51 protein-coding genes, 1 tRNA gene, 1 pseudogene and 1 riboswitch (2 of these 54 only partly in view) are annotated in these 57,671 nt (G+C 54.5%); of the genes and pseudogenes, 30 read left to right on the forward strand and 23 right to left on the reverse strand.

What is annotated here, in order from left to right; all coding sequences use genetic code 11:
* The 4 genes in view from KOE80_RS07720 to KOE80_RS07735 are tightly spaced (at most 23 nt apart) and all read right to left on the reverse strand, a layout consistent with a single transcriptional unit that may run on beyond the window.
* On the reverse strand, nucleotides 1-1,081 hold the 5' portion of the coding sequence (locus KOE80_RS07720; protein WP_226348817.1) for an aromatic/alkene/methane monooxygenase hydroxylase/oxygenase subunit alpha. Its footprint begins 425 nt before the window's first position; only the first 1,081 of its 1,506 coding nucleotides appear in the window; it begins with the start codon at nucleotides 1,079-1,081; its stop codon lies beyond the left edge, outside the window.
* 18 nt (nucleotides 1,082-1,099) lie between these two features.
* The gene (locus tag KOE80_RS07725; RefSeq protein ID WP_003800437.1) at nucleotides 1,100-1,372 is read right to left on the reverse strand and encodes an MmoB/DmpM family protein; all 273 of its coding nucleotides are present in this window, start codon (nucleotides 1,370-1,372) and stop codon (nucleotides 1,100-1,102) included.
* Complete coding sequence (locus KOE80_RS07730; RefSeq protein WP_226348818.1) at nucleotides 1,372-2,379, reverse strand: aromatic/alkene monooxygenase hydroxylase subunit beta; 1,008 nt, start codon at nucleotides 2,377-2,379, stop codon at nucleotides 1,372-1,374. The genes KOE80_RS07725 and KOE80_RS07730 overlap by 1 nt, the downstream gene beginning before the upstream one ends.
* A gap of 23 nt (nucleotides 2,380-2,402) precedes the next feature.
* Nucleotides 2,403-2,675 carry a phenol hydroxylase subunit gene (locus KOE80_RS07735; RefSeq protein ID WP_009454452.1) on the reverse strand — a complete coding sequence of 91 codons (273 nt, stop codon included), beginning with the start codon at nucleotides 2,673-2,675 and terminating at the stop codon, nucleotides 2,403-2,405.
* Nucleotides 2,676-3,026: 351 nt separating this feature from the next.
* On the opposite strand from KOE80_RS07735, the gene KOE80_RS07740 reads away from it, so the two are divergent.
* On the forward strand, nucleotides 3,027-4,730 hold the full coding sequence (locus KOE80_RS07740; protein WP_226348819.1) for a sigma-54-dependent Fis family transcriptional regulator: 1,704 nt from the start codon (nucleotides 3,027-3,029) through the stop codon (nucleotides 4,728-4,730).
* A 95-nt stretch (nucleotides 4,731-4,825) separates the two neighbouring features.
* Nucleotides 4,826-5,104 (forward strand): hypothetical protein, encoded by a 279-nt coding sequence (locus KOE80_RS07745; RefSeq protein WP_226348820.1) that lies wholly within the window; start codon nucleotides 4,826-4,828, stop codon nucleotides 5,102-5,104.
* Nucleotides 5,105-5,278: 174 nt separating this feature from the next.
* On the opposite strand, the gene KOE80_RS07750 is transcribed toward KOE80_RS07745, so the two are convergent.
* From KOE80_RS07750 to KOE80_RS07775, 6 genes are all read right to left on the reverse strand, one after another.
* The gene (locus KOE80_RS07750) at nucleotides 5,279-6,013 is read right to left on the reverse strand and encodes an amino acid ABC transporter ATP-binding protein (protein WP_226348821.1); all 735 of its coding nucleotides are present in this window, start codon (nucleotides 6,011-6,013) and stop codon (nucleotides 5,279-5,281) included.
* Entirely contained in the window at nucleotides 6,010-6,708 is a 699-nt protein-coding gene (locus KOE80_RS07755) for an amino acid ABC transporter permease (RefSeq protein WP_226348822.1), read from the reverse strand. The genes KOE80_RS07750 and KOE80_RS07755 overlap by 4 nt, the downstream gene beginning before the upstream one ends.
* A complete protein-coding gene (locus KOE80_RS07760) occupies nucleotides 6,708-7,442 on the reverse strand; it encodes an amino acid ABC transporter permease (protein ID WP_226348823.1) in 735 nt (244 codons plus the stop codon). Before KOE80_RS07760 ends, KOE80_RS07755 begins: the two co-directional genes overlap by 1 nt.
* A 102-nt stretch (nucleotides 7,443-7,544) precedes the next feature.
* Nucleotides 7,545-8,354, reverse strand: a complete 810-nt coding sequence (locus KOE80_RS07765) for an ABC transporter substrate-binding protein (protein WP_226348824.1) — start codon at nucleotides 8,352-8,354, stop codon at nucleotides 7,545-7,547.
* 170 nt (nucleotides 8,355-8,524) lie between these two features.
* Complete coding sequence (locus tag KOE80_RS07770) at nucleotides 8,525-9,064, reverse strand: lipocalin family protein (RefSeq protein WP_226348825.1); 540 nt, start codon at nucleotides 9,062-9,064, stop codon at nucleotides 8,525-8,527.
* Nucleotides 9,065-9,094: 30 nt separating this feature from the next.
* Complete coding sequence (locus KOE80_RS07775) at nucleotides 9,095-9,514, reverse strand: GFA family protein (protein WP_226348826.1); 420 nt, start codon at nucleotides 9,512-9,514, stop codon at nucleotides 9,095-9,097.
* 81 nt (nucleotides 9,515-9,595) lie between these two features.
* Here KOE80_RS07775 and KOE80_RS07780 point away from each other — a divergent pair, with 81 nt between their 5' ends.
* Entirely contained in the window at nucleotides 9,596-10,000 is a 405-nt protein-coding gene (locus KOE80_RS07780; RefSeq protein WP_226348827.1) for a RidA family protein, read from the forward strand.
* 148 nt (nucleotides 10,001-10,148) lie between these two features.
* On the opposite strand, the gene KOE80_RS07785 is transcribed toward KOE80_RS07780, so the two are convergent.
* Entirely contained in the window at nucleotides 10,149-10,322 is a 174-nt protein-coding gene (locus KOE80_RS07785; protein ID WP_226348828.1) for a YegP family protein, read from the reverse strand.
* 327 nt (nucleotides 10,323-10,649) lie between these two features.
* Between KOE80_RS07785 and trhA the strand changes: the two genes are divergently transcribed.
* Complete coding sequence (gene trhA, locus KOE80_RS07790) at nucleotides 10,650-11,270, forward strand: PAQR family membrane homeostasis protein TrhA (RefSeq protein ID WP_226348829.1); 621 nt, start codon at nucleotides 10,650-10,652, stop codon at nucleotides 11,268-11,270.
* Between the two features lie 1,035 nt (nucleotides 11,271-12,305).
* Here the strand turns inward: trhA and KOE80_RS07795 are convergent.
* From KOE80_RS07795 to KOE80_RS07805, 3 genes are all read right to left on the reverse strand, one after another.
* Nucleotides 12,306-12,728 carry a VOC family protein gene (locus KOE80_RS07795; RefSeq protein ID WP_226348830.1) on the reverse strand — a complete coding sequence of 141 codons (423 nt, stop codon included), beginning with the start codon at nucleotides 12,726-12,728 and terminating at the stop codon, nucleotides 12,306-12,308.
* A gap of 156 nt (nucleotides 12,729-12,884) precedes the next feature.
* Nucleotides 12,885-14,471 (reverse strand): methyl-accepting chemotaxis protein, encoded by a 1,587-nt coding sequence (locus KOE80_RS07800; RefSeq protein ID WP_226348831.1) that lies wholly within the window; start codon nucleotides 14,469-14,471, stop codon nucleotides 12,885-12,887.
* A gap of 944 nt (nucleotides 14,472-15,415) precedes the next feature.
* Entirely contained in the window at nucleotides 15,416-16,108 is a 693-nt protein-coding gene (locus KOE80_RS07805) for a hypothetical protein (protein WP_226348832.1), read from the reverse strand.
* Between the two features lie 659 nt (nucleotides 16,109-16,767).
* On the opposite strand from KOE80_RS07805, the gene KOE80_RS07810 reads away from it, so the two are divergent.
* Genes KOE80_RS07810 through KOE80_RS07820 form a run of 3 tightly spaced genes read left to right on the forward strand, consistent with a single transcriptional unit; the run spans nucleotide 16,768 to nucleotide 19,628 of the window.
* Nucleotides 16,768-18,060, forward strand: a complete 1,293-nt coding sequence (locus KOE80_RS07810; protein ID WP_226348833.1) for an SLC13 family permease — start codon at nucleotides 16,768-16,770, stop codon at nucleotides 18,058-18,060.
* Nucleotides 18,057-18,866, forward strand: coding sequence for an amidohydrolase family protein (locus KOE80_RS07815; RefSeq protein WP_226348834.1), 810 nt, complete (start codon nucleotides 18,057-18,059; stop codon nucleotides 18,864-18,866). The genes KOE80_RS07810 and KOE80_RS07815 overlap by 4 nt, the downstream gene beginning before the upstream one ends.
* A gap of 21 nt (nucleotides 18,867-18,887) precedes the next feature.
* Nucleotides 18,888-19,628 (forward strand): GntR family transcriptional regulator, encoded by a 741-nt coding sequence (locus KOE80_RS07820; protein WP_226348835.1) that lies wholly within the window; start codon nucleotides 18,888-18,890, stop codon nucleotides 19,626-19,628.
* Between the two features lie 1,116 nt (nucleotides 19,629-20,744).
* On the opposite strand, the gene KOE80_RS07825 is transcribed toward KOE80_RS07820, so the two are convergent.
* Nucleotides 20,745-20,942, reverse strand: coding sequence for a hypothetical protein (locus tag KOE80_RS07825; RefSeq protein WP_226348836.1), 198 nt, complete (start codon nucleotides 20,940-20,942; stop codon nucleotides 20,745-20,747).
* Between the two features lie 281 nt (nucleotides 20,943-21,223).
* Between KOE80_RS07825 and KOE80_RS20295 the strand changes: the two genes are divergently transcribed.
* Both KOE80_RS20295 and KOE80_RS20535 read left to right on the forward strand, forming a co-directional pair.
* Nucleotides 21,224-21,346, forward strand: coding sequence for a hypothetical protein (locus KOE80_RS20295; protein ID WP_264180219.1), 123 nt, complete (start codon nucleotides 21,224-21,226; stop codon nucleotides 21,344-21,346).
* A gap of 19 nt (nucleotides 21,347-21,365) precedes the next feature.
* On the forward strand, nucleotides 21,366-21,722 hold the full coding sequence (locus KOE80_RS20535) for a tyrosine-type recombinase/integrase (RefSeq protein ID WP_413228928.1): 357 nt from the start codon (nucleotides 21,366-21,368) through the stop codon (nucleotides 21,720-21,722).
* Nucleotides 21,723-21,960: 238 nt separating this feature from the next.
* Here the strand turns inward: KOE80_RS20535 and KOE80_RS07835 are convergent, their stop codons facing one another.
* A complete protein-coding gene (locus KOE80_RS07835) occupies nucleotides 21,961-22,128 on the reverse strand; it encodes a hypothetical protein (RefSeq protein WP_165589468.1) in 168 nt (55 codons plus the stop codon).
* A 1,146-nt stretch (nucleotides 22,129-23,274) separates the two neighbouring features.
* Here KOE80_RS07835 and KOE80_RS20435 point away from each other — a divergent pair.
* Entirely contained in the window at nucleotides 23,275-23,676 is a 402-nt protein-coding gene (locus KOE80_RS20435; protein WP_319002395.1) for a hypothetical protein, read from the forward strand.
* Nucleotides 23,677-23,802: 126 nt separating this feature from the next.
* On the opposite strand, the gene KOE80_RS07845 is transcribed toward KOE80_RS20435, so the two are convergent.
* Nucleotides 23,803-23,879, reverse strand: a tRNA-Val gene (locus KOE80_RS07845).
* A 459-nt stretch (nucleotides 23,880-24,338) separates the two neighbouring features.
* Between KOE80_RS07845 and KOE80_RS07850 the strand changes: the two genes are divergently transcribed.
* The 11 genes from KOE80_RS07850 (at nucleotide 24,339) to KOE80_RS07900 (ending at nucleotide 40,091) form a co-directional block, all read left to right on the forward strand.
* Entirely contained in the window at nucleotides 24,339-24,755 is a 417-nt protein-coding gene (locus KOE80_RS07850; RefSeq protein WP_035267876.1) for a YkgJ family cysteine cluster protein, read from the forward strand.
* 290 nt (nucleotides 24,756-25,045) lie between these two features.
* A complete protein-coding gene (locus KOE80_RS07855) occupies nucleotides 25,046-26,782 on the forward strand; it encodes an amidohydrolase (RefSeq protein ID WP_226348838.1) in 1,737 nt (578 codons plus the stop codon).
* An 82-nt stretch (nucleotides 26,783-26,864) separates the two neighbouring features.
* Nucleotides 26,865-27,911 (forward strand): NADP(H)-dependent aldo-keto reductase, encoded by a 1,047-nt coding sequence (locus KOE80_RS07860; protein WP_035267880.1) that lies wholly within the window; start codon nucleotides 26,865-26,867, stop codon nucleotides 27,909-27,911.
* A 204-nt stretch (nucleotides 27,912-28,115) separates the two neighbouring features.
* Nucleotides 28,116-29,255: a quinolinate synthase NadA gene (nadA, locus tag KOE80_RS07865; RefSeq protein ID WP_226348839.1), complete on the forward strand. Its 1,140-nt coding sequence runs from the start codon at nucleotides 28,116-28,118 to the stop codon at nucleotides 29,253-29,255.
* Entirely contained in the window at nucleotides 29,255-31,039 is a 1,785-nt protein-coding gene (gene nadB, locus KOE80_RS07870; RefSeq protein ID WP_226348840.1) for an L-aspartate oxidase, read from the forward strand. Before nadA ends, nadB begins: the two co-directional genes overlap by 1 nt.
* Nucleotides 31,040-31,121: 82 nt before the next feature.
* Complete coding sequence (locus tag KOE80_RS07875; protein WP_035267896.1) at nucleotides 31,122-31,796, forward strand: response regulator transcription factor; 675 nt, start codon at nucleotides 31,122-31,124, stop codon at nucleotides 31,794-31,796.
* The gene (locus KOE80_RS07880) at nucleotides 31,796-34,333 is read left to right on the forward strand and encodes an extracellular solute-binding protein (protein ID WP_226348841.1); all 2,538 of its coding nucleotides are present in this window, start codon (nucleotides 31,796-31,798) and stop codon (nucleotides 34,331-34,333) included. The genes KOE80_RS07875 and KOE80_RS07880 overlap by 1 nt, the downstream gene beginning before the upstream one ends.
* 93 nt (nucleotides 34,334-34,426) lie before the next feature.
* A complete protein-coding gene (locus KOE80_RS07885; protein ID WP_080747931.1) occupies nucleotides 34,427-35,512 on the forward strand; it encodes an ABC transporter substrate-binding protein in 1,086 nt (361 codons plus the stop codon).
* A 71-nt stretch (nucleotides 35,513-35,583) separates the two neighbouring features.
* On the forward strand, nucleotides 35,584-37,350 hold the full coding sequence (locus KOE80_RS07890; protein ID WP_035267900.1) for an ABC transporter permease: 1,767 nt from the start codon (nucleotides 35,584-35,586) through the stop codon (nucleotides 37,348-37,350).
* Nucleotides 37,347-38,417 carry an ABC transporter ATP-binding protein gene (locus KOE80_RS07895; RefSeq protein WP_083053668.1) on the forward strand — a complete coding sequence of 357 codons (1,071 nt, stop codon included), beginning with the start codon at nucleotides 37,347-37,349 and terminating at the stop codon, nucleotides 38,415-38,417. The genes KOE80_RS07890 and KOE80_RS07895 overlap by 4 nt, the downstream gene beginning before the upstream one ends.
* 91 nt (nucleotides 38,418-38,508) lie before the next feature.
* Nucleotides 38,509-38,596, forward strand: a riboswitch (glycine riboswitch).
* A gap of 133 nt (nucleotides 38,597-38,729) precedes the next feature.
* On the forward strand, nucleotides 38,730-40,091 hold the full coding sequence (locus KOE80_RS07900; protein WP_031232121.1) for a D-amino acid dehydrogenase: 1,362 nt from the start codon (nucleotides 38,730-38,732) through the stop codon (nucleotides 40,089-40,091).
* Here the strand turns inward: KOE80_RS07900 and KOE80_RS20440 are convergent.
* From KOE80_RS20440 to KOE80_RS07915, 3 genes and pseudogenes are all read right to left on the reverse strand, one after another.
* Nucleotides 40,036-42,213 (reverse strand): annotated as a pseudogene (locus tag KOE80_RS20440) (helicase C-terminal domain-containing protein); the annotation flags it as partial. The gene KOE80_RS07900 and the pseudogene KOE80_RS20440 sit on opposite strands and share 56 nt — an antisense overlap.
* Nucleotides 42,210-43,877, reverse strand: a complete 1,668-nt coding sequence (locus tag KOE80_RS07910) for a VRR-NUC domain-containing protein (RefSeq protein WP_226348842.1) — start codon at nucleotides 43,875-43,877, stop codon at nucleotides 42,210-42,212. The gene KOE80_RS07910 and the pseudogene KOE80_RS20440, both read right to left, overlap by 4 nt.
* Before the next feature lie 39 nt (nucleotides 43,878-43,916).
* Nucleotides 43,917-44,426: a MarR family winged helix-turn-helix transcriptional regulator gene (locus KOE80_RS07915; RefSeq protein WP_026482726.1), complete on the reverse strand. Its 510-nt coding sequence runs from the start codon at nucleotides 44,424-44,426 to the stop codon at nucleotides 43,917-43,919.
* 85 nt (nucleotides 44,427-44,511) lie between these two features.
* Here KOE80_RS07915 and KOE80_RS07920 point away from each other — a divergent pair, with 85 nt between their 5' ends.
* Nucleotides 44,512-45,381 (forward strand): DMT family transporter, encoded by an 870-nt coding sequence (locus tag KOE80_RS07920; RefSeq protein ID WP_083053673.1) that lies wholly within the window; start codon nucleotides 44,512-44,514, stop codon nucleotides 45,379-45,381.
* A 101-nt stretch (nucleotides 45,382-45,482) separates the two neighbouring features.
* Here KOE80_RS07920 and KOE80_RS07925 read toward each other — a convergent pair whose 3' ends face one another.
* Nucleotides 45,483-46,790: an aminotransferase class I/II-fold pyridoxal phosphate-dependent enzyme gene (locus KOE80_RS07925; RefSeq protein ID WP_035267913.1), complete on the reverse strand. Its 1,308-nt coding sequence runs from the start codon at nucleotides 46,788-46,790 to the stop codon at nucleotides 45,483-45,485.
* Nucleotides 46,791-46,867: 77 nt separating this feature from the next.
* Between KOE80_RS07925 and KOE80_RS07930 the strand changes: the two genes are divergently transcribed.
* Nucleotides 46,868-47,671, forward strand: coding sequence for a YggS family pyridoxal phosphate-dependent enzyme (locus KOE80_RS07930; RefSeq protein WP_009454526.1), 804 nt, complete (start codon nucleotides 46,868-46,870; stop codon nucleotides 47,669-47,671).
* Nucleotides 47,668-47,937 (forward strand): hypothetical protein, encoded by a 270-nt coding sequence (locus KOE80_RS07935; RefSeq protein ID WP_035267915.1) that lies wholly within the window; start codon nucleotides 47,668-47,670, stop codon nucleotides 47,935-47,937. Before KOE80_RS07930 ends, KOE80_RS07935 begins: the two co-directional genes overlap by 4 nt.
* A 141-nt stretch (nucleotides 47,938-48,078) precedes the next feature.
* Here KOE80_RS07935 and KOE80_RS07940 read toward each other — a convergent pair whose 3' ends face one another.
* Nucleotides 48,079-49,395 carry an MFS transporter gene (locus KOE80_RS07940; protein WP_060185882.1) on the reverse strand — a complete coding sequence of 439 codons (1,317 nt, stop codon included), beginning with the start codon at nucleotides 49,393-49,395 and terminating at the stop codon, nucleotides 48,079-48,081.
* 268 nt (nucleotides 49,396-49,663) lie between these two features.
* Entirely contained in the window at nucleotides 49,664-50,803 is a 1,140-nt protein-coding gene (locus KOE80_RS07945; RefSeq protein WP_009454531.1) for an FAD-dependent monooxygenase, read from the reverse strand.
* Between the two features lie 413 nt (nucleotides 50,804-51,216).
* On the opposite strand from KOE80_RS07945, the gene KOE80_RS07950 reads away from it, so the two are divergent.
* The 6 genes from KOE80_RS07950 to KOE80_RS07975 form a co-directional block, all read left to right on the forward strand.
* The gene (locus KOE80_RS07950) at nucleotides 51,217-51,696 is read left to right on the forward strand and encodes a MarR family winged helix-turn-helix transcriptional regulator (protein ID WP_035267922.1); all 480 of its coding nucleotides are present in this window, start codon (nucleotides 51,217-51,219) and stop codon (nucleotides 51,694-51,696) included.
* 79 nt (nucleotides 51,697-51,775) lie between these two features.
* Nucleotides 51,776-52,939 carry an NnrS family protein gene (locus KOE80_RS07955; RefSeq protein WP_045931478.1) on the forward strand — a complete coding sequence of 388 codons (1,164 nt, stop codon included), beginning with the start codon at nucleotides 51,776-51,778 and terminating at the stop codon, nucleotides 52,937-52,939.
* A gap of 166 nt (nucleotides 52,940-53,105) precedes the next feature.
* A complete protein-coding gene (locus KOE80_RS07960; protein WP_226348843.1) occupies nucleotides 53,106-55,028 on the forward strand; it encodes a PIG-L family deacetylase in 1,923 nt (640 codons plus the stop codon).
* A gap of 238 nt (nucleotides 55,029-55,266) precedes the next feature.
* On the forward strand, nucleotides 55,267-56,697 hold the full coding sequence (locus KOE80_RS07965) for a hypothetical protein (RefSeq protein WP_226348844.1): 1,431 nt from the start codon (nucleotides 55,267-55,269) through the stop codon (nucleotides 56,695-56,697).
* Nucleotides 56,698-57,000: 303 nt separating this feature from the next.
* A complete protein-coding gene (locus KOE80_RS07970) occupies nucleotides 57,001-57,480 on the forward strand; it encodes a hypothetical protein (protein ID WP_021446677.1) in 480 nt (159 codons plus the stop codon).
* A 53-nt stretch (nucleotides 57,481-57,533) separates the two neighbouring features.
* A protein-coding gene (locus KOE80_RS07975; protein WP_009454542.1) for a superoxide dismutase crosses the window boundary here: on the forward strand, nucleotides 57,534-57,671 show its 5' end (the start). Its footprint extends 474 nt past the window's final position; the window shows 138 of its 612 coding nt (coding positions 1-138); its start codon is at nucleotides 57,534-57,536; its stop codon lies beyond the right edge, outside the window.

Below are 57,671 nucleotides of genomic sequence, written 5' to 3' on the forward strand. Positions count from 1 at the left end.
CGCTGAGCCAATCCAGTTCCTCGTCGCTGGGGATCCAGGTGTGGAAACCGGCAGCGTGACCGAAGTTGTAGAAGATCCACCAGGCCTGGTGCGAGATGTGCTCTTTCTCTTTTTCGATCACTTCGCTGTACTTGGGCATGCGGATGCCGTAACGGGCCAGATCCTTGAACAGTGCACCACCAGCCTGTTCGAAATAGACCTCCCAGGCTTCCTTCCAGGACATGACCTTGTTGGGCAGCATGTAATCCATCATCATGCCGACCACGGACAGCAGGCGGGTGCCGCGCCAGAACCATTTGTCGATCCACTGCTGAACGATAGGCACGTTGTCCTCGTGCTGCTCCAGCAGGAACTTGATCACTTCCAGGCCCAGTGTCATGTGGCGTGCTTCGTCCGACTGCGAGCTAAAGCCGAAAGTCACCGTAGCCATGTCGCCGTTGTAGGCTGCACCTGACATGAAGGGCACGAACAACAGGTTGGTCAGCACGTACTCGAAGGAGAAGCTGATCGCCAGCAGGAATTCGAAGGGGCCGGCAGCACGGGCATCTTCAAAAAAGGACTTGGGCACGGACAGGTACCAGACGCGGTCGTGCATATGGCTCCAGTCCTGGAAGCCATTGAAAAACTTGTTGTAATGGCTCATGGCGTGAACCTGCGTCTGGACGTGACGCAGCTCGTCAATCGACTGCATCTGGCACGCAATACGTGCGCCGATGCCGCTGAATTGACGTCCCACATGGGAGTAGCCCTGGTAAGCCTGGTATTCCAGCGGAGTCACCGCGGTCAGGAACACCTTGATCGCGTTCAAGTAACGCGGATCGGAAATATTCATCTGGCCATTGTTCTGCGCGAAGGCATCAAAAATGGCGTACAGCTTCTTTTCTTTTTCGGCCTGGTATTTCCAGTACGCGTCCATTGTCAGACGGAACGGATCTTCCCATTTGGACCAATCGGTAATCTTGATGCCCTCAAACTCCTCGTAGGGGAAGGCGTCCTTGCGATCCTGGTAGCTGAATTCCCAGTCCAGGTCACGAGTCAGGTAGCGATATTTGTCTTTGATATTTAGTTTTTTCGTGGCCATGTTGCCCCCTTTTCTGATTTAGCTGTTCCAGTGCAAAAACAAGCGGTCTTCATCTTCATCCACGTTGCCACCCAAGGTGATCAGATTCAGATGCAGCTCCTGCATGTCCCACTGCTGCCCATACTTTTCTTCCACGGTCTCGCGCTTGACGGTCAGTTGGCCTACGCATTCAATGCGGATCATGGCTGGCTGATAAATCACCGTGGCGTCCGGGTTGTCTTCTTCAATGGCCTCGACGATGTAGCGCGACATGTCGTTGTCTTGCAGACCGATATAAACCTTGGATGTCATCAGGCTTCTCCACCCAGGCTCAAGCCTGCTTTAGTGATGCGTTTGGCAATGGTTTCCTGCGCTTGCTCCCAGACCTGATCCGCCTGGTCGGTAAAGGCAGCCTGGATGTAGGGCATGAAGGCGGCTTGCACTTGTGGCAGCCACTGATTCAACCAGCTTTGCAGTTGCTGCTTGTTTTCCTCACTTTCAGCCGCCGCGATCTTGAAGACGCTATCGCTCCAGTTGGACAGGTCTTTATGGCACTCCAGCATGAACTCCAGCAGCATATCCAGATCGCGGCCGCCTTCCTTGGCCAGATCCGCGACCAGACCCTGATACACCACTTGATGCACCACGGTATTGATCAGCAAGGACTGCACCAACAGCAGTTCAAACCAGTCTTTCTGGACCAGCGTTTTTTCGCACAAGGCGCGCAGACCTTGCCAGGCCGCATCCTGCATCCAGGCCTCTTTGGCTTGGCTCAGGGAATCGGCGCTATTGCCATCAATCAGCAGCCCAATACGGGAGACGTATTGCGCCATACCCAGCGAGTCCATCCCGGCATAGAGACAGGCTTGGGTAATGGTGGTGCCATACCCGTAAGCCGAGCCGGACATGAAATTCATGTTGGCGGTTTGCTCGATGTGACGCAAAGGCAGCAGCAAGCGGGTGACCTTGGCTTTGACGTCCTCGCTCAGATACTGGGCCAGTTCCCGCTTTTCAAAAAAGCCGTAATTGGTTTCAGCCGATTCCTGCATGCGGGCACGGTTTTGCACGTAAGCACCGTAGTAGAACTGACGAGGGTCACGGAACACATACCAGTCCTTCATTTGAATGGCGGTGTGTGTGGGGTCGTTCAGGGTCTTGTCCGGCATCCACAGGGGTCGGTAATGGAAGTTGGCCGTCGCCTGGGCGTCGTATGTGGCTTCCTGGTAGCGCGTGGCCGGTTTTTCGCCAAAGCGGCGGGCCACGTTGGCAAAGGTTTGCCGCACGGGCTGCAAACTGGCCGTTTTAATTTCTAATGTCATCCTCTTGTTCTCCTGAATAAAACCTACTGGGCTTCAGCCTGACGACTGTTACCGACCAAAGTGTCATAACCAAAACGCCATTTTTCTTCGTTCTCGTCATTGACCCGCATTTGCTCATCGCTCATGGGCTGGACATTGTTTTGCAGACAAAACTGCTCAAACGCCGCCGGCGGCATGACCAGTTCCACAAACAGGTCCGGCTGGCCGATGGCAAAATCAAATTCCACAAAACGGGCATTGGCCGGACTGCGTACGCGTACGTACTTTGTCAAAGTGGGCAAGCTCGTGTCTGACATCTGTTCTCCTCCTGATCAAGCTGTTGCATGAGTGTCCACAGCCTGTTCATAGCAAACCGCGTGCCAACTTTAAATTTGAAGGATTTAACCCTTTAGGATTAAAGAGATAGGTGAAAGCCGGCCTAGAAGGAATGCGGCCTGCGAAGGGGTGACGGCAGGAAAATTGATCATTTGATCAAGTGTTTAGCGACGTTTTCATCAAATGCTGAGCTAGGGTAAAACCCTAGAAAAAACGGTTTTATCCGTCCTCTGGACACTATTATGTTTTCCTTGAGTCACTGGAAAGACAGGCGGCATACTGGTTTTAGAACACTCAAAACCACAATAAGAAATCACAGGATGGAGACAGCCATGGGGGCTACTGAACTCACACTGCCATTAAGTCAGGACCTGATCGACGCCATTCGTTTTGATGCGCGGGAAGGCAAAATATGGTTTGGCGAGCAACGCATGCTCTTGCTGCACGCCAGCGGTTTTGGCCAGCTACGCAAGGAGCTGATTGCCTCTTTGGGCAGCGAGCGTGCCAAATACTTTCTGATGCGCTTTGGCTACCACGCGGGTATGAAAGATGCCGAGGTCTCACAAAAAGTGCGCCCGGACCTGTCACTGAAAGAAACCTTTTTGGCTGGCCCGCAAATGCACACCATCCGCGGCATGGTCAAAGTCGTGCCCACCGCCCTGACCTTTGACCGCGACGCAGGCCAGTACTACGGCGAATTTGACTGGTTTGACTCCTATGAAGTCAGCAATCACCAGAAAGAACACGGCCAATCCAGCGAGCCGGTCTGTTGGAGCTTGCTGGGCTATGCCAGCGGCTACACCAGCTTCTATATGGGCAAGAGCATCATCTACAAAGAAACCCAATGCGGCGCCATGGGTCATAGCCACTGCAAGATCGTGGGCAAGCCAGCCGAGGAATGGGAAGATGATGACCCCGAGATTGACCGCTTCATGCTGCCCGATCCGGTCCAGGACGAACTGTTTGCCTTGCGATGTGAACTGGTGAAGTTGCGCGAACAGGAGTTCAAACACTCCAGCGCCAACTTCACCTTGCCTAACTCCATTGGCCAGTCTGCTGCTTACCAGGCCGCCTGTCATCTGCTGGAAAAGGCGGCGCAAAGCAAAGTCTCCGTGCTGCTGTTGGGGGAAACCGGCGTAGGGAAAGAAGCCTTCGCGCGCGGCCTGCACGCCGCCAGCGACCGGGCAGATCAACCCTTTGTTGCAGTGAACTGTGCGTCCATTCCCCCGGAGCTGATTGAGTCAGAGCTGTTTGGTGTCGAAAAAGGCGCTTATACCGGCGCGCATAAATCCCGCCCCGGTCGTTTTGAGCGCGCCCAGAGCGGCACCATCTTTCTGGATGAAATCGTGGAGCTGTCGCCACGCTCCCAAGCCGCCCTGCTCCGTGTCTTGCAGGAACAGGAACTGGAACGCGTGGGCGATGAGAACACTCGCCATATCGACGTGCGCGTGGTGGCAGCCACCAACGAGGATTTAGCCGAAGCCGTACAGAAAGGCACCTTCCGTGCCGACCTGTACTACCGCCTGAATGTCTTTCCCATTCATATTCCGCCGCTGCGCGAGCGTAAAGAAGACATTCCGCTGCTGACCGAATACTTTCTGAACAAATACTCCAGCATGTACAAAAAGCACGTACTAGGAGTGAGTGACCGCAGCCGGGAATTGCTGATGCAATACGACTGGCCAGGCAATATCCGCGAATTCGAAAACATGATTGAACGTGGCGTCATCCTGACCGAGCACAATCACGAAATCGAAACCCACCACCTGTTTCCACAACAGAAAAGTGCCTTGCAGTATCTGAGCAGTTTGAACACGCAGGGCTTTATGGCGAAAGAGTCCTGTTTCAGCGCGAACCAGACGCAATATCTGGAGCATCTGCTGGAAACGCCTTTCAATCTGGATGATCTGGAAGAACAAATCATCCAGCTGACGCTGAAGAAAACGAACGGAAATATTTCAGAAGCCGCGCGCAGGCTGGGACTGACACGGCCTGCCTTGGCATACAGGCTGAAGAAGGTGGCCATGCCCGCTTGATGCGCCATAGTCAGGGTGTTCTTTCCAGGCAGTTCGGCGTGACTCTGGCTTGATTCTCCCCACCTACTACAATGGGGGCTTATCTAAGGAGTCTTATGTTGGAATTTCAGCCCCGTGAACGGGCGTATTTATCTGGTATCCGCGCCCTGTCTCAAGATCAGGACGACAATGAAGTGTTTGTAGGTATGACCGTAGCCGAGTCCATCTGGTACGCAAACTACGTAGCGCAGTCATACAAATGGGATGTAACACGAGGCGATGAGGCCGAAGCACGTTACCTGGCCCTGCATGATCAGCACGAACAGGCGCGCCGTGCCGTACTGGCATCAGAATCTCTGCTGCAATCGTTCGACACACCCGCTCAGCAATCCTGAGCAACATAGCGACACACTCCAGGCCGGACAAGCATGTCATTCGCCCTGTTTCATCAAGCCTGGTTTACTCGCCCGTAAAAAAGCCCGCCAATTTTTCAACAGGCGGGCTTTTTTTATAGATGCGGACTCTATGGCTTGGCAATCATCAGCCTAGCTGCCAAACAAAGAAACAAGCTACAGCCGCAGCTCCTTGGACAAAAAGGTTTGCACTCGCTGTGGTCGACCGTCCAGATCACCAAAAAACACATCCGTGGAGACGTCTTCCAGAATCTGGCCCTGATCCATGAAAACCATCCGATCCGCCACCTTGCGGGCAAAGCCCATCTCATGGGTCACGCACATCATGGTCATCCCCTCTTCCGCCAAGCTGACCATCACGTCCAGCACCTCGTTGACCATTTCCGGGTCCAAGGCCGAGGTAGGCTCATCAAACAGCATGCAGACCGGGTCCATGCACAAGGCCCGTGCAATGGCGACACGCTGTTGCTGCCCGCCCGACAAGCTAGCTGGATAACGATCCGCCAACGCTTTCAGGCCCACCCTATCCAGGTACAGCAAAGCCCGATCATTCGCTTCGTCCCGCTCCCGGCCCAGCACTTTACGCTGTGCCAAAGTCAGATTGGCCAAGATATTTAAATGCGGAAACAGCTCGAAGTTCTGAAAAACCATCCCGACCCGACTGCGCAAGTCTGGCAGATTCGTTGCCGGGTCACCGACAGAAATCCCATCCACAACAATCGTGCCCTGCTGAAACGGTTCCAGACCATTGACGGTTTTCAACAAGGTGGACTTGCCCGAGCCCGAAGGCCCGCACACCACCACCACTTCCTGACGGTCCACTTGGGCCGTGCAATCCTTGAGCACCTGAAACGTGCCATACCACTTGGAAACACTATCGATACGGATCATTTGCCATCCAGTCGCAGATGTTTGTCATAACGTCGGGCCACCCGATTCGCAATCAACTCCAGCGTTGCGCAAATCACGTAGTACATCAGCCCGACAAACAAGAAAATTTCAGTGGGGTGCACCATGACCCGATTACTGACCTGAGTGGCCACAAAAGACAGTTCCGCCACGCCAATGACATAGGCCAGCGACGTATCCTTGATCAAGGCAACCCACTGATTAATAAAAGAAGGCAGCATCACCGGCAAGGCTTGCGGCAGGATGATGGACTTCATGATTTGGGCAGTTTTCAGGCCCAAGGCCTTGCCCGCTTGCCATTGCCCCGCGGGCAAGCTGCTGATGCCCGCAAACACCGAGTGCGCCAGATACGCACCGCCAATCAAAGACAAGGCGCAGACCACGGTAAACAGACCCGGCACATCCACCTTGAACAGAATGGGCAGCAAAAAATACACCCAGAAAATCAGCATGATCACAGGGATGGCGCGGAACAAGCCCAGGAACAGCAGCAAAGCGGTATGCGCGACACCGCGCGTCAACACCAGAGCCACCCCAAACACCAGCCCCAAAATGGCCGACAAGCTTGCCGAGAGCACGCTTAACAAGAGTGTCAACGCCGCACCGCCTAACGGGCCATGCGGATACGCCCCCACCAGAAAATAAAGCAGATTGTCATGGATTACGTCGAAGTTCATTACAGCCCACCTCGCACTTGCAGGCGGTGGCGTTGCAACCACTGCCCACCCACTTCAACCAGCATGACCAGCAAGACATACAGCAGCGTTGCAATCCCAAAGGACTGGAAGGTCTTGAAGGTTTCGGTTTCCACCTGACGGGATGCATAAGACAGCTCTGCCAGGCCAATCGCCATGGTCAGCGAGGTGTTCTTGATGACATTCATGTACTGCCCGATCAGCGAGGGAAAGGTATTTCGCAAGGCCTGCGGCATCACCACATAGCGCCAAACCTGCATGGAAGACATGCCCAAGGAGGCGGCTGCGGCCCACTGGCCTTTGCGCACTGCCCGCACACCAGAGCGAAATTCTTCAGCAACAAAAGCCGTGGTGTAAATCGTCAAACCTACCAAGGCGGCCAGCATCTCGAAACTGGGCCAATGCACATCGAACAAGACCAGTTGCAGGACATGTTGGGTGTTCAACCATTGAACCAGCCCCGGAGGCATCAAGGCCGAGGCACCGAAATACCAGAAAAACAGTTGCACCAACAAGGGTGTATTACGGATCAGACTCAGATAAGCGCGCACCGGCCAAGCCAACCAGGCAAACGGTGACAACCTGGCAATACACACCAGAAAACCCAAAACAGTTGCAGCGAAGGAGACAACTAAAGAGATCTGAATCGTGACCCAGAACCCTTGCAGCAACCAGCCCACATAGTGGGGTGCCAGCCAGAAATCAGAAGACGGCATAGCAAACACCAAAAAGCAGGATCAAGCGATCCCGCTGTTGAAAACACAAACAGGAAAAGGCCAGCCTGAACATTCAAGGCTGGCCTGCAAGCAAGTGATGACTTACTGTTGCTGACCGATGCGGTACAAACGCTCCAGCGGTGTTTTGGACTGAGGGCCAAACCAGACGTCATAAATGGCTTGTGCCTTGCCCTGGCTTTCCAGCTCCAGCAAGGTTTCATCCACAAAGGACTTCAGTGCTGTTTCGCCTTTGGGGATACCAATACCGATCAAGTCCTCGGAAATGCTGAAGGCCGGAATTTCATAGTTTTCCTTGTCTGGCACGTTCGCCAACAGACCGATCAGCTTGGGACCATCCTGAGTGATGGCCTGCACATTGCCGTTACGCAAAGCGGTAAAGGCAAAGGGGGTGTCGTCATAAGCAACCAACTTGGCCTGAGGGTATTTTTCACGCAGGACGATCTCATTAACCGTCCCTTTATCCACGCCAATACGCAGCGAATTCAACTGCTCGGGCGAGGACAAGACGCCTTTTTTAGCCAGGAACTGCTGGCCCGATGCAACGTACGGAATGCTGAAATCAACCTGCTTGGCGCGCTCTTGCGTGATGGTGAAGTTGGCCAAAACCAGGTCTACTTTATTGGACGTCAACAGCGGCACACGATTGGCCGGGTTGGTTGGCAAGACTTCCAGCTTCACGCCCAGCTTGTCAGCCAGAGCCTGAGCAAAATCCACATCCAGACCAGTGATCTGGCGGGACTTCTCATCCACAAAACCAAAGGGTGGATTGCTGTCGAAAGACGCTACTTTCAAGACGCCCGTTTTCTTGATGTCATCCAGACGATCAGCCTGGGCCACTCCAGCCACCAACGCCAGGGTAAGGGTCGCGGCAATGCTTAAAAACGACTTCATGATAAAAACATTCCGATAAAAAAATGGCACGTCCGATACATACCGTCGTGCCATTCGACCACAGCCGCAAGCTCTTCAAAACGATCTAATTCCCCCATGCTTATAACTAAAAACGTTAAGGGGAGGTTCTGATTGATGCAGGCGCAAAAGCGTCAATTACCGAATGCATGCTACTGCTTGGTGGAAATCACTTTTTGAACCGCAAAGCCTTGGGATGCCGCGTAATCCAGCAAGTCACTTACGACCTGCGGATCAGCCTGTTTTTCTCGGGACAAGACCCAGAGGTATTTCCGATCCGGCGTACCGACCAAAGAATACTGGTAATCCCCTTCCAGCTTCATGATCCAGTAGTCACCCCACACCATAGGAAACCAGGACAGCCATTTCGGAGCAAAACGCACTTCCAGTATCGCCGGATCAGCAGGCTCCACACTAGCAGACAAGCGCCCCTGCCCGATGGCTTCCTTCACCTCACCATCCGTACCCTGACAACGATTGGTGACAGTGATCGTCTTGTCCGCTTCCATCACGTAATTGGCTTGCACATCCCCGGCACATTCACGTTGAAAGTTATTGGGCAAACGCGCTTGCTCGTACCAGGTGCCCATGTATTTGTTCAGGTCTACATCCTCCTGAGTCGCCAGGTCGGCGTTGGAAGAGGTGCAAGCAAGCAATAGCGCAGACAGCGATAGAAAAAGAAGTCTTTTCATCACAGAGTTCTCCTTGTGCGTAAACCAGGGTCAGGAAAACAGCTTAACCACCTCTTCACCTGTCATCTCTCGCGTTTTGTTAGCGAACGTATAATTGTCAGGCTTGTCATCAATAAAGACTTGCAGCTCAAACGGCCAGCTCCCACTCTCTTTGAACAAGCCAGCAGAAATAGCATGGAAGCCACCTGCCTTGAGCTTGTAGAACAAGTGCGTACCGCATACATCACAAAAACTGCGCTCCGCCCACTCCGAGGAGGCATAGGAACGTACGTGCTCCTTACCTTCGATCACCGGAGTTTCATGAGACTCCAGCGACAAGAAGGGACCACCGGACCAACTGCGGCAGATGCCGCAATGGCAAGCGCTGATCGAAGGCTTGTGCTGCTGAAAACTGATCGAAACGGCACCGCACAGGCAGTTGCCGTGAATCGTGGATTTGTCGTTCGTCATAAAAGCCTCTGTAGGTAGATGGATCAGTAATTCTAGCGGGTGAACACGCCACCTCAATTGACCTTCTATATATTTATCCAAATGACAAAAAGCGCTATTAATCCCTCTACCGTATTCAATTCCCTGCAATACGGTTTCAGCCAGGGCCTGGTGGTCACTGGAAACCGCCGCGTCATGCTGTCTGGCCAAGTAGGTGTAGACGCCCAGGAACAAACGGTAGCTGGAGGTATGCGCGAGCAAACAGACGCCGCCTTGGACAATATTGAACGGGTCCTGGCCGAAGTCGGCGGCAAGATTGATCAGGTGATCATGCTGCGGATTTTTATCCGGGAAGATGCAAGCTCACAGCAAGAGCAGGACGAAATTGCCGCTGCGCTGCTGAAACGATTTCCCGTCAATCCACCACCCTCTTCCTGGATTTTGATTAGTAGATTGGCCAAGCCTGAGTGGTTGATCGAGATTGAGGCTGAAGCGATGCTGGATTGATCGCCAACTGTTGAATCGCCTACCGTGCGGAGTCAGCATATAAAAAAGACCTCGGATCTTGATGAGGTCTTTGAACTCCCTTTTATCAGGGAGTTCTTTAATTCACAGAGCTAAAAGCTACGCCTAGAGACTCAAAGACAGTCTGTAGTTACTCCTCGACTACCGGAGCGTCCGCCATCCCTTTCTTCACAGAATCGATGCTGTGCTGCGCGTTCTGCTTGCTTGAGTACCCTTCCGAGCTGACGCAAATAATGTTCCCATTCGCGGCCTTGAATCGCCACCGCCATTCACCACTTTTGTCCTTGTAAAGCACAAATTTCATGATGACCCTCTTTAGGTATGAGCGCACGTCGCGCAAACCGTATCCTAAAACTGGGCTTGGTCAGCAGGTATTGGGGTTTACGTGACAGGCATCAGAGATATGCAAGCAAGTCCGGCCAGAACACAAGCAACGATCAGAGGGCACAGCTCACAAGGTTTTGCGTCTTGAACTCCTCGACCGGCGTTCCTCATCTAAAGCGACGAACGTATGTACCGTGCTGACCTAATAGAGATCAATACGGGAGCTTGATTTATGCGCTAAGCTTTTTCCGGCCACGACGACAGTCTTGCAATCGGCGTGCCGAATGTTCGGAGAGAAAAAAGAATCATGTATTACGGTGAACGTTTCAATGCCTGGTCACATCTGATCGGCGCAGTACTGGCTGTAGGCGGCGTATCCTGGCTAATTGTCATGGCAAGCTTTACCGGGGATCCCTGGCGTATCACCAGCACGGCAATTTATGGCGCCACACTCATTCTGCTATACCTGATTTCCACCTTGTACCACTGCTTCAAGGGACGGGCTAAAAACGTATTCCGCAAGCTGGATCACTTTTCCATCTACCTGTTGATTGCTGGCAGCTATACGCCCTTCTGCCTGGTAACGCTGCGAGGTCCTTGGGGATGGAGTCTGTTTGGTGTGGTCTGGGGCTTGGCACTGATTGGCATTCTTCAGGATATCCGCCCGCGTTCGCCTGCACGCATATTGTCGCTGGTGATCTACGCCGTTATGGGATGGATTGTGTTGCTGGCACTAGGACCGCTGGAATCCAGTCTGGGCTCGCAAGGATTTTCTTGGTTAGCGGCAGGTGGCGCGATTTATACCGCCGGGATTGTGTTCTTTGTGTTTGATGAACGCTTCCGGCATTGGCATGGCATTTGGCACTTATTTGTGCTGGCCGGCAGCGCAGCGCACTTTCTGGCTATCTCCCGGTATGTTGTTATGTAAGGCCAAGTGCAGAATGTGAACATGCAATATACAGCCCCTACGGACTAGCCTGCAAAGCAATCAACTCAATTCCTTTTCGAAAACCGAGTCGGTTTAATAGGTATCTGCCCATACCTATTAATTTTATGCAGCAGCCTCGAAACCCCTTCCGAGACTGTTTTATGAATTGGTGTTTGCTCTGTTATATATAGTGAAGTCTGATTACATCTAATGGCCTTGGCCTGTAGCGAATATCTTCTTGTGCTCCTAGAATAAAGCAACGCAACTAGAGGCGAGGCTTGAATGATCACACTAGAGACGGGACTATATCTTCGTGTTCAAGAGCTGAAAGATGGGCCCAAACCCTATCCGCTTCAAAGCGGATTCAATATGCAGACTGCTTATCGTGCCCTGGGGATGTTCAACCCGTCAGAAACATCAGACGCCTTCTTTATCCTGGCTAATGACAGGGACGAAATCTGGTTCATCTGTAACCGCCATCTACGCGCTGTTGGGGTCAGCCCAGAGCCTAGAGACCTAAGGCGTGCACTCGACTCTATGTAGCCAAAAGGCTCAGAATCACCAACAGCGTCCGGAAAAGCAATTTGCAAAGTCAAGATGCAACAAAATAACCACATAACTCATAGTGGTATAATGAAAAAGCTCTCATTTAACTGGAGCAATTTAACTATCACAATAAACTACAAATTTCTCTCCAAATAGAACGATTATAAGAAGCCTAATCTTCAGGTCTATCTGGATAGATAATTTAAGAAAATAAAAAGGTTTTATTATTTACGAAAAACTCAATCAAGCAAGCCGTAGCCCCTTACACACTTCTCCGTTGCGCGAGCCCGCACGCAGAAAAGTCGAAAATCGCCAAGCATTTACAGCACGCCTGATCTCAACCAGGCAAACTTTTATCCGACAGTTGAAAGACCGGTTTCCCGGCCTCCCGTTCTGATACGCCAGCTCACGTGACGAGCCCATTATCAAAAAGCCCCAAGAGGGGCTTTTTTGTTGCCTGGTCCTCCTCACCGACGGGGCTTGCCTGCTCTATCTACTTTCTTCCCAGGCGGGGTTCCATACCACTTCCCACACATGACCATCCGGATCCTGAAAATACCCGGCATAGCCACCCCAAAACGTCTCACTAGCTGGCTTGAGAATGACACCACCTGCGTCAGCAGCCAAAGCCATTACTTCATCAACCTCAGCTTTCGATGCCACGTTATGCCCAAGCGTCATCTCGACCGGGCTGGCAGTGCCAAGCGGCAATCCTGTATCGTGAGCAATACTTGAGCGCGGCCACAACGCCAAACGCAAACCAGGTTGCATGTCGATAAACGCGACCGCCCCATGCTCGAACTCCTCACCGACGATGCCCTCTGTTTTAAATCCCAGGCCGTCTCGGTAGAAACGCAGGGACCGTTTCAGATCCTCGACCCCAATAGTGATAACAGTGATGTGTGGCCGCATATCGCCCCCAAGGATTTATTTGTCCATTTCCGCATGACCAGCATACCGCAAGCAGTGTTATAAGCCTGCACCGCCAACATCACTGATCCTATCCCGCCGCAGCCCTTCCCGTAAGCATTAAGCAGTACATAAAATGCGCCTGGATCCAGTTCCGATCTACTCGTCAAGCTCGATAAGCGACCGTCCCTCAGGAGATATCTTGAAAACGGCGACTGCCTCAACCAATCGATGTGCTTGCTCGTTTAGGGCAGTAGTTGCCGCAGCTGCCTGCTCAACTAGCGCTGCATTTTGCTGTGTTACGGTATCCATCTGTGATACAGCCACATTCACCTGGTGAATCCCACTCACCTGCTCTTCAGAGGCGGCATTGATTTCTCCCATGATGTCGGTGACCCGGCCTACAGAAGCCACTACTTCGGCCATCGTCACACCAGCCTCTTTCGCTTGTGTCGATCCTGCAGACACTTTCTCCAATGACTCATCAATCAGTTGCTTGATTTCTCGTGCCGCTTGAGCACTGCGTTGAGCCAGGGTTCTAACCTCGCTGGCCACAACCGCAAAACCCTTCCCCTGCTCCCCGGCACGTGCCGCTTCCACCGCCGCATTCAACGCCAAAATATTTGTCTGAAAAGCGATGCTATCAATGACAGACACAATTTCTGCCACTTTCTCGGAGCTACTAGAGATCTCATTCATCGTCTGGACCACCAAATCGACTGTTTCCCCTCCTCGCTGGGCCACAGCACGACTTTGTTCTGCCAATTGATCCGCCTGCTGTGCACTATCGGCATTCTGCCTGACGGTCGAATAAAGCTCTTCCATACTGGCTGCCGTCTCTTGCAAAGACGCCGCTTGCTGCTCCGTGCGTGCAGATAAGTCCGTATTTCCTGACGCAATTTCTCCAGACCCCAAGTCAACCTCAATGGCAGCCTGTCTCACTTGCCCAATGGTGCGCATCAGTGAATCGCGCATGCGCCCTAATGCGGCCATCAACAAGCCAATTTCATTCGTGGATCGACTCGCTACATGAATCGTCAGATCACCGGTAGCAATTCGATCAAACAACGCTGTCACTTCGTTCAGGGGACGCACTACCCCTCGCACGACGAAGTTAGCACAGATGGCCAGTAACACTAGAGCCAGCCCCACCAAAGCCCCTGTCATCAATAAACTCGTACTATAACGTTGCTCCGCCTGCTCCAACTCATCCGTACTGACAGCCGTAGTGCGCTCAAAATAAAGGCGCATAGCCCTTTCAAAAGCTGCAATCGATTGACTAGCACCAAGACTCGCCTTGTCGTACTCACTCAGATTCTGCGCAGCCAATGCATTGATTTGCGCATCCACCGTTTGCACGAATGCCCGATAAGTATCCTCAACGTCCTTGGCTCGGCGCACCCCCTCATCACTTTTTGGTACGGCCAAATAACTAAGAATATGAGCATTAGCCTCTTTTACAAACTCGGCCGCACGCTGCCTGCTTCCCACCGACTGATCAAACAGGCCATCTTGAACCGCACGAAAACTGGTAGTCAAGGCCAGGTTTGCCCGTAAAAGCAATCCATGCGCTTGGTACAAAGGATCAACCTGCTCTACAGAGACCAGATGAAGCCTGCGGACTCCATCATGCGACTTCTTCGCGTCCCAAGACGCCAAGAGCGTAGATGCCAACAAAGCAATAAAAAACAAGCCTAAAACGGCCGTTAAACCGGTACGTATTTTGATTTTTTCTAGCATCAGCATGAAGCCCAACCCCATTCAAACGGAAATATTCATGCTTATATCATCAGGGTTTTAGGCTTTGTTTGATCCATATAGCTAGGCGCATAAAAGCCGACAATCTCGCAGTTTGAGCGGATTTAAGCTAATTTTCTATCTTTTACCCTCGGTTTTTAACCTCCGGGCACAGCAAACCGATACATTCTTCGGCTCAACAGGCTGTCTCATGATGACCTCATCGTCTCTGGACCTGAAAAGCCATTTTGCTCACCGGCCCCTCGTTATTTCAGTTATCTATGAGGCCAAACCTTGGTATGTATTCTGTGATAAGGACTGCGACCGGATATTACGGCAGCCGAATAAAAAACCCGCCGATCTGTCGAAGGCGGGGCTTAATTTATCTGTGTTGAGTGCTAACATTTCGTGCTTCCCTCATTGGAAAAGCTACCTCATGCCAGTCATTATCCCTCTTCCAATCATTACCTTGCTGTCGCTTGTGCTAGCCTGGCGAACTCGCGGAGTTGATCGAGCCCTAAGCCTTGCAATTACAATACTAAGTGCTGGCTTTTCGGCGGTGTATTTCTCTATATTATCTGCGCTTTGATTTAGCCTCCAAAAGAACCGGCCAGCCCAATACATAAAGAAAAAAGCCCGCTCAATCTTTTGACTGATGGGCCTGCTCAAAATCTGTAGACACAGTTTCGCTGTGATGAAGGCACGCTACCTAACGCTTTGGTGAAACTGCATGTGGCGCTTTTCGCCAAGCATAAGCCCCGCACAAAGCGACGCAGGCCCGATCTCTACATACCCGTTTTCCGACAAAGCCTCCCAATCCCGCAGACCCCGTTCCGGAGACGCTGTCGTCCCGAGCCGATGATCTTAGGCTCAACATAGCGCCATTTCTGCTGTCAGAAAATGGTGGCCAAGGTATGTCGTTATTAAGTCCATCATCTCCTTTGCATACTGAACTAGCCTGCCATATCGTCCGGCGAGCGACTGGATGCGCTCAGCCCCATACCCATTCCCACGCCGCCTCCACCGGCCCCCATGCCACCGCCACCACCACGGTTGCCGCCGGAACCACTGGAACCACGACCACCCGTCACCGAAGGCCTAAGCGGCCCCTGGGTAGGAATGATGATGTCGGCCGGTACAGGAGCAAGATCAAGCGCATGGCGGATGAAGTCACGCAGCAACACCACCAGTTCATTAAGTTGAACCCGTTCACCGGCCACCAGCTGATTACTGGCAAGTGCAGCAAGGCGTACCTGCTCCTCTGTACCAAGAAGGATGATATCTGAGAGAGCGGCTTCCACGCTGTCGCGTATACGGCGCGAACGCTCAGATCCGAGGAGGTTGTCCTTGTCATTATCCAGCTCGCCGAGCTCCGAGGCTTTCGCTTTTTCCTCAAGCGCCTTGCGGATATCACGCATATGTATTGGGTCAACGCACAGCGTGCCAGTGAACGACCCTCCAAGCGTTTTGTAGGCAGCGATCAAAGTCTTCAGGCGCTCGTTGATCTGCCTGTTCGCTCGCTCCCGTCGCTGCTGGATTGTAAACATCATGAGCAAGCGGATACCCATGCTGATGAGTGTGAAAATCGCGAGTCCAATGAGAGTTACAAGCATGTTCTGCCAGGAGCTGAAATCAAAGAAACGCATGCTGAGGTAATCCTCCCATTTTGGACTGTCGTTAAAAGTAGAGGTTAGGCGGTCATGGCTAATTTTTGCCTTAGTGTAATACCAACAAACGCCGTATTTGGCGGTTCGTGATTCTAAGTGCTCGTTTATGATGGGCAAACCACTCCCACCCTTAATGCAACTCGCTGACAGACAAGTGATAAAGACATCGCCTACATTGCCGCGATGCCAAGAGAGCCAGGGGCCGCATGTCTGCACAAAACGGCGCGGTGTGGGAATTTGGGAGCCCTACATGACACCACAGAGTACAACTGAGCGCAGAGCACCGGAAGCGGCACAATCCCCGAAGCTAATCACGAACGCTATCGTAGAGTGCGACATACGCGCTTACGACTTGTCAGGGCACCGCCGCGCCCATATCGCGAAACAGATCCGCTGCTGTCTGTACGAAAAAACGCTGTGCATGAACATCGATACAGATGGCATCCCAGCTATAAGCTGACCGTAGACACCATACGCCTCACGCCCGCTCGACGGATCCCACAGCTCAGCTCGAAGGCTGCTCCATTAAGCTGCCCACCAAAGGGCCACCCGAGGACCATAGGGTAAACACCTATTAATTCATATAAACATATAGATGACTAGATGATAGGATACCGATCTGTTCAAAGGATACTGACATGATTTCGCTTTTCGTAATAGCAATCCTGTTATCAATAGCCATAGGCTATATAACCAAGATTAATATCGGCTTGTTTGCGATCGTTTTCGCATATTTGATTGGTTGTTTCGGGCTAGATTTGACGGCCTCACAAATCATTAGTTTTTGGCCTATCAAGATCTTCTTTATTATTTTCTCCGTCACCTTGTTCTATAACGTGGCGATGGCCAATGGAGCCCTGGAGAAACTGGCCAGCCATCTCTTGTACGCCTGCCGTCATTTTCCGATGCTTTTGCCGCTGGCAATCTTTATTGCCTCCACCATTATTGCGGCTTTAGGTGCAGGTTTTTACACAGTTTTGGCCTTTATGGCCCCCATGACTTTACTCCTGTGCCAAAGGACGGGCATGAGCAAAGTGGTGGGTGGGATGGCCGTTAATTATGGCGCTCTGGCAGGCGCCAATTTCATGACATCTCAAAGCGGCATCATATTTCGTGGTTTGATGGAAGGAGCTGGCATTAGTCCAACCCAGGCATTTTCTAATGCGACTGTAATTTTCATTGCCACGCTACTGATTCCTATCGTTGTGATTCTGGCCTATTTGCTGACAAATTTCCGAAAAAATCACATTGAGATTGTTGCTGACCAGCCCCAGGCTTTTGACAGCAAGCAGAAGAAATCCATTTTCTTGATTCTGACCTTAATGGTCGCTGTTCTGGCTCCACCAGTTCTGACACTACTGTTGCCCAACAGCGAGATGATCGCTTATCTAAACTCCAAGGTGGATATCGCCTTCATTGCCATCCTATTTACTGTGATCAGTTTGTTGTGGAAGTTGGCTGATGAGAAAAAAGTGATTGCAATGGTTCCTTGGTCCACGCTCATCATGATTTGTGGTGTGGGGATGCTGATCGAAGTTGCCATCCGTGCGGGCATGATCGATGAATTGTCCACACGCGTGTCTACAACCGTCCCTTTTTGGGTAATCCCACTGGCGATGTGTTTAATCGGTGCCTGCATGTCGTTGTTTTCGAGCACCTTAGGGGTGGTAACGCCAACGCTTTTCCCGGTGGTGCCAGTTATTGCTACGGCGACTGGGAGTGATCCAGTCGTGCTATTTGCTTGTATTGTGGTTGGTGCACAGGCTTCGGCTATTTCGCCTTTCTCCTCGGGCGGCAGCTTGATTCTGGGGTCCACGCCCGCCGGTATGGATCATAACGAACTCTTTAACAAGTTATTGTTCAGGGCGGTACCGATCGGATTGTGCGCTGCCTTGCTGGCGACCCTCATCATTCAGGAGGTATTCGCATGAAAAAGGTGGACACACATGCCCATATCTTTGATGCAAGTAAATCAGTAGTCGCAGATGCTCGCTATCGTCCTGGCTACACGGCCTCGGTTGAACGCTATATCGAGCATCTGGACGAGCATGGTTTTGACTATGGTGTGTTGATACAACCAAGCTTTCTAGGCAGTGATAATACTCAGATGCTGGCTGCCATTGCTCGCTACCCCGATCGCTTGAAAGGGATTGCCGTGGTGTCCGAAGACACTGACATTGAGACTTTGCGAAGCTTGAAACAACAGGGCATTGAGGGTGTCCGGTTGAATTTGTTTGGAAAGCCCATCCCTGATCTGACGCAGGTAAGCTGGCAAATTTTTTTATCGAACATAGCCCAACTTGGCTGGCAGTTAGAGTTGCATTGTCCGCCTGCATATATGTTGCATATGATGCCTGCCTTACAACACCATCAAGGAGCGATTGTGCTGGATCATTTTGGGCGTGTTGATCCTCAATTAGGGGTCCATGATCCCGACTTTCTCAAGCTTCTAGATGCACTTGATCCAGAGCGTTATTGGGTTAAGGTATCTGGCTATTATCGACTTGGAGCAGCAGATCAAGGCAAGGACAATGCCCGAGAAGCATTGAAATTGTTATTGGATAGAAATATGCAGAGTCAATTGGTATGGGGTAGCGATTGGCCACACACTCAGCATGAACAGGAAATAAGCTATCAGGCAACTGTGGCGTTCATGAACGAATTGCTGGGCGAGACGGAGCTCAAGGACAATATACTTGGTAAAAACCCATGCCTCTTGTATTCTCTCCAGTCCTGATCGCTAGCCCATGCTCTAACTATGCCCCAGACACCTTATTCCCACTCCTTGGATGCACTCAATATTCCTCATTATGAGCGTATCAGGCTGGATCTACAGGCCAATCTGATCGAGCAAGGCTGGCACCCCGACCAGCCTATCGCCACGGAGCAAGTGTTAGCGGAGCGGTACAAGGTTTCCATTGGCACGATTCGCAAGGCCATCGAGTGTCTGGTACAAGATGGCCTTTTGTATAAAGTGCAGGGTAAAGGTACCTTCGTAAAACGCCCCGATTTCGGTGGCTCTTTGTTGCGCTTTTTTAGGTACCGAGATCAATCTGGGCAGCAACATGTACCACAAAGTATTATTAAATCCATACGCTGCACAGACCCCGTTCCCGAAATTAACCAAAAGCTAGCACTCTCAGAAACTACCCCCCTCATCGAAATCAAGCGCTTACGCTTAGTTGATGGCCAGGTAGTTTTAAGCGAAGTCATTTGGCTGCCTGAGCCGCTGTTTTCCAAGCTGGCACAGATTCATCCAAAGGATTTCCCAAATCTTCTGTACCCGTTCTATTACGATATTTGTAATCAGTTCGTTTTGTCAGCGACAGAATCACTCAGCTTTTCCAGTGAACATACAGATTGGGATTTACAAGCCACTCAACAAGGATTGTTAATCAAAATTGAGCGTCTGGCTTACAACCATAGGGCTGTACCCATTGAGTACCGCTTGACTTACGGTTTGCCACAGAATTTCCGCTACGAAGTTCGTATTACTTGAAGCCCTAAAACTTGTTTAAGATCTTTTCCTGCTTGCTGTTTGTAAGATGATCACCTGATACCTACCGGGGCTTGACGCCGTACATGCAGCCCTTGCAAATGGCCGGGATGCCAACCGGGGTACGCATAGGCGATCAAAGAGCGCCCTTCCCATGCAGCGATCGAACCCACGGCGGCGGCAAGTACGCCCGCCAGAACTCCGGCGGCTTGGTCACAATCAGAATAACAACGTAAGCGGCCCACAGCAGAAGCATGAACTCCTGTAGGGCTCAACCGTAAATCCCCAACGCCAAGCCTGTCGTAATAAGCAGATACGCCCCATTATTACGCAGCATCGGCTTCTTTCAGTTAAGGAAAGGCGCCAGCTATTAAGGCTATGTCTCAGCAGTTTCCTATCTGAGGCATGGGTCAATGCATTGCACAGTTGACCAGAATCGTGAATTTAATCCCGGTTCCCCACGGAACATTCCCGTGGCGGTTCTACGTATAGGCCAAAGAAGGGTTTATGGCCAAAACACCCAAGAAATCAAAAAATGCGTCACAACCCACTCCAGGTGATCAGCCAACTGGCCATCAATCAAGAACGAGGAGCACAGGTCTACGGCACACACACATTTATCTCGATGACCTCCCAAACTGCCCCACCCTAATCACCCTCAATTGATAGATAAGCGACGATGAGTATAGAGACACAACCGAATGCCCACGTCTGAACGCAGCCAATCGCGCACGACTTTGGAAAGATTCGTGTCGGCAGGCGCCCAACAATGAAGCAGGACGAACCCCCCCGCCTTAGAAAGTGCTAGGTACAGCTACGGATTAGTGAAGATAGGGAGGAAGTTCTGGTGCGAATCTACGAAAATACTTCTGAACAGGCCCACAGCCGAGCAGCCACGCTTGCAGCTCAACCTGCCCAAACCCTCCTCGATGATGTGATGCCAGCTATCTCAGCAACGCACGCAGAGATTGCAGCATTGCGGAAGACAACTGAAACCCTACGGGCGCGGCAGGATACCGGCAAGCTAGATTGCCGAGTGGCACTGATATCTCCGGGGTTACCGAGGGCATAAAGCGACGGGTTCTCTGCAAGAGGGAATTTTGTTCAAGGGCGCGAAGATCAAGCCAGAACAGATGAAGTCGTCAACGCAGCCCGTAAAGAGCAGGCATGAAAATCCTCAGTCATCCTCGCCCTGATCGCCTTGGCCATGCCCATGGCGATGCCCGTGTCTTCGATGTCGACGGTGACCTTGATCGTCATCATCACCCTGAGAATACCAACCACCTCCTCGGTGCCTTGAGTGGTTTCCATCGTCATACATCACACACGCAGCTAAAACCGATACCAGCGCGGCAGCAAGCAACAGTTTCATGACATCACCCTCCTGTTTTCGATTGCACCAATTCTAATAAGGCCTCATCTATCCGGGCCTTGAGTTCGGTAACTGTGTATTTCTTACGAAAACCAGGAGCACGGCACCACAAAGTACGCATGGAGCAAATTCATGCGCAGTCTAGATCAGTGACCGAATCAATCACGGCCATACTTGCAGTGACCACTAATGAATGGAGCCTGCCCAACCTTGAGCCGGATTTTTGATGGAGAACACAACCCAACAACTCGATGGCAACGGCTCACAAAAGCACCCCACTCCCTCCCCCAAAGGCCTGCACCAGTGGAACGAGTTCGCAGACCGCATCCGGGCTAGCCAGGAGACCTAGCGACAACGAATCCACGTTGGTGGAGACGACCTGCCCACCCCTATCGCACCCAAGCGTTCAAATCTTGGAGTCACTGCGGGCTTTATCCGGACGTCACTGGTTTCTGTTCCCGGGCGTGCACAATTCTCGCTCTACGCCTATCCGCAGCGAGACAATGAATCGGGCTTTGAAGACTATGGGATTTGGCGGCCTGCAGACGGGCCATAGATTCCGGGGGCTTGCATCGACCATCATGAACGAGCAAAGCGGTTTTCGTTCAGAGATGATTGAACACCAACTGGCACACCGTGATCGCAACAAGGTACGCAGTGCTTACAACCATGCTCAATACATGGCTGAGCGTCATGAATTAATGCAATGGTGGTCGGGTTACTAGGAACAACAGCTGGAGAAAGCACCAGAATAGCCATGCCCCATTCGTTTCGTCAGTGCCCCCATTTAAGTCCCAAAAAGGGTAAGTGCTTCTACAGGGAACGGATGACTCTCATACGGATTAAGCCCCGGCGCTTCACCGACAGTTCGCCATAGCGTGGGCTTTTTTGCGTCTGGAAAATGCTTAACTCTCCCGGCATGCACCGTTGGCACCTGACCAGGTGCCAACCTGTCGCCAGAAATTAACCCGAATGTGCACGCTTGCCGGGATTTTTCTTGCTGCGGGTATGCGCGCCACGCTCCTGGCTAACACGTTGGCCTCGGAATTTAGTGCTGAGGTTCACGCCCTTGGGAGTGGCAGGAGGGGGAGTACGCTTACGGTCGGCTTCAGTAAAGATTTTGGTGCCCATGGGAATCTCTCCAGTTTGGTTAACTTGCTCTTGTTGATCGAGAACTCGAATTAATATTGGCAGCAGGAATCTTCACGAATAAGCTACCACCTGAGCTAGCATAGCAGGCATTGCTCAAACCGGCTCGAACACCCCCTCCACTTCTGGCACAACCGCGCCCAAGTCTCAGCGCTCGGTTTCCACGTATCGCAATACCCTGATCGGTATAGCGTGGATTTCGGCATTCGAGTGCCACTGCAGTGGTCGCTGGACAGAGGTGCAATAGCTACCGCCCTACGGCGTCGCGCATCCGCTTACGAGCGCGGCCACACACACCATCAACGATGCCGGCTCGTGCCCCGTCTTATCATCAGCCAGGTCAAGGAAATAATTATCAGATTTCCTTGGAGCAGCTTAATATCGCTTGAGCTGAGACTATATGTCACCTGAATCCATCAGATGACAGATCAGTAATCCACCGTATGAGTAGCAAGCGAATTGAAAATTCACATAACCCGCATTTCTGGCTCTGGGCTTGTGTTAGAAGAGCGCTCGTCCCTGTTCAACTTGCTATTTACCATGCTTCCGACAAGCCACCGTTTGATAAAAAAACAAACTGCCATTGCCGAGGTTTGAATGAAAAAGCTGATGACCATACCCGCCGTTATTATTCTCGCCGCATGTGCGAACCCAACACCTCGGATGACGGAACTCGATCATGATCGAGCAGACTGTGCTCGTCTGGGAGGGGCTCTAAAGGTCGAATCGAATGAGGTGTATTGTTATCTTCCAAACGGCGAAGTGCTCGACTGGTTGGATCTGATGCTCGAATAGTTCTTCAAAATAGAAATCCGTCTGACGTCATGACGCGAAAGTGGTGAGTTGGTGACGAGAATTGGCAGCTCAAGCAGTTACGCCACCACCACGCAGCAGAACGAGTTGCCAATGCACGTCCCTCCAATAATTGAGGACCTACCACGACATCTACGCCCAAGCCCGTGGCGGCTCGCTGGTAGTTCTCCCGGCCCGTGATCTAAATCAGTCCACGCCCACGGAATCGAAAGCCATCACCAGGCGGCGTGTTGCCTAAGACGGCTCAGCTCTCATAGCGCTTTTGTGCTGTAGTTGACCCCGTAGTTCACGTGTCCAAGCGAAACTGCCCGACTCATGACCAGCCTGCGCGAGAAACGCGACAATGCGTACCACTCCAACAATGCCAAACTCCAAGCAGGCGGTGCGCACATATCCGTACCAGGCGCGTACTATCTCGGCAGACAAGCCTATTACGGCCTGGAACACGCCCGGGCTTATTCACTTCGGGACAGTCACCTCCGGCTTAGGCTTCGCCTGGACGGCCTGCAGGCGGGCCATGGCTTTCGTGGCCTGGCTTCCACTATCATGAACGAGCAAAGCAGTTTTCGCTCAGAGGTGATTGAACTCCAGTTGGCACATCATGACCTCAACAAAGCCCGACGCGCATACAACCACGCCATGTACCTAGACGAGCGCAAAAGACTGATGCAATGGTGGTCGGATTATCTGGACGAACAGCTCGAAAAAGTCTCGTAATTTCCACACCCCAAAACGCTCTGAGACTGGCTTGGCGCAGCTTGGAACGACGAGCAACAAAAAAGCCCCAAAGCATTGATCTTTGGGGCTTTTCTTGGCACAGCTTGGAGCTGTGTGTATGTATTCTGGTAGGCAGTACTGGATTCGAACCAGCGACCTCTACGATGTCAACGTAGCGCTCTAACCAACTGAGCTAACCGCCTGCGGTGAAGAAATGAAATAATAGATCTTCCCTATGGGGCTGTCAACACTATTTTGCGTTTTTCTATAAAAAAGATGATCTTTTTTTTATGACTCCGCTAGAAAAATAGCTCCCCAATACAGGGGAATCTTGTAATCCATTGTTTTATAAGAATTAAACAAAAAACTAACGAATTCCCAGAAATTTATGTCCTTCCTGGCAAGGGAGAGCTATGAAACATACAGATACACTCAATCTGTCTCCAGCCAGCATCAAGCCCCCCCACTGTCACACGATTTTTCTATTCAAGTTCTTCGGGCAAAAATAAAATAATTGCTTTACGCCTGCAGATCATCAATCTCGTCTGAAGTTGATCTGCAGCTGCTACGGGACACCTACGCACATGACTTGCTCTTCTCTCCCGCCCACCCCGACTCCACTACTGGATTTACCCGGCGTTCAGGAAACTACGCTGGAAGCGGTGCTTTATACGCCGCCCAATGACGAGATTTTTGATGAAAACCCCTGTCTAAGCTGCGGCGTGTGCTGTTCGCACTTTCGGGTGTCTTTCTATAGTGGTGAGTTAAGTGGCGAGACTGGCGGTACGGTGCCGGTCGAGTTGACCACCAAGGTTGGGCCGCTGCGCGCCTGTATGAAAGGAACCGAGCAAGGTGAAGGTCGCTGTATTGCCTTGCGTGGCACCTTGGGCCAGCCTGGGATTCATTGCGCTATTTATCCGGATCGCCCTACCCCCTGTCGTGACTACCAAATCTGGGAACTGGATGGCAGCCCAAATGTGGATTGCCAGCGTTTGCGTAGCAAACACGGTTTGCCTTTACTGCCTAACCGCCCACTGCCTGCTCCACCCGCCCTGCCGGAGCATGATGAGGCGGCCTGACACCCGTAGCTGAGCCTCTCTTGGAAAGCCTTCACTGCTGATGCGTGAAGGCTTTTTTGTTGGCTACCAATTGACACATAAAGCTTCTTTCACACGTTCAGAGATATTTTATTGCTTGAATAACTTTGGGCATATTCGTAGATCTCTCATTGTGTTTTTGCCTATAGAAACCCCTGCTCCAGAGCTGTAGCCTTGAGGTGTTGGCTATCGCTTTTTTGAACTCTCAAAAACACAAGCAAGCTTTATCCAACACCTCAAACATCGTCATAACAATACTGGAGCAAAGAGACATGCGTTTTAGTCGTTCACGTTTAGCAGTTGCCTCATTGGCATGCCTGGCTGGGATCAGTACCCTCAGCCCAATAACATTGGCGGCCTCACCTGCCGCCGACCTGCTAATCGTGAATGGGCGTATTTATACGCAGAACCCGGAACAGGCTTGGGTTGAAGCCATTGCGATACGTGATGGAAAAATTGAAGCCGTGGGCAGTACAGAGCAACTGCAATCCAGGCGTGGAGACAAGACTCAGCTGATTGATCTTGGCGGGAAAATGGCTATGCCCAGTATCAATGAAGCACACTCCCACCCTGTATGGGGTGGCTTGAAGCATCTGTTCCAGTGCAACTTCCCTTTCACGGTAACGCCGGATGTATTGGCAAACACCTTGAAAGCCTGCGTGGCGCGTAGCGAAACGCTGTGGATTCAGGGAGGCCAATGGGACAGTGATTTCTTCAAGACTCACAAAATTGCTTCGCCGCGCGCATGGCTGGATGCCGTCTCTGGCGACAAGGCTATTGTGTTGACCGACGATACGGGTCACAACGCCTGGGTCAACTCCAAGGCTTTGGGCCTCTTGCAGATTGATGCCAACTTTACGCCTCCTAGCGGCATGACCGTCAAGCACGAGCTTGATAGCCGCGAACCCAACGGGGTTTTAGTCGAGGCCAATAGCTATATCCGTTCTTTTGTACCGGATTGGACGGATGATCAATATCTGAAAGCAGCGCGGTATGCCATCCAGGAGTCCAACCAATTCGGGATTACGGGTTTAAAGGATGCCGATGCCAGCGAGGCTGTTGTGCGCTCGTATTACAACCTGGCCAAACAAGAAGGTTTGAATGCCCATATCGCCACCGCCATCCGTATCTCTGGCAAGGACAGCAAGCATGTTTTTGATTTTGCTGAAATTGACCGCATCAGCAAGCAGTATGCTCTCCCTGACCTGAAGACCAACTACGTCAAGATCTATACCGACGGTGTTCCTACCGCAGCACATACAGCCGCCATGCTGGAGCCCTACGCGGACACTCACCAGGATGATCCTTTGTCCTTGGGGGCCTTGGTCGTTCCTGAAAATGAACTGGATCGCGTCGTCTCTCACCTGGATGCAGCGGGTTATGGTTTGAAGATGCATACCGCGGGTGATCGGGCTATTCGCGTGGCGTTGAACGCTATTGAAAAAGCACGCAACGCTAATGGTCCTCAAGGTTTGATGCACGAGCTCGCGCACTCGGAGTTTGTAGACGATCAGGACAAACCGCGCTTCAAGGCTCTGAATGTAGCCGCCGACTTTTCTCCCTATATCTGGTATCCCTCCGGTTTGACTGACGCCATCAGCTCGGTAGTGGGTGAACGCAGCAGGAACATGTTCCAGGCCCGTATGTTGTTGGATCATGACGCCACCATTATTGCCGGCTCGGACTGGCCCTCTGGTGTGAAGGACAACAACCCTTGGCCCGCGATTGAAGCTCTGATGACGCGCGCCAATCCCTTCGGGCAGCGGCAGGGTGAACAACTGGGCGCTGAACAAGCCTTGAATCTGACCGAAGCACTGCAGATTTTTACGCAGAACGGTGCCAAGGCTTTGGGCCGCGAAACAGAAACGGGGTCTTTGGAAACAGGGAAATCTGCTGATCTGATTGTGCTGGATCGGGACTTATTCAAGATTGAGCCTAGCGAAATTAGCGACACCAAGGTGTTGATGACTATTTTCCAAGGTCGTCTGGTGTACACAGCTACAAAATAAGCTGCCCGGCAGGCTGACTAAATACGCTACCATGCACGGTTTGTAGGGCCGCCCGGCCCTGCGCTTTCGGGAGTCGAAGCAAATGAAATACCGCAAGCTGGGCAATACAGACCTGGATGTCAGCCTGATTGGCTTGGGCACCATGACATACGGGGAACAGAACAGCGAGGCCGATGCGCACGCTCAACTGGACCTTGCTTTGGAACTGGGTGTGAATCTGGTGGATACCGCCGAGATGTACCCTGTTCCCCCTATGGCGGCTACGCAAGGTTTGACCGAGCAATATATCGGCACCTGGCTGGCTAAAACCGGCCGCCGCAAGGACATTGTTCTGGCCAGCAAAATTGCTGGCCCCCAACGTGACCCCAAACGCCCTGGTCATATCCGCAATGGCGGTACCAGCCTGGATCGCAAGAATCTGGAACAAGCCCTGCATGACAGCCTGCGTCGACTGCAAACGGACTATCTGGACCTGTATCAACTGCACTGGCCGGATCGCAGCACGGTGACATTTGGGCAGCGCAGCTACCCGTGGAAAGAAGAAGACACTATCCCCATCGAGGAAACCTTGTCGGTACTGGATGACTTTGTGCGTCAAGGCAAAATACGTCACATAGGTGTCTCCAATGAAACGCCTTGGGGTGTTTCGCGATTTCTGGAGCTGTCGCGCTCCCGCTCTCTGCCTTTGATTGCCACGATCCAGAATCCCTACAACCTGCTGAACCGCGTGTTTGAAGAGGGGCTGTCCGAATTCTGCCGTTATGAAGGCCTGGGTCTGCTGGCCTATTCACCTTTGGCGATGGGTGTGTTGACGGGCAAATATGACAACGGAGCTCGTCCCGAGAAAGGACGGTTGACGCTGTACGACCGTTTCACGCGCTACGATGCTCCCCGCGCTCGTGAGGCCGCGTTGGCCTACAACGAACTGGCTCGCGAATACGGTTTGACGCCTACCCAATTGGCCTTGGCCTGGGTGAACCAGCAAGCCTTTACCAGCAGCAACCTGATCGGTGCGACTACGCTGGAACAACTGCGCGAGAACATCGCCAGTGCAGATGTTCAATTAAGTGATGAGTTAGTTGCCAAGATCAACGCTATTCATCACCACACTCCGAACCCAGCGCCTTAACTGGCTTTCACCCCGCCTTGGGCCCAGGCGTCCAAGGCGGGGCACCCCTCTTTTTTCTTTCCCTACCCTGCTCTTGTGCTTGCAGTGTGCTGTTTTTTTATTTATGCTCAAAAAAAGCATAACAATAGAGACGCGCTTCTTTCCGATCAGAAATTCATATTCCCCATTTTTTTATTCTATTTATGCTCAAAATGAGCATCAAGGATGAACATGATTCAGCATTTCCCCGTGGATGTCTGTCAGCCCGACGCCAAGGACGCCTTGAGCCGTCAGATTACCTGGCATGAAGTTCCTTCCAAACTCAATCTGCAAAGCGATAAGGCCGCTTTGAAACAAGCTCTGGCCAAGCAGTTGAAAGAGCAAGACGCCGTACTGGTGGCCCACTACTACACAGACCCGGATATTCAAGACCTGGCCTTGGAAACTGGGGGCTGCGTGGGTGACTCTTTAGAAATGGCGCGCTTTGGGCAGGAACATGAAGCCAGCACGGTCTTGGTAGCCGGCGTTGGCTTTATGGCTGAATCCGCCAAAATTCTGAGCCCTGAAAAGCGTGTACTGGCCGTGCATGACGAGGCGACGTGTTCTCTGGATCTAGGTTGTGCCCCCGAAGATTTCAAGCAATTCTGTGCTGCGCATCCGGATCGGGAAGTGGTGGTGTATGCCAATACCAGCGCGGCTGTCAAAGCCCAGGCGGATTGGGTTGTGACATCCTCCATCGCCCTGGACATCGTGCGGCATTTACATGCCCAAGGGAAAAAAATTCTGTGGGCACCGGATCGTCATTTGGGCTCTTATATCCAAAAGCAAACCGGCGCAGACATGCTGCTTTGGCAGGGCTCCTGTCTGGTCCATGACGAATTCAAGGCCGATGGTTTGAAAGCCTTGATGAGCGAGCACCCCGATGCCCAGGTGCTGGTACATCCCGAATCACCCGCTTCTGTTGTTGCGCTGGCAGATGTGGTTGGTTCGACAACGCAGCTACTGCGCGCTGCCATCAATCGTTCTGCCGACACCTTTATCGTCGCCACCGATCAAGGAATCTTGCATGCCATGCGCCAGCAAGCGCCGGGCAAAACCTTTTTGGCCGCCCCTACCGCGGGCGAAAGTGCTACCTGCAAAAGCTGCGCCTTTTGCCCCTGGATGGCCTTGAACAGTCTGGAAGCACTGCATCAACGCTTAAGTCAACCAGGCCCTGGCATTCAAGTAGATCCTGACCTGCGTGAAGGCGCCCGACGTTCTTTGCAACGCATGATGGATTTTGCTGCCGCTCAGCAGAACAATTTGCGCGTTAGTGTTGACCTGGCCGAGCACAGTCGGCAGTTCCAGCATGTAGGAGCTGCTTGATGCAATCAGGCTCGACACAGACGGAGGTGTTAATCATCGGTGCGGGGCTGGCTGGCACCAGTCTGGCTCTATCCTTGCCCTCCACCATGAAAGTGACTCTGCTCAGCAGCGCCCCCGCTCCCTGTGGGGCCAGCCCGATGGCCTTGGGAGGTCTGGCCGCCGTACTCAGTGCCCAGGACAGTCTGGAACAACACATTGAAGACACGCTGGAAGCGGGTGCTCGGCACTCGGATAAAGAAGCGGTGCGCGGGATTTTGCAAGCCGCGCCAGAAGCGGTGCATTGGCTACTGAAAAAGCAGGTTCCTCTGGACAGAACGGAAGATGGCCAATTGCACCTGACTCGCGAGGGTGGGCACAGCCAGCGACGCATCGTACACGCGGCCGATGCCAGTGGTTACGCCATCATGCAGGCTCTCCTGCCCCAATTGACTCGAGCCTCTCATATCCAGCAGCGTACAGACTGCCTGGCATTAGCCCTGCGCCGCAATGAACAAGGCGCGGTGGCTGGCGTGGATATCTACGACAAGCACACTCGTCGCTACGAAACTATGTTGGCGGATCATGTCGTGTTGGCAACTGGTGGGCTAGGTAGCCTGTACGCGCACAGCACCAATCCCGATAGCGCCTTGGGAGAAGGCATTGCCCTGGCCTGGCGCGCTGGTGCGGCGATACGCGATCTGGAGTTTGTGCAGTTTCATCCGACCTGCTTGCATGCGGAGGGTCCCACCTTCTTGCTAACTGAAGCCTTGCGTGGTGAGGGTGGACATCTGCTGGACAAGCAAGGTCGCCGCTTCATGCCGGATTACGACGTCAGAGCGGAGCTGGCTCCACGCGATATTGTGTCGCGTGCTATTGCCGCACAGATGCGGCAAGAAGGTAGCAGCCATGTCTGGCTGGATGTACGCCATCTTGGTGCGGACACTTTGCAGCAGCATTTCCCGAAAGCATTGGAAGAATGTTTGCGGCGAGGATTGGATTTACGTCAGGATTGGGTGCCGGTAGCACCTGCCGCGCACTACAGCTGCGGAGGGATTGAAACAGACTTGTCAGGCCGCACGACGGTAGCTGGTTTGTACGCCGTGGGTGAAGTGGCCTGCACAGGTTTGCATGGGGCAAATCGATTGGCCAGCAACTCCTTGCTGGAGTGTGTCGTCATGGGGCGCGCTACTGCCCAAGCGATTGCTGGAAGCAAGAGAATCCAGCGTTCAGCTTTGGTCCCTGAGACAGACATTGCAAATACAAGTTCGATGTCACGTTCATGTTCATACAAGAACTCCAATCCAAACTCCAGTTCCAGTTCCAGTTCCAGTTCCAGTTCCAGTTCCAGTTCCAGTTCCCAGGCTAGTGTCGGCCCGAATTGGGGTTTGAGTTTGAACGCTAGTTCGCGCTCGACCCCAAACCCAAGACATTCCCTTATGACTGCGGCGGCAGCCAATGCAATGGAAAACATAATCAACGACAAAGGACGTCACTATGGCAAAAACAATAGCTATAGCAACGGCAACGGCAACGGCAACAGTAAAAACCGCAGCCCATCCACAAACAATCCCCCCTCCCTGCCCGCCTTGCGCAACTTGATGCAAGAGCATGTCGGCCTGTTGCGCAATCGCCAGAGCCTGACCTACGCCCTGCGCACCCTTGATGATTGGCGCGAACAAATCCGCCAACTCCCCAGCACCCAAGAACAAGGCAGTCTAAGCCTGCAACTGGACACCGCCTGGCTGCTGACCCAGGCTGCCTTGGCTCGTCCACACAGCCTGGGGGCGCATTTCAGGGTCGATTAGGTGCCTGCCCTCCATGGGATAGAATAAAAAAATCAAGTCAAGAGGCACCTCAACATGCAGGAGCCCATCCGATGGAGGCAATATGCGATTACTCATGGTCGAGGACAATGAGGATTTGGGAGAGGCCATCGCCAGCCGGCTCAGCGCGGGCGGTCATAGCGTGGAGTGGGTCATGAATGGCGAGCAGGCCCTGCGCTATCTTGAAATGGATAATTGGGACGTCCTGCTCTTGGACATCATGCTGCCCGATCAGGACGGCTTCAGTATTTTGCGGCATCTACGTCGGCAAACGCCCAGCTTGCCCGTACTGGTGATGACGGCTCGATCAGAAATCGAGGACCGTGTTTCCATGCTGGACCTGGGGGCGGACGATTATCTGGTCAAACCCTTTGATCTGCGCGAACTGGAAGCACGGCTGCGCGCCCTGATGCGTCGCCCCGCTACCACGCAAGCGGAAATCTGGCAGTTGGGACACGTCAGTATTGATATCGCAGCGCGGCGCATCAATAGCCGGGATCAAACCGTGGAGTTTGGGCAGCGCGAATTCTGCCTGCTGGAATTGCTCCTGAGTCGTGCCGGGCAAGTCGTCACCAAAGAACGGCTGATGATGCAGCTATTCAACTTTGATGAAGACTCCAGTCCCAATGCCGTAGAGCTGCATGTCTCCCGTCTGCGGCGCAAGCTTAGCGATATTGCCATTCGCATCGACACGGTGCGTGGCACCGGCTACATGGCTAGCCTGGGCGATGTCAGCTAATGCGCCGCGCCCTATCCATCCAGCAGCGTGTGCTGGCGCTGGCGGTGTGTCTATTGGCCGCCGCCCTTTTGGCCCTGGGTCTGGCGTCACGCCAATACGCCCAGCGCGCTGCCGATTCCGCTTATGACCGGCTTCTGAAAGCCGCCGCCCTGACCATTGCCAACGCCATTCAAATTGATGAAGGCGAGCTCTCCCTGGAACTGCCCTACTCGGCCATGGCCATGCTGCCCGAACAGGAGCACATTTTTTACAGTGTGCGCTCCACCAGTGGGCTGATTTCCGGCTACCCGGACTTGGGAGAGGCCCTCCCACCCGCCAACAGTTCTGAACCCCGTTATGACACGATCAGCTATCACGACACGCCCGTGCGGGTCGCCACGATCGGGCGCTTGCTGACAGGTGAGCACTCATTGGGCCGGGGCTGGATCACCATACGCGTGGCCGAAACCTTGGGAACCCGGCAGGCGCTGGCCGACGAGCTGCTGGGCCGCAGTACCTTGTCGCTAACGGGCTTGATTTTGCTGGCACTGATGATTACCAGTCTGGGAATACGCCGTGCCTTCGCCCCCTTGGCGGAATTGGAGACCGCGCTAAGGGAACGCTCTCACGACAACCTGCAGCCCATAGACACGCCAGTACCCAAGGAGATTCGCCGCCTGGTCGACACTCTGAATGCCTTCATGCAGCGTCTGCAAACCGCGGTAGGCACCCTGAACAATCTGGTCGCCGATGCGGCCCATCAGATTCGCACGCCTTTGGCGGCCGTGCACCTGCAAACCCAGCTAGCCATGGATCAGCCCGGCTCGGAGGCCGTACGCCCGCGTCTGCAACGGATTCTGAACAACACCACCCATGCTACCCATTTGCTGAACCAATTGCTGATGGATGCCACGGTCAGCCATCGTCTGGATCGCAGCACCATGCGCCCCCTGGACGTGCCCCCACTGATTCAGGAAATCCAAGGGCGTGTGGACCCGGACCGTGCGCATCGGCTGCAAGTCCACATTACTCCTTCGGCGCGGCGTGCCCAGGTCTTGGGCGACCACGTTTCACTGCGAGAAATGCTGCGCAACGTGATCGACAACGCCATGCTCTACAGCAAGGAGCACATTTCGGTACGCATCTATACCCGGCCCAGTGGCTTGGTGGTATTTGATGTTTCTGACCTGGGTCCCGGCATCAGCGACGAGGACAAAACCCGCTTGCTGGAGCGCTTTCAGCGCGGCCCCAGCAGTCAAGGTAGACCAGGCTCGGGCTTGGGGCTGTCGATCGTGCGCACAGTAGTGCAAGCGCATCAGGGAACCCTGCTCTTGCGTGATCACTCGCCGCAAGGGCTGACGGTCCGCATCGAAATCCCGGCGCTGATCCAAGGTCCCAAACCTGCAAACACCCTGCCACAGACGCTGGCGATTCTGGCCTTGGCATTGACGGGCCTGCTTGCAAACCCCGATACCACTCATGCCCAGGACAAAATCGCACGGCCTGATATGGGTATACGCAGTCATGAGTACCCGGCGCTTGCTCCCAAGCAAAAAACAGACGATCAGCCTTTGCTGGTGATCGCGGGTCCTACCGATACGGAGCTGTTTGAAGTGCTGGTCCACGACTTCCAGCAAATCCAGCCTCAGGTCAGCATTCTCTACCACGAAATGGACTCCACGGCCCTGTATCGGCATACCACTGAAGGCAGCCTGCCTGACACGGATTTGCTGATCAGCTCGGCCTCGGACTTGCAGGTCAAGCTGGCCAACGATGGCTACGCTCGCCCCTACTCGTCCAGCCTGACCAATGCCATGCCCAACTGGGCACGCTGGCGCAATGAGGTGTTCGGCTTCACGCTGGAACCAGCGGTCATTGCCTACGCCCCGTCCCGTTTACCGCCCGATTTACCCGCCTCCCGCGAGGCCCTGCTCCGACTGCTGGAGCGCAATAGCGGCAGCTTGATGGGACGCGTCGGCACCTACGACATCCAGATCAGTGGCGTGGGCTATCTGTTTGCGCTCTACGACGAACGCACCTCCTCCACCTTCTGGGGGATGGCCAATGCCCTGGGGCGTGTCGGCACCCGCTTGTATGCCAATACCGGCGCCATTCTGGACGATCTGGACAATGGCACGCTGGATGTGGCCTACAACGTGCTGGGCTCTTATGCCCGAGCCCGTCAAAAAGCCGGTTCGGACATTGCCATCGTCGTTCCCAGCGATTACGTCTCGGTGTTTACCCGCAGCGCCCTGATTCACAAACAGGCTCGTCGACCGGATTTGGCCGCCACTTTTATCGATTATTTACTCTCGCCCCGCGGACAGCAAACCATTGCGGGTCCGGCTGGATTAGGCCCGCTCAATGCCATTGAAACCGGCAGCTGGTTTACAAAACCCGTTTCAAATCAATCAATTGGAATCGTTCAACCACTTATCCTGAACCCTTCCTTGCTGGTGGGTCTGGACCCCACTCGACGCCAGCGCTTTCTACAAAACTGGCGGCGTCTGGTTACGGACACGCCCACCGGACTAGGGGATGTTCCCTATCAGCAGTGACAGGATGCTGACAGCTAGTGTCAACACAATGGAATGACATTGATCCTAAAAAAGTCCCGCATCATGACGGGACTCCAAACCAAGGAGACTCGAATGTCAGCATTCACCATCCCTAGCCGCCTTAGCCTGCTAGCCCTGTCACTCAGTGCCAGCATGCTTGCCGGTCAAGCGGCCTGGGCACAAGGCGATCAAGCGCAAGCCGCCGAAAAAGAAGGCAAGGTCATCGTCTACTCAACGACCGATACCAAGGCAGCCGCTCCGCTGATTTCCGCCTTTGAAGCGGCCAACCCCAAGATCAAAGTCGAATACCACGACATGAACAGCACCGAGCTGTACAACCGCTACATCAGCGAACAAGCCTCGGGCAGCAATAGTGGTGACGTGGTCTGGAGTTCGTCCATGGATTCGGCCATGCGCCTGGCCACGGACTACGCCGCCAGCTACGCCTCCCCTGAAATTCCCTCCCTGCCCAGTTGGGCCGTTTGGGAAAACAAGGCGTTTGGCACCACCTACGAGCCTACGGTGTTCATCTACAACAACCGTTTGATCAAGCCCGAGGAAGTGCCCAAGACCCACGCCGAACTGGCTAAATTGGTCGAAAGCGACAAGGACCGTTTCCGAAACAAGGTCACCACCTACGATATCGAGAAATCCGCTGTGGGCTATATGCTGGCCGCTCAGGACAGCAAGAAAGGCGACAGCTACTGGGATTTCATCAAGGGCGTAGGCTCGGCCAATCTGGTTCTGCAATCGTCCACCGGCACCATGATGGAGCGCGTCAGCTCGGGTGAAAACCTGATTGGCTACAACTTGCTCGGTTCGTATGCGGAAACCCGCGCCGCCAAGGATAAAGCCATCGGCATTGTGTACCCCTCGGACTACACCCTGGTTCTGTCGCGCGTGGCCTTCATCAGCAACAAGGCACAAAACCCCAATGCCGCCCGTGTCTTTTTGGACTACATGCTATCCAAAGACGGTCAGGACATCCTGGCCAACAAATCGGAACTGGCTTCGATTCGCTCTGACGTGGAAGGCGATAACGACGTGGACGGCCTGACCAAGAAACTGGCGGGTGTGGAACTGACCCCCATCCCGGTGGATTCGTCCCTGCTGGACTTCCTGAAACAAAAGGAACGTCTGGACTTCATCAAGCAATGGCGCGCTGCCGCCAATAAGTAAGACGCTTCGTCTTTGAATCGGGTGGCGGCCCCTGCCGCCACCCCGCCTCTTTTCCGCCTGGAATCCTTATCATGCAAGCCTTACGCCTTCGGTGGCAGGCCTGGCCGCGCCATGTCGTTGTTCTGATAACGGCATTGGCCATTTATGTGCCGCTTAGCCTGATCATCATCCAAAGCCTGCTATCCGCCCCTTTCTTCGCGGCTGACAAGTCTCTGGGGCTGGATGCCTTCCGTTTTATTTTCGACGACCCGGACTTTTACAAAGCCCTGGGTAGCGGTTTCATCATGGCCTTTGGCCTGGCCGGTATCTCGATTCCTTTAGGTGGCATTCTTGCTTTCCTGATGGTGCGTACCGATTTGCCCGGTCGTACCTGGATTGAACCGCTGATTCTGGTCCCCATTTTTGTCTCTCCCATGGTGCTGGGCTTTGGCTACATTGTTGCCGCCGGGCCTGTCGGATTTTTCTCCACCTGGACACTGGACCTGATCGGTTTTGTGCCCTGGAACATTTACTCCTTCACCAGCATTGTCATCATTGCCGGTCTGACCCACGTTCCACACGCCTACCTGTACATTTCCTCCGCCCTGCGCAGCATGGGATCAGACGTGGAAGAAGCCGCCCGTAGTGCCGGTGCCAGCCCTTGGCAAGTAATGCGCTCGGTCAGCCTGCCCATGGTTCGCCCGGCCATTCTCTATGCCTGCGTGCTGCTGTTTTTCCTGGGCCTGGAAGTGTTTGGTCTGGTTCTGGTGCTGGGTGATCCCGAGGGCCACCTGGTCCTGGCCACCTACTTGTACAAGCTGACCAACAAGCTGGGCATCCCGTCCTATCACCTGATGGCCGCGGTTGCCGTAATTCTGATCGCCATGACCATTCCTCTGGTGATGCTGCAACGCCGTCTGATGCGTACCGCCAACCGCTTTGTAACCGTCAAGGGCAAGGCTTCCCAAGCTCGATCGCTGCCACTGGGCCGCTGGCGCTGGGCTGCCGCCACACTGGTTGCACTGTGGCTGTTCTTTACCGTGATCGTGCCGGTTGTCGGCGTGGTGCTGCGTGCCTTTGTGTCCAACTGGGGCATTGGGGTGTCGCTGATGGACGTGCTTTCTCTGGATGCATTCAGACAAGTCTTTGGGCAAGCCAACCTGCTGCGCGCCATTCTGAACTCGATCGCAATTGGTGTGTTTGGGGGTGCCTTGGCAGTGATCTGCTACACCTTTATCGGTTTGGCCATGCACCGCAAGCCAGACGGTATCACCCGCTTCCTGGACTACAGCGTACTGGTGCCACGTGCGGTGCCCGGTCTGCTGGCCGGTCTGGCCTTCTTGTGGATGTTCCTGTTCGTGCCCATGTGGCTGGACCAGTCCCTGGAAAACGGCTGGCTGTCGGTATTGCCCATGGCGGAATGGCTGCGAGGCTCGGTCGTCGGTCCCATGCGTGCCCTGCGTAGCACCATCTTCAGTGTATGGCTGGCCTATAGCGTGGTTTGGATGGCGTATGGCTTGCGCCTGATCTCCTCCACCCTGCTGCAAGTGGGTCCTGAGCTGGAAGAGGCGGCCCGCAGTACGGGTGCCCGCCCCGGTCAGGTCACACGCCAGATCACCCTGCCTTTGGCGAAATTCGGCCTGATTGGCTCCTGGTTACTGATGTTCCTGATTTTCGAGCGGGAATACTCCACCGGCGTGTACTTGCTGACGCCTGGTACGGAAACCATTGGCTCCATGCTGGTTTCCCTGTGGGCCACCGGTGCCATCGACATTGTGGCTGCCCTGTCTTTTATTAATATCGTTCTGGTGGTCATTGGCCTGACCATCGCATTGCGCTTCGGAGTGAAACTACGATGACCGAGCTGACTGTAGACAATATCCACCTGGCCTACGACCGCAACCCCGTTTTGAAAGGGGTCTCCATGAGCCTGAACAAAGGCGAAGTGGTTTCCCTGCTGGGTGCCTCGGGCAGCGGCAAAACCACCTTGCTGCGCGCCGTTGCCGGGCTGGAACAACCATCCCAGGGCCGCATCGCCATCAATAATGACGTGCTGTACGACTCGCAGGCCCGTATCGACCTGCCCGCCGAAGCCCGCAATCTGGGCCTGGTGTTCCAGTCCTACGCCTTGTGGCCACACATGACGGTGCAGGAGAACGTCGCTTATCCCTTGACGCTGCGCAAGACACCCAAAGCGGAAAGCCGCCAGAAAGTGGACGCCATTCTGGATCAGCTGGGCTTGAAAGGTCTGGGCGAACGCTACCCCAGCCAGCTGTCTGGCGGGCAACAACAACGTGTCGCCATTGCGCGTGCTCTGGTCTATAACCCGCCTGTGATCTTGCTGGACGAGCCGCTGTCCAACCTGGATGCCAAGCTGCGCGAAGAAGCCCGCGTCTTCCTGCGCGAGCTGATTGTGCAGATGGGTTTGTCGGCTTTGATGGTGACCCATGACCAGGCGGAAGCCATGGCAATTTCGGATCGGATCTTGCTGCTGAATGGTGGCGAAATCGAGCAGCAAGGTAGCCCGCAAGAGGTCTACAGCAATCCCAAGACACTGTACACCGCCGAGTTCATGGGCTCGAACAACCGTCTGCAAGGCAAGGTGACGGAACAACGTGACCAGCAAATTCGCCTAAGTGGGCCCGGCTGGGAATTGTGGGGCCATGCCGCCGCTCCCCTGAACGCTGGCCAGCAAGCCACCGCCGTGATTCGTGTCGAACAAGTGCAGTTGAATGCACAACCCGGCCCCGATACGCTGCAACTACAACTGTCCACCAGCATGTACCTGGGCGACAAGTGGGAGCACGTTTTCCGCATGGCCGACCCGTCTGCCGGCACCTTGCGTGCTTTCGGGCCCGAGCCCCTGCCCAGTGGTGTGCATCACCTGCAATTGCCACCCTCCAAACTGTGGATTTACCCCTCCTGATCCCCAGCCCAAACCGGGAGTTGCCCCCAGCGGCTCCCGGTTTACCCTGATTGCAAACTTTTGTAAGCACAGCTACTGTAGTCGCGTCACTACAGGCGGTATGAAAGAGACCTGTTCAGTCAGGCGCCGACGGAGCAACCACCCCGGAATCTCTCAGGCAAAAGGATCGTACCAGCCCGACACTCTGGAGAGCGGCGTTTGACGCCCACCGAAGGAGCCCAGCCAGACACACAGGTTGGATAAACTCTCAGGTCACAGGACAGATGGGGTATTGCCACTACTCGGTGGTAATTCACCTGTCAGGAGCCTGTTATGTCGCATATTGCCGTCATTGGCGCCGGTATTTCCGGAATCACCACCGCCTACGCCCTTAGCCTGAAAGGCTATCAAGTTACCGTTATCGACCGCCTGCGCTACCCCGCGATGGAAACCTCCTTCGCCAACGGCGGACAGCTGTCTGCGTGCAACGCCGAAGTCTGGAACAGCCGCAGCACCATTCTCAAGGGCTTGAAGTGGATGATGCGCAAAGACGCCCCACTGCTGTTCAACCCCAAACCAAGCTGGCATAAATACAGCTGGATGGCGCAATTTGTGGGCGCAATTTCCGGTTACGAGCGCAACACCGTGGACACCGTCAAGCTGGCCATCAGCGCCCGCGAGAATCTGTACCAGTGGGCCAAGGACGAAAACATTGATTTCGACCTGGAACAGCGCGGCATTCTGCACATCTACCACACCCCCGGCGGCTTTGAATCTGGCAAAAAAGTCAGCCAGCTGCTGCACAAAGGCGGCTTGGAACGCCGCACGGTTACCAACGAAGAAATCCACCAGATCGAACCTGCTCTGCAAGGCACCTACTACGGCGGTTTCTTTACGCCTTCGGACGCCACAGGCGATATTCATAAATACACACGCGGCTTGGCCGATGCCTGCGCCAAGCGCGGCGTGAAATTTCTGCAAGATACAGAAGTCCTGGGTATTGATTGCGGCCCACCACACCGCATCCAGCTGCGTACCGGTGAAGGCGCTGAAGCCCACACCCATACACTGTCTGTGGACTCCTTGGTAGTTTGCGCTGGCGTAGGTAGCCGTCACTTGGCCCATATGCTGGGCGACTACATCAACATCTACCCGGTCAAAGGCTATTCGATCTCCGTGTACCTGGATACGCCGGAAGCCCAACATGCCGCCCCTTGGGTCAGCTTGCTGGACGAAGAAGCCAAGATTGTGACCAGCCGCCTGGGCAAGGACCGCCTGCGTGTGGCCGGTACGGCGGAATACAACGGCGCCAACAAGGACATTCGCGCCGACCGTATCGCCCCGCTGACCAACTGGACCCGTCGCAACTTCCACGACGCGGCGACCGACCGTGTTGTACCGTGGGCAGGTTTGCGCCCCATGATGCCGGACATGATGCCGCGCGTAAAAGCAGGCAGCCGCCCTGGCGTGTACTACAACACCGGCCACGGTCACCTGGGCTGGACGCTGTCGGCCGCCACCGCACAAATCATTACCGAAGTGATTGCCCAGAACGAGCGTCAGTCCGCACCTGCTCAATTTGCCACCAGTCCGGCAGCAACTGCTGCACCCGCCGCTGCCCATAGCGCTCGTCCAGCAGATACACAAAGCCTTGATCCTGTTCATCGCGAATCACACGACCCGCGGCCTGTGTAATCTTGCGTAGTCCCGGATACAGATAGGTATAGTCATAGGCCCGCCGCTCCCCAAAGAGCCGGGCCATGACTTGTTTGACGGACTCATTAGCCGGATTGAACTGCGGCAAACCCAGGGTGGCAATAAAAGCACCGATCAAGCGTTTACCGGGTAAATCCACCCCTTCTGAAAACGCCCCACCCAGCACCGCTAAACCCACTCCCTTCCCATCCAGCGTGAAGCGGTCCAGAAACTGCGTTCTTTGCAGATCGCTCATGCCCGGTTGCTGATGCCAAAGCGGCATATCCGGCCAGCGCTCCTGCAAGGCCTGACTGACCTGGTGCAGATAATCAAAGCTGCTCAAAAACAAGAGATAGTTGCCCGGCTGCTCCTGATACGCCTGCCCGACAATATCGCAAACGCCGCTCAGGCTCTGGGCCCGGTCGGCATAGCGCGTGGACAGACCGGCATATTGACGTACCCGCAACTGCTCAGCCCGATAAGGAGATGCCACGTTCAACTCTGCTGTGCTGGGCGGCAGACCCAAGACATCACGATAAAACTGCGAAGGGTTCATGGTGCCGGAGAACAGCACCACACCGTGCGCATCGCCATAGCGTTCGGCCAGAAACGGAGCAGGCACGATATTGCGCAAGTTCAGGAGCACGCCATCGCGCTGCGCCAAAATATCGAATAAGGAATGCGAGCCGAACTGGCCGGCCAGGTCCACAAAGTACAGCAGCTCGAAATAGAACTGCAGCAAGGGGCTGTCTTGCGGCATGGGATTCTCGGCCACATAAGCCCCTAAACGGGCCGCCAGATAGTCGCACTGCTCCAGCAGATCCTCCGGGATCTTTTCCAGCCCCCATTGGTCGCCGCCTTCCTCGGGTATCAAGTCCTCCATCAAGCGAGTCAAGGGGGCGAAATGACGCTTCAAGGCCGAAGGCGAGGCTTTACGCGCCATGCGCAACTGCACTTGCGAGAAAGACGCGGAATACATGGAACGGGCTCGTTCAACCAGATTGTGAGCCTCGTCCACCAGAACAGCGCTGCGCCATTGCTGGGCCAGGGTCTGGCTATACAGCACCGCATGCGTGTCGAAAAAGTAGTTGTAGTCGCCCACAATAGCGTCTGCCCAACGCAGCATTTCCTGGCTCAAATAATAGGGGCAGACCTGATGCTCGCTAGCCACTTGCTGCAAGCGCTGGCTAGTCAGCATGGGTTGTTCCAGAGCTTGCTGACGAGCAGCCGGAAGGCGATCATAAAAGCCTTCTGCCAAGGGACAGGACTGACCATGGCAGGCTTTATCCGGGTTGGGGCACTGCTTGTCACGGGCCACCATTTCCAGCACCCGCCACGCACCCTCGCCTTCCGGGCTTAAGCGCTGCAAGGCGTCCAGCGCCATTTGCCGACCGGAGTTCTTGGCCGTCAGATAAAACAGCTTGTCCAAACCCGCCTCTGGCATGGCCTTCAGGCCTGGAAATACGACGGCCAAGGTTTTGCCAATACCGGTGGGCGCTTGGGCTAAGAGGCACTGTGCGTCACGTTGGGCCCGGAACGCGGCCACGGCTAGCTGTCGCTGACCGGCACGAAATTGTTCATAGGGAAACTGCAACGCTGTACAAGCTTGATCGCGCGCCAGCCTGTGTTTTTGCTCCTGCCGCCCCCACTCTACATAAGCGCGGCATTGCTCCTCGAAAAAGGCCCACAGCGCTGCGCGCTCCAGATACTCGGAGATGCTGGTCTCTTTATGCTTGTCCACGTGGTAATACACCACGCTAACCGTCATCCCCGGCAAATCACGCTCCTGGCACAAGATGGCGGCATAGACCTTGGCTTGTGCCTGATGCAGACGTCTATGGTGCTCGGGGATAGCATCAAAGGCCCCACGATAGGTTTTCAGTTCCTCCAGGCAGTTGCTGACAGGATCAAACCCATCGGCTCGACCACGCACCAGCAGTCCTTCCATCTCGTACGACAGGGGCACTTCGGCTTCATAGTGCTCGGGGCGACGCAGCTTTAGCTGCTGGTGGCCAAGGATACCTTCCTGTGCTGTGGCCGCAGGCGTAAAGCGCAGGTCCAGATCCCCGCTACGTGCAGTAAATTCGCATAAGGCTCGTACACCTATCGTCCAGGCTTTCATGGCGATTCAGGCCGGGTCACATAGCAGACACGCGCAGGGATGGCATGTTGCTCGAAATAACTTAACCAACGCCGCTGGTTGTCTTGCAAGCGGTCTCCGGGGCCTTTTACCTCAATCAATTCATAGCTTTGCTGGGCGGGCATGAAGCGCACCAAATCCGGCAAACCGGAACGGTTGTCCCGCCAATCCTGCAAGATACGCTTGAACACCAGCTGCAAATGCTGGGCGGGGATGCAATGCAAGGCCTGTTCGATCAAGGATTCGTTCAGGGCAGGCCAGATCAGCAAGGGGCACTGCACGCCGCGCTTTTCCTGCCAGCGTTGCCAGATCACGGTTTTATAGTCTGCGCCATCCAGCACACTTAAAGATTGATCAAACAAGTTTTGCCTGCGCGACACAAAGTCCGGGTTACCCCAATCGGCCGGACAGGCTTGATAAGGGTGAAAAAATGCACCGGGCAAGGGAGCGAAAATGGCATCCCAGCTCAACAATCCCAATAAGGCCGGAAACAAGGCGTTTTCTACGTAAAAAACCGGAGCCAAGGGACTATCCCAATGGGCCAGCACCTGGGACTCGACCCGATTGCCGTCATCAAACAAAACCAGATCACTACGCTGCGTACGGCTTGTGGGCTTAGTGGATGGCGAGCTGGGCGGAGCTTCTACCGCCAGTTTGCGACGCAGCCGGGGCAGCATACGCAGCAGCTTCTGGGTTTCACTCTCATTTTCGGGCTGCTCCCACGCCTGACAAAACAAGGGCCAGGCCCCTTGATGCTTGTCCTGACGCTCCAGCACCCGCAATTGACGGTAACGGGCGCCCGGCCAGTTAGTCTGCCCATAGGCCTGCTCGGCCAAAGGCCACCAATGTTGGCGCTCGGCTTGCTGGCCTAGCTGAAACAGGGTTTTTGCCTTGCGTCGTTGAAGCCAATCACTGTCGGTCTCAACAGCCTGAACAGCGGCAAAGCGTTGGGCCCACAGATCTGGATCGGCCTCATCTTGCGCATCACGCAGCTCGGACAGGGTTTCATACAGGCGCACGTCCTCATTATGTCGAAACGCCCGACTAGACTGATCCAGAATCACAGTTTCGTATCTATACAAGCCAAGATCGCTGAGCACGAACTCGGACCAGTCCTGGTAATGATTGCCAAAAAACAGCAGCTGCAAACGCTGCGCCCAATGCATGACTTGTGGTGAGAGACGAAGCGTCGGAGCTTGCAGGCCGGGATCTGCACACCACTGCGTAAAAGGCCGGGCCTGTTCACCCTGCGTCTGGCCAATCCATTTCAGATAGTCTGACTTGCGCCCGGTGGCTGGCAGCTCACTGAACAAGCGGCGCAGCTCGGGAACGGTATGGACAGCAAACAACGTTTCCAGATCAAGCTCAGGATCGGTTTCTATCAGCTCGCAGGCCGCCAGCTCTTGCACGGCCTCTTCCAGATTTTCGATCTCGGCATAACGCAGCTTGTCGATACGGAACACCGGGCCTTTACGCATCAGCAAGCGTACCAGCAAGGCTTGCGCAGGCTGGGAAGCATGTCCAAAACGATGGCCACATTGGACGTGTTCAGGCTCCAGCAGGTCGGAACTGGCGTGCTGTACCCACTGCAAAACCTGGTGGAAATTGTGCAGATAATAAAAAGGAGGAAGCTCGGGCGGAATCATAAGCAGGCTGTGTATATATCCAGCTACTTTAGCACTCCTTCAAGCCGGGCGCGACTCCAACAAGCGCATCCAGTCCCGTAACAAGGTATTCAGGTTCTGGCGCTGCGTGGCATCCAGCCCTTCCAACAAATTTTCTTCATTGGCCAAATGATCCACCACGACCGCATCCACACAGGCCAGACCCGCAGGGCTCAAACGCACCAGAATACGGCGCGCGTCTTCCGGGTCAGCAATGCGTTCGATCAAGCCCTGCTTTTCCAGGCCCTGCAAGCGATGCGTCATGGTGCCGGAGCTAACCATCAAGGTGGAAAACAAGGCGGTAGGCGCCAAGGTATACGGCGGGCCGGAACGGCGCAGACTGGCCAGTACATCAAACTCGCCCAGCTGCAGGCCGTGACGCCTGAAGTTCTCGCTCATTTGTTTTTGGACCAGTTGAAAGCAGCGTGTCATGCGGCCCAGCAAGGCCATGGCGTCCAGGTTCTGCAAGTCTGGCCGCTGCTCGCGCCATTGATTAATGATCAGGTCTACCGCGTCGTGTTCTTCGCTCATGATTTCTCGATTTCGATATTTATCTTGATATTAAGATAAATCATCCCTACACTGGCATTTATCTCGACATCAAGATACTTTCATCATGAACCGACTTTCTCTTTGGCTGGTGACGGCCTTGACCGCACTAGGCCCCGCCATCTGGGGTTCCACTTACATTGTGACCACAGAAATTCTGCCCCCCGACCGCCCTTTTATCGCGGCCTTTTTGCGCTGCTTTCCCGCTGGCGTGATGCTGCTCTTGTGGAGCCGACGCATGCCCGCCCCAGGCGACTGGGGCAAGACCCTGATTCTGGCAGCCTTGAACATCGGGGCATTTCAAGCCTTGCTATTCGTTGCGGCCTACCGCCTGCCGGGTGGATTGGCTGCCGTTGTGGGTGCGGCTCAACCCTTGGTGGTGATTGGCCTGGCCTGGGCTTTGGAAGGCAAACGTCCGGTGACCATGGCACTGGTCGCCTGCGTGATCGGTATTATCGGCATGGGTATTTTGCTGCTATCGCCAGAGAGCCAATGGGATACCTGGGGCATGGTCGCGGCCATTGTCGGGGCCCTATGCATGGCCTTGGGCACGTACCTGTCGCATCGCTGGCGCAGTGGCATGCCCATTCTGGCCTTCACGGCCTGGCAGTTGATGCTGGGTGGACTGATGCTGGCCCCTCTGGCCTTGTGGCTGGACCCACCGCTGGACAGTTCCTTGAGCGGCGTGCAAATCGGTGGCTATCTCTACCTGTGTCTGGTCGGTGCACTCCTGGCCTATACCCTGTGGTTCCGCGGGATTGCCGTTTTACCCTCTGTGGCCGTGTCTTCGCTGGGTCTGCTTAGCCCTTTGACCGCTGTAATTCTGGGGTGGCTGATTTTGGGTCAGGCCATGACAGGCTCCAGCCTGCTGGGCATTATTCTGGTGATGGGCAGTGTGCTGGCGGTGCAGTGGATCAGCAATCGTCCCGCCAAATAAGCATCTCGCGCCCATAAAAATAGCGCCCCTATTAACTATCTGGATGGGCGCGTAAGAGAGTTCACTATCTTGCTCCTCCGCTAGAAGCAGCAAGATAGTGACTAATAGCGTTCTTGCAGAACTTGAGCTAAATCGGTTGCAAAGCGTTGAGCGTCTTTGGCATTCAGATTCGCAAAACTGACACGCAAGCCTTGAGCGGGGTTGCTCACCCCAAAGACTTGGCCGGATCGAACCAGCCAGCCACGTGCGGCTAAGCCTGCCAGTACCGGCTCGGCTTCCCGATCCAGCGGAATCCACAGATTGAAGCCTTCCTCGCTATCCCAAAAAGGAATGCCCTGCTTTTTCAGGGCTTGCATCAGATCGATGCGAGCCTGTACGTAAGCGGCTTGTGCAACACGAGTCTGCGCCTTGATGTCGGCATCGGTCAGCCCATGAACCACCATTTGCTGCAACAGGTGGCTGACCCACTGAGCCCCCGAAGCCAGACGTTGCGACAAGCGCTCGCTGGTTTGCAGGTCTGACGCGACCAGAGCCACGCGCAAATCCGGGCCCAGGCCCTTGGACACGGAACGGATCAAGGCCCAGCGCAAATGATCGGCAGGAATCACATTTCGATAAGGGCTGCTGGCCAGCATCCAGAAGTGGTCATCAATCATCAGCAACAATTCGGGATACTGCTTCAGAATTTGCTCGATCTGCTTGGCACGGGCACGGCTTAGCGAACATCCCGTAGGGTTGTGCGCACGCGGGGTCAGAATCAAGGCGCGCAGACCATCTTCCAAAGCCGCCTCCAGCGAGGCCGGCACAATCCCTTCGCTATCAACAGCAATACCCACTGGCTTGTAGCCCAGCGTATGCACGGAGTTGATGCTGTTCAGGTAGCCGGGATCTTCAATCCCGACCTTATCGCCCGCCAGCAAAAAGGCTTGCAGCAAGCGCTCGATCGCGTCGACTGCGCCGTAACTGACGTGGTAATCGGTATCGGGGGGGGTGTCTTTATGGAACACCTGCTGACATACGGCGCGCAATTCGGGCACCAACGGGTCGGCGCCGTACAAAGCCTGGGTTTGACCGCGCACCCCAGCTATCAATTGGGTAGGTGCAGGCAAATAGCCCGGCGCCGGATTGCCACTGGCCAGATCCTGCAAGGCCGAGCTGGCCCCATGCCCTTCCCGCGCCAGCTCCCGGATCGCTTCACGAATCCGTGTACCGCGACGGCCTTGTGCATCGGCCACCCCGGCGGAGACCAGGCGCTTGTATGCCAGGGCAACCGTATTGCGGTTCAAGCCCAGTGTTTGAGCCAGTTCGCGTACCGGCGGCAAAATCTGGCCCGGAGCGATTCGCCCCAGTGCCACTTGCTGTCGGATATCATCGAAAAGTTCCTTCGCATTGCTTCCCTGGATATTCATTTTGACCTATGACATAATAGTTTATGCGCGACCCGCAGGGTCGAGTTTATCTTTTTTTTCTTCCTTACTGGTGCGCCATGTCCGAATCCGCCCCTGATCTACTTCACACCGAGCATTATCCCACCTCCACCAGTGTAGAGGCATTTCGGGAACGCATTGCCCTGGTACAACAAAGAATTGATGCCGCCTGCGTGCGCTACGGGCGTGCCGCTGGCGATGTACGTTTGCTCACCGTCAGCAAAACCTTCGGAATTGACCGCATCCGCCTGGCTTATCAGGCCGGTTGTCGCCTGCTGGGCGAGAACAAGGTGCAAGAGGCCGAAGGCAAGTACGAAGCCCTGCGCGAAGAACTACCGGATTTGGAATGGGCTGTTATTGGACACCTGCAAAGCAATAAAGCCAAGTCCGTTGCACGCTTTGCTTCTGAATTTCATGCACTGGACAAGCTCAAGACCGCAGAAGCCCTGGACCGCCGCTTGCAAATTGAAGGCCGCAGTCTGGACGTTTTCGTGCAGGTAAACACCTCCAACGAGGACAGCAAGTTCGGTTTACCCCCGGAAGAAGTCCATGCTTTTGTGCGCGAATTACCACAGTTTTCTGCTTTGAAAGTCAAAGGCCTGATGACCTTGGCCTTGATGGACGCTGACCCGGAACGGGTACGGCCTTGTTTTGCCCTGCTGCGCAATTTGCGCGATCAATTGCGCAATGACATTGCCCACGCGGAAAACATCCGTGAGCTGTCCATGGGTATGTCGGGTGACTATGAAGTCGCTATTTCCGAAGGCTCCACGATTGTGCGCGTTGGACAAGCCATTTTTGGTGCACGCGCCACGCCCAATAACTTTTACTGGCCCGTCTCCGATACGGCAACAACATCATGAATCCACTACGCCTGATCATCCGCCAAAACGGTAAAGAAATCGGACACTTTGAGTCCAGCCCCTGCTGCCCGCCCGAGCAGCTGATTACCGTGGCTCGCCACCTGATGACGCTGCCTGACAGCGAGCTGGAACTGCAACAAGCCAAAGGCGAACACCGCATCCTGGATAGCGGACCGCATGGCTTGCGCGTGCTCAGCGCACAGGTTCTGTACGAGACCGTTGATTTGCAAGCCTGGTTACAGCAAGGCAGCAAAGTTACTGCCTGAATCTGATCGGTACCCGGCCACAAGCCTACTACCCTGATTCGGCAAAGCGGCGTACCCAAGACGCCGCAACCATAAAAAAACATACCCGGCGAACAGCCGGGTATGTTTTTTGTGTTTCAGACAACAGGAGTGAACGGAGACTTAGCGGTTCACCTGTTTGGCTGGCAAGGCGAATGCCAACAAGCAGCTCACCATCAAGCTACCGGCAAACAGCCACAAAGCGGCGCTGCCCGAGCCTGTCAGGTCGGTCACCCAACCAATCAGGGAGTTGCTGACCAGACCGGCGATATTAGCCAAGGAACATGCCAGAGCAAAACCGGTCGCTGCGGCAGTGCCTTTCAGGAACGTCGCTGGCAAGCTGAAGAACACAGGCACAGCACCCATAATCACAGCCGAAGCCACGGTAAAGGCCAGAACGGTCAACCAGGCATGATGAGCCACAAAGGTACTGGCAACCAGCGCAACCGCACCGATAGTCAGCGGCACGATCAAGTGCCAACGGCGTTCACGGCAACGGTCCGAGCTGGCACCAATCATCAGCATGCCCACCACACCGGCCAGCGATGGAATCGCCGTCATCAAGCCAATCTGGAAAGGATCCTGCACACCTGCCGCACGGATAAAGGACGGCATCCAGAAGCTGATGGAGTAGGTACCCAATAGAATGGAGAAGTCGATCCCGCCCAGCATCCACACTTTCAGGTTGAAGAAACCATCTTTAAAGCTGTGCTTGACGCCCTTGCCTTCGGCATCGTCGGCAGCCAGGTCAGCAGCCAGACGAGATTTTTCATCATTACTCAGCCATTTCGCAGACTGATAGTTGTTTGGCAAGGCCCAGAAAGTCAGGAAACCGAGCAGCACGCTAGGAATCGCCTCCAAAAGGAACAGCCACTGCCAACCACGCCAACCGTTCATGTGATCAAAGTGACCAATAATCCAGCCGGACAAAGGACCACCAATCACGCTGGACAAAGGCAGGCCAATCATGAACAAGGCAATGATCTTGCCGCGTCGGTACGTAGGAAACCAAAGGGTCAGGTAATACAACACACCTGGCAGGAAACCGGCTTCTGCCGCACCCAGCACAAAACGCAGAATGTAGAACTGCGTCGGCGAGGTGACAAACATGGTCAAGCCAGAGAGCAGACCCCAGGTGATCATGATGCGGGCAATCCACAGCTTGGCACCCACACGTTCCAGAATCAGGTTGCTAGGTACCTCAAACAGGATGTAGCCCAGAAAGAACAGGCCAGCACCCAGACCGTAGGCCGTTTCACTCCACTGCAAATGATCGAGCATCTGCAGCTTGGCAAAACCCACGTTGATGCGGTCCAGATAAGCAGCCAAATAACAAAAGCACAGAAAGGGGATCAGACGCCAGACGATCTTCTTATAGAGATCTCCGTTTCCGTCCCGACCTGCAGGCACAGCCGTGGGACTTTGGATGGATGAATGCACCTTGTATATCTCCAGATAATTATTGGTATGCCTGGTGAACCAGAAAACTGCCTAAGAACAGCGCCTGACAGAACACAGCAGGGCCCTGAACGCGTCCGCATTCCCCCCATTGGGCTGCAGACCGTTTACAGATGAAGAATGATGTATCAACGGTGACTCCCTGCTGGACATGCCTGCTCTATCTATAGAGACAGGTCAGACACAGCGGGACCCGATCAGATTGATGCGCTGAGCCCGGATCGCTCCCGGACTCAGCACCGTGCACTGCTTAGCTGGACTTCAGGTCCTGACCGTACAGGTCGTAGCCGTAAACCCAGGCCGGATCTTCTTGCGTGCGCAAGAAGGTATTGGCGTTGGAGACAGACTGAACTCGAGTCGCACGCTCTTTGCGGTTGAGCTCGTACAGATCGAAAGCCGTACGGAAATCCGACAAGCCGGTCTCTTGCAAGCAGCGCGTCAACATGGCGGCATCTTCAATCGCCATGCAAGCACCTTGAGCCATGTGAGGCTTCATGGGGTGACATGCATCGCCCAACATGACCAAACGACCACGGCTCCACAAAGGCAACGGATTACGGTTACGCAATGGCCACTTGGTAATGCTTTCAGTCGATTTGATCAGATTCTGAACCGTGGAATGATAGCCTTCAAATGCGGCCAGCATCTCTTCTTGCGAGCTGTCTACGTAAGCACCCTGAAAATCCCAGGCAGGATGTGGCACGCCAGTCACAAAATAGTATTCATCACGTTTGCCAGTGGTGTAGTACACCATCATGTGACGGTCGTCTGTCCACCATTTCACACAGTCCTCGAACTCGTCGGCAAAGCGGGCCAGGTTTTCGCCACGGATCAGGGCACGGTGTGCCACCCAGCCGCTGTAAATCGGGTCTTCTACACCCAGCAGGGTTTCACGGATCTTGGAGTGGATGCCATCGGCACCAATCACAATGTCAGCCGTTACGCTGGTGCCATCAGCAAATTCCAGCAAAACGTCGTCACCACGGTCCACCAGATTTTGCAAACGCTTGCCAAAGTGCACGGTGCCCGGCTTGATGCTGTCAATTTGCAAAGCGTGCATATCGCCACGGTGCACGGTGATGTACGACGCACCGTATTCTTTCTTGGCAAATTCACCCAAAGGGATACGGGACAGGTAGTCACCCGTTTCGCCATCACGACTGAACCAGAAATCCGGGTGCGAACCCATATCGTCCAGCGCTTTTTCCAGACCCATGCGGCGGAAGATCTTCATCACGTTGGGGCCCACGTGGATACCGGCACCCAAACGCGAGAATTCTGGCGCCTGCTCAAATACTTCTACCTCAAAGCCAGCTTGCTGCAACAGAGTCGCCGCAGCGGCTCCGCCAAGACCGGCCCCTACAATCGCAATCTTGACTGTTTTTTCCATCGTTAGCTCCAAATCACGGCACTCATCAAAAGTGCTCACCACATGTTTTTTAGTAGTGTACACACTAAGTTTAAGCATGAAAACAGGTGATTGAGCTAGGGTTTACACCTATCCAAAGGGGATTTAAACAGCCTATAAAGCAGCTTTAAACAAGGTATTAAAATAACAATATCAACAAGTTAATTAAAAAATCAAAAACAAAAACGAGCCTTGAATATCTAGACTTCAAATTTATTTAATTTTCCGATTTAACAGTGTGTAGACTCATTTATTGCGGTGCACACCCTGAAATAACAGATGCTTTAAACGCGAAATAACTGATCTGGATCAGACGTGAACCGGTCCTCGGGAAGGTATACTTGCTCAGTTGTTCTTTAACTGGCCTGCCCATTCCACAACAAGACAGAAAGACTATGCAGCCTACCTCCCCCGTTTCTGAGCCTCAAACCTTGTCCTACGATGTCACCGAACAAATCGGCCACCTGCTGCGCAAGGCGGGCCAGCGGCATACGGCCATCTTTCAGCATTACGTGGGCGACAGCCAACTAACTGCGATTCAGTTCGTGACGCTCTGCGCTCTGCGCGACCATGGACCCAGCTCGCAAACCGAGCTGGTCGAAGCGACGGCGGTCGACCAGGCCACCATACGGGGCATTATTCAGCGCCTGAAATCACGCAACCTGATTGAACTGGCACCGGACAAGGACGACAGACGCAAGGTCATTGTGGAGCTGACCCAGGAAGGGCTGAACCTGCTCGATCGTGTCATCCCTCGCGCCCATACCATCAGCGAACTGACCATGGGCAATCTGAACCCCGCAGAACGCGTGGCCATCGTCTATCTGCTGCGCAAAATGATAGACAGTACCCTGGATATGAGCGACAAAGAATAAGGTCGAACATCACTTGAAGAGACTATGTTTTATTCGGCCTTTAAGATATATTTAAAATACATCTTATAACTGATCTGCCATGACTCCTTTGACTGCCTCCCCCGCCTCTACCCGCCCCGAATGGCGCGCATTCCTGGAACTGGGATTTCGTCCTCTCTATCTTTTAGCCACACTGTGGGGTGCAGCCAGCATTGCGCTTTGGCTCTATACACCCGGCTGGCTGTCCAATACGGCCATTCCATCCCTGTACTGGCATGCCCATGAAATGCTCTGGGCGTTTATCGGCACGATTGCCGTGGGATTTTTGCTGACAGCCAGTGCCACCTGGACAGGACAGCCCACCTTGCGCGGCCCGTCTTTGGGCGCCTTGTGTCTGATCTGGATTCTGGCTCGTTTCAGCCTGCTGCTTCCCAACGGCTTGATCGCGGCCTTGGTGTTGGATGCCTTGTTTTTCGCCATTGCCGCCGCTGAGCTGGCCCGCGTGATTCTGATCGCTCGCAACAAGCGCAATTACGGTATCCCTCTGGCCATGCTGGCTTTGGGTCTTAGCCATGCCCTGTTCATGTACAGCCTGATGCAAGGGCAAGACCCCATGCCCTACTTCTACAGCGGCTTCTGGACCATGGGCTTGATCACCTTGCTGATTGCTCGTCGCATCATTCCCTTTTTTGCCATGCGCGCCTTGCCGGGCTTGAGCTTGCCTGCGCAAACTCGTAGCGGTCATTGGCAAATGGGTTTGAGCGCTATCGCGATTGCCTTGTCACTGAGCCCCTGGCGTTTGCCTTTGGCCATTGTTCTGGCTGCATTGGGCTTGATCGCCTGCTTCCAGTGGGTACGCTGGAAACCCTGGGCCAGCCGCAACACGCCACTGTTGTGGATTCTGTACCTGGGCTATGCCGGTTTGGCTATAGGCTTGTTAAGTGCTGCCGCCTACGAAGCAGGCTGGATTCTGCGCGCTGCCTGGCCGGTACATATTGTGGGCTTGGCAGGTTTTAGCGTCATGATTATCGGCATGCTGACCCGTACCGCTCTGGGCCATTTGGGTCGCCCCCTGCGTGCCACGCCCAAAGTAGTGCTGGGCTACGGACTCCTGATTGCCGCCTGTGTCTTGCGCTTGCTGGCCCTGGTTCCCAGCAGCTGGAGCCTGCCTTTGTTGCATGCCGCTGGCCTGTGCTGGATTCTGGCCATGCTCAATTACCTGCATCAGTTTGCGCCCATGTTGATTCGCCCCAGACTGAACTGATCGCAGCGTCGGCGCCACACTTTAAAAACAAAATCCCTGGCGCCGCTTATCTTTATTTTCTGCCTGACAGTGCCTGCTTATACTAAGCAGGCACGTTGTTTGCACCCTCTGCAGGCAACGCGGGACGGATCGTTCTGATCCTTGTTTATTCCGCGCTCGTATCTCCATGCCTCTTGCCTGTCTGACTGGCTCCTTTCTGAAACGCACTCTGCTTGGCGGACTGTGTGCTCTACTCTTGCCGCTTTCTGCCCAGGCCACCGATGCCTGTCATGGCAGTCGAGACCTGGTCGTCGTTGGCCATATGGACGACGACCTGCTGTTCATGAACCCGGACCTGTCCAGCAATATCCAGGCCGGTGCCTGCATGCAGGTTCTGTATCTGACCGCCAGTGAACGCAAAGGCGGGCTGGAGTATATGTACAGTCGCGAACAAGGTGTGCACGCCGCCTATGCGTATATGGCCGGGCTGGTCAATGAATGGCAGCAGACGCGCGTGATGGTCGGCAGTGCGTCAATCACACAGTTCAGCTTGCAAGCCAGACCGGGCATTCAACTGAGCCATTTGCGCCTGCAAGATCCCTGGCTGGGCCCGGGCTGGGGAAGCCTGACGCCCTTGAGCCGCGCAGAATCTGTACCTGGTCAAACCGTACAAACTCTGGATAGCCCGCAACAGACACTGAACCGCGAGCAGTTGGTCCAAACACTGGCCGCCTTGATACGGCTGTATCAGCCCACCAGTGTTCGCTATCTGGATGACACCAATCCCGTGCCTTACACTCAGCTGTGCTGGCGTTGTACCGGACACGGACACCCGGACCATATCGCCAGCGCCCGCCTGGTTCGCGAAGCCATGCTGGCCGCCCCCGGCAATTACGCGCAAATTGGCTATGTGGACTACCCCATTCAAGAACAGGCCCGCAACCTGACCTTGAATGAAATTCACAGCAAAACCGAGATTTTCCGGCGCTACGCCTGGCATGATCAACATGCCTGCAAAGGCCCCGCCGTGTGCCAAGAACCCGCTGGCCCCGCCGCTGCATGGGTACAGCGCAGTTACTACACCAGCCGCGCGGACTACCCCGCCAGCCTCTTGAGTGACAGCGAAGGCAGGCTCAGCTTTTTCGCATCGGGTGAACAAAACGACGCCATCAATAAATGGGATGTGCAAGAACAACGCTGGATGACCTTGGGCGGACGCACAGCCGATACCTTGAGTGCTTTCCAATACGCAGATGGCAGCCCCGGCCTGTTTGCCCGTGATGCCACCGGGCAAGTCTGGTTCAGCCGCTCCGCTGACGAGGATGACTGGCTGGCCTGGCAACGAATACCCGGCCCTCGCATGTTGCACACCCCCATGGTCAGCCGCCGTGACAGTCAGGCTATCGCCATGGGAACCGATGGCCGTTTTTATTGGAGCGCCGCGCGCCAGCCTGACTACGGCTGGAGTGCCTGGAAAGCCCTGCCTGCATTGAAACAGGCCGCCTACCCCGCCACTCTGAGCCTGGATCAGCAAGGGCACGCCCATGTATTCGCCAGCAATCTGCAGGGCCAGCTTTTTCAGACCTATCAACAAAGCGACTCGCAATGGCGGCCCTGGCAAGCAATTCCTGCTCCCCCCATCAGCGGAGGGCTGGCCTCCATCCTGAATGCGCAAGGCCATATTGAGCTTTACATGCGCGACCGCCAAAGCCAGCATTTGCTGCGCCTGACACAAAGCGGCAAGCAAGGCTGGACAGCCCCCCAAAACCTGGGCTTGAACTATGTGGGAACACCCGCACTGAGCCTGGACGAGAAAGAACAGGTCATTGTCGCGGTTCAAAAAAACCCCGGCGGTGCGGTTGTGATGCTTGATCAAGGGCAGGAGCAGGAAGTAGCCAGGCAATCTGCCTCTCAACCCGCTTTGTACAGACTGAACGGCATCTTGTACCTGGCCAGCCGCCCGGTCGGTCCCGAGCAGCGCTATCGACTGCTGGAGCGCCGACACGGCAAATGGGTGCAAGTTGCCCTGACCCAGCCCCCACCACCGGGAGGAGGACAGTCTTTTAGCGACGCCCCCGCCTTCATCACCCAGCCCTATGTGCAGCCTTGAAGCCCAATCACGCTTTTAAAACGTAACAAAGTACGCTAGAACGGCCCTTGCTTCCAAGGCGAGGCGGGGCCAACAAGCGAATCCAGTTATTGATTCACGCCCCAGCGATAAAACCGGAATACACGCCTCTACCGTAGTATCTTGTTGCAATAGCGTGCGCTGGCTCTCCCAGCTCCAGTACAATCGCCCGCTAACGGCCGCCGGCTCATCGGTGCCTTACTTTTACTCTTCAGAGATCATGAAGCCAACTACCCTATTTGCAGCCCTGTTGGGCGTCGTCATCGGCGCCGGTGGCGCTATTTATTACGCCAAAAACGTACCCGTACCGGCAAGCGGCCCGGTCAGCGCCCCCAGCACCATCGGTGCTTCCCAAACTCTGGTATTGGGCCAATCTGTCTCTGGCGAATTGACCAGCAAAAGCTTTTTGAACCTGAGTGATGGCGTACGCAGCAGCTTGTTTGATGTGAAGGCTGAAGCTGGCCAGATCATCAAGATCAGCGTTAGCGGCCCTTTGCGTCCGCAAATCAGCGTGCTGCGCAACGGCGAGCTGGTAACACGTACTCAGCGCTGCGAGGACAGCCCCGAGAGCGAGACCAAAGGCCAGGCCACCACACTGGGCTTCAAGGCTGATTTCAACGACACCTACCAGGTGGTTGTCAGCGGTTTCAACACCAGCTCCTACGGCCCTTTCCAGGTCGTCGTCGACACTCTGAAAGCCTACACGGGTGACCCGCTGACCCAAGACCAGACCATTCATGACTGGGCATTGGGCGGCCAGAAGCGCTACCGCCTGAATATCGACAAAGACGGCTTATACAGCATTGCCATGAAGGCCGAGCAGAACAGCCTGGACGCCTATCTGAAGCTGATGGACCGTCGCGGCATGGAACTGGCCTCGGATGATGACAGCGGTGGCGGCACTGATGCACGTCTGCAGGTTTACCTGAAAGCGGGCGAATACATTGTGCAGGCCAGCTCGGCCATGGGTTCGCAAAACTTCCAGGGCGGCTTCTCGCTGCAGATCAAACCCGAAGAGATGACCGGCGAGATCGAGCTGAAAAACGGCGACAGCCTGACTCTGGACGGCGATGGCAAAACCGGCCTGTTCACGGGTGAAACCCAAACCTACAGCTTCACCTTGTCCGAACCCAAACTGGTCACCGTGCAAATGGATGCCCAGGGCTTCCAGGCCACGATGGAAGTGGATTCCACCAGTGCCAACCAATACGGTGATGAAGCCGGCCAGCAACGCGTCCGCGGCGTACTGGCTGCAGGCGAACACCAGGTGAAGATTTCTGGCTCCAACCAGGCCGGCTTGTTTGCCCTGTCCGCCTCGGCCGATGAAGTCCCTGCCAATGCCGGCGGCGGCACCATCCGTGTGGGTGAGCCTCGCCAGGCCCTGATGCTGCAAGGCATCACCAGCGACAGCTACCAGTTGACCGTACGTCAGCCTGGCAGCTACGTCATTGACATGACCTCGCCTATCTTCGATACCTACCTGGTGCTGCGTAAAGACGGTCAAACCGTTGCTGAAGACGATGATAGCGGCGGCGACATGAACGCACGTCTGGAAGTCCAGCTGGAAGCGGGCGAATACGAAGTCAAAGCCATGTCCTTGGGTAGTTACGACCAGGATATGGAATATGAGCTGTCGGTAAAACGTCGTTAAGACCATTCAGACAAGCTGATATCAAGGCTGAAAGCTCCCGGGCTTTCAGCCTTTTTTCTTGCCTGGCGGCCATCCTGGCCTTGATCTGAGGCAAGAGTCTTCACGCTACAGGGTATACACCTAAGCACGCTCACCCTGCCCGCAAAGCCGCACTGATATTGGCTTTAAGAAGTGCTCCCCCTCCTTTTTTGCCTGACGTTTGATCTGCTTACGATTTGCTTTGGGGATTACCTTGATAATATAAATGCAAATCATTATCATTAATTTCATTATTGATGCGCTACCTTTTATCAGGAGCAATGCATGCAGACACTCGCCCAACAGTCCCAACACGCTCTTACCCAACGCGACGAACTGGCCTCTTGGCGCAATTTGATCACACAGGGCAACCAGGCCTTTCAATCCCACAATTACACCGATGCCATCACGCACTATCAGCAAGCTCGTGCGTATGTGAAACCGCTGCTGTTTGGCTCTTGCGAAGGGGCCGACGCCACCATTGCCGCCTGGGTCATTGCCCATTTGAATCTGGCCGATGCCTGCGAGCAACTGGGTCAAAGTGACGAACAGGGTCTGCACCTGTGCACAGCTCATGAAACCTTGTGCTGCGCCGCTGCCAATACCCGTCTGGCGGATGACTGGCGCATGGCTGCCTGGCAACACAGCCGCCGCACTTATGCCGAACTGGCCCGCTATGCGCGACGCTACCCCCATCATGTCCCTACCTGCTCTGCCCTGTTCTTAGGGGCGGTCAGCCCGCAGGAACGCTCTTTTTCTCATTAGTTTCATTCTGTCCCCCAGGCGCCACCGGCCTGGGGTTTATCGAGGAGTGCGTCTTGTCTTACACCTTACCTGCCCTGCCTTATGCCTACCATGCTCTGGAGCCGCATATCGACACCCAGACCATGGAGATTCACTACAGCAAACATCATCAGACCTATATCAATAATCTGAATGCGGCACTGGAAGCGGCC

It is taken from the genome of Alcaligenes sp. 13f, assembly GCF_020496585.1.
GTDB lineage: Bacteria > Pseudomonadota > Gammaproteobacteria > Burkholderiales > Burkholderiaceae_B > Alcaligenes > Alcaligenes phenolicus.

Bases quoted from the DNA above. Each gene is read 5' to 3' on its own strand.
- KOE80_RS07725 (WP_003800437.1), bottom strand. From the start codon at position 1,372: ATGACATCCAAGGTTTATATCGGTCTGCAAGACAACGACATGTCGCGC.
- KOE80_RS07730 (WP_226348818.1), bottom strand. From the start codon at position 2,379: ATGACATTAGAAATTAAAACGGCCAGTTTGCAGCCCGTGCGGCAAACC.
- KOE80_RS07735 (WP_009454452.1), bottom strand. From the start codon at position 2,675: ATGTCAGACACGAGCTTGCCCACTTTGACAAAGTACGTACGCGTACGC.
- KOE80_RS07740 (WP_226348819.1), top strand. From the start codon at position 3,027: ATGGGGGCTACTGAACTCACACTGCCATTAAGTCAGGACCTGATCGAC.
- KOE80_RS07745 (WP_226348820.1), top strand. From the start codon at position 4,826: ATGTTGGAATTTCAGCCCCGTGAACGGGCGTATTTATCTGGTATCCGC.
- KOE80_RS07750 (WP_226348821.1), bottom strand. From the start codon at position 6,013: ATGATCCGTATCGATAGTGTTTCCAAGTGGTATGGCACGTTTCAGGTG.
- KOE80_RS07755 (WP_226348822.1), bottom strand. From the start codon at position 6,708: ATGAACTTCGACGTAATCCATGACAATCTGCTTTATTTTCTGGTGGGG.
- KOE80_RS07760 (WP_226348823.1), bottom strand. From the start codon at position 7,442: ATGCCGTCTTCTGATTTCTGGCTGGCACCCCACTATGTGGGCTGGTTG.
- KOE80_RS07765 (WP_226348824.1), bottom strand. From the start codon at position 8,354: ATGAAGTCGTTTTTAAGCATTGCCGCGACCCTTACCCTGGCGTTGGTG.
- KOE80_RS07770 (WP_226348825.1), bottom strand. From the start codon at position 9,064: ATGAAAAGACTTCTTTTTCTATCGCTGTCTGCGCTATTGCTTGCTTGC.
- KOE80_RS07775 (WP_226348826.1), bottom strand. From the start codon at position 9,514: ATGACGAACGACAAATCCACGATTCACGGCAACTGCCTGTGCGGTGCC.
- KOE80_RS07780 (WP_226348827.1), top strand. From the start codon at position 9,596: ATGACAAAAAGCGCTATTAATCCCTCTACCGTATTCAATTCCCTGCAA.
- KOE80_RS07785 (WP_226348828.1), bottom strand. From the start codon at position 10,322: ATGAAATTTGTGCTTTACAAGGACAAAAGTGGTGAATGGCGGTGGCGA.
- trhA (WP_226348829.1), top strand. From the start codon at position 10,650: ATGTATTACGGTGAACGTTTCAATGCCTGGTCACATCTGATCGGCGCA.
- KOE80_RS07795 (WP_226348830.1), bottom strand. From the start codon at position 12,728: ATGCGGCCACACATCACTGTTATCACTATTGGGGTCGAGGATCTGAAA.
- KOE80_RS07800 (WP_226348831.1), bottom strand. From the start codon at position 14,471: ATGCTGATGCTAGAAAAAATCAAAATACGTACCGGTTTAACGGCCGTT.
- KOE80_RS07805 (WP_226348832.1), bottom strand. From the start codon at position 16,108: ATGCGTTTCTTTGATTTCAGCTCCTGGCAGAACATGCTTGTAACTCTC.
- KOE80_RS07810 (WP_226348833.1), top strand. From the start codon at position 16,768: ATGATTTCGCTTTTCGTAATAGCAATCCTGTTATCAATAGCCATAGGC.
- KOE80_RS07815 (WP_226348834.1), top strand. From the start codon at position 18,057: ATGAAAAAGGTGGACACACATGCCCATATCTTTGATGCAAGTAAATCA.
- KOE80_RS07820 (WP_226348835.1), top strand. From the start codon at position 18,888: ATGCCCCAGACACCTTATTCCCACTCCTTGGATGCACTCAATATTCCT.
- KOE80_RS07825 (WP_226348836.1), bottom strand. From the start codon at position 20,942: ATGACGATGGAAACCACTCAAGGCACCGAGGAGGTGGTTGGTATTCTC.
- KOE80_RS20295 (WP_264180219.1), top strand. From the start codon at position 21,224: ATGGAGAACACAACCCAACAACTCGATGGCAACGGCTCACAAAAGCAC.
- KOE80_RS07835 (WP_165589468.1), bottom strand. From the start codon at position 22,128: ATGGGCACCAAAATCTTTACTGAAGCCGACCGTAAGCGTACTCCCCCT.
- KOE80_RS20435 (WP_319002395.1), top strand. From the start codon at position 23,275: ATGACCAGCCTGCGCGAGAAACGCGACAATGCGTACCACTCCAACAAT.
- KOE80_RS07855 (WP_226348838.1), top strand. From the start codon at position 25,046: ATGCGTTTTAGTCGTTCACGTTTAGCAGTTGCCTCATTGGCATGCCTG.
- KOE80_RS07860 (WP_035267880.1), top strand. From the start codon at position 26,865: ATGAAATACCGCAAGCTGGGCAATACAGACCTGGATGTCAGCCTGATT.
- nadA (WP_226348839.1), top strand. From the start codon at position 28,116: ATGAACATGATTCAGCATTTCCCCGTGGATGTCTGTCAGCCCGACGCC.
- nadB (WP_226348840.1), top strand. From the start codon at position 29,255: ATGCAATCAGGCTCGACACAGACGGAGGTGTTAATCATCGGTGCGGGG.
- KOE80_RS07875 (WP_035267896.1), top strand. From the start codon at position 31,122: ATGCGATTACTCATGGTCGAGGACAATGAGGATTTGGGAGAGGCCATC.
- KOE80_RS07880 (WP_226348841.1), top strand. From the start codon at position 31,796: ATGCGCCGCGCCCTATCCATCCAGCAGCGTGTGCTGGCGCTGGCGGTG.
- KOE80_RS07885 (WP_080747931.1), top strand. From the start codon at position 34,427: ATGTCAGCATTCACCATCCCTAGCCGCCTTAGCCTGCTAGCCCTGTCA.
- KOE80_RS07890 (WP_035267900.1), top strand. From the start codon at position 35,584: ATGCAAGCCTTACGCCTTCGGTGGCAGGCCTGGCCGCGCCATGTCGTT.
- KOE80_RS07895 (WP_083053668.1), top strand. From the start codon at position 37,347: ATGACCGAGCTGACTGTAGACAATATCCACCTGGCCTACGACCGCAAC.
- KOE80_RS07900 (WP_031232121.1), top strand. From the start codon at position 38,730: ATGTCGCATATTGCCGTCATTGGCGCCGGTATTTCCGGAATCACCACC.
- KOE80_RS07910 (WP_226348842.1), bottom strand. From the start codon at position 43,877: ATGATTCCGCCCGAGCTTCCTCCTTTTTATTATCTGCACAATTTCCAC.
- KOE80_RS07915 (WP_026482726.1), bottom strand. From the start codon at position 44,426: ATGAGCGAAGAACACGACGCGGTAGACCTGATCATTAATCAATGGCGC.
- KOE80_RS07920 (WP_083053673.1), top strand. From the start codon at position 44,512: ATGAACCGACTTTCTCTTTGGCTGGTGACGGCCTTGACCGCACTAGGC.
- KOE80_RS07925 (WP_035267913.1), bottom strand. From the start codon at position 46,790: ATGAATATCCAGGGAAGCAATGCGAAGGAACTTTTCGATGATATCCGA.
- KOE80_RS07930 (WP_009454526.1), top strand. From the start codon at position 46,868: ATGTCCGAATCCGCCCCTGATCTACTTCACACCGAGCATTATCCCACC.
- KOE80_RS07935 (WP_035267915.1), top strand. From the start codon at position 47,668: ATGAATCCACTACGCCTGATCATCCGCCAAAACGGTAAAGAAATCGGA.
- KOE80_RS07945 (WP_009454531.1), bottom strand. From the start codon at position 50,803: ATGGAAAAAACAGTCAAGATTGCGATTGTAGGGGCCGGTCTTGGCGGA.
- KOE80_RS07950 (WP_035267922.1), top strand. From the start codon at position 51,217: ATGCAGCCTACCTCCCCCGTTTCTGAGCCTCAAACCTTGTCCTACGAT.
- KOE80_RS07955 (WP_045931478.1), top strand. From the start codon at position 51,776: ATGACTCCTTTGACTGCCTCCCCCGCCTCTACCCGCCCCGAATGGCGC.
- KOE80_RS07960 (WP_226348843.1), top strand. From the start codon at position 53,106: ATGCCTCTTGCCTGTCTGACTGGCTCCTTTCTGAAACGCACTCTGCTT.
- KOE80_RS07965 (WP_226348844.1), top strand. From the start codon at position 55,267: ATGAAGCCAACTACCCTATTTGCAGCCCTGTTGGGCGTCGTCATCGGC.
- KOE80_RS07970 (WP_021446677.1), top strand. From the start codon at position 57,001: ATGCAGACACTCGCCCAACAGTCCCAACACGCTCTTACCCAACGCGAC.